The sequence below is a fragment of the Ensifer sp. Root31 genome (assembly GCF_001424825.1).
Taxonomy (GTDB): Bacteria; Pseudomonadota; Alphaproteobacteria; order Rhizobiales; family Rhizobiaceae; genus Ensifer; species Ensifer canadensis.
Genome location: NZ_LMCO01000066.1, coordinates 341,766 through 396,259, shown reverse-complemented (window position 1 = coordinate 396,259; position 54,494 = coordinate 341,766). Strand labels below are relative to the sequence as shown.

The 54,494-nt window shown below is 61.6% G+C and carries 58 protein-coding genes and 1 pseudogene (2 of these 59 cut by a window edge); 36 read left to right on the top strand and 23 right to left on the bottom strand.

The features are described 5' to 3' along the window. Positions 1 to 270: the 5' portion of a homocysteine S-methyltransferase family protein gene (locus ASD00_RS36160; RefSeq protein WP_025426295.1), read on the bottom strand. Its footprint begins 687 nt before the window's first position; 270 of the gene's 957 nt are visible here — the first part of the coding sequence; the start codon lies at positions 268 to 270; the stop codon falls past the left edge of the window. Positions 271 to 511: 241 nt separating this feature from the next. Here ASD00_RS36160 and ASD00_RS36155 point away from each other — a divergent pair, with 241 nt between their 5' ends. Next, the gene (locus ASD00_RS36155) at positions 512 to 1,129 is read left to right on the top strand and encodes a TetR/AcrR family transcriptional regulator (RefSeq protein ID WP_025426296.1); all 618 of its coding nucleotides are present in this window, start codon (positions 512 to 514) and stop codon (positions 1,127 to 1,129) included. Positions 1,130 to 1,132: 3 nt separating this feature from the next. Here ASD00_RS36155 and ASD00_RS36150 read toward each other — a convergent pair whose 3' ends face one another. The 5 genes and pseudogenes from ASD00_RS36150 to gstA form a co-directional block, all read right to left on the bottom strand. Then, a complete protein-coding gene (locus ASD00_RS36150) occupies positions 1,133 to 1,660 on the bottom strand; it encodes a DUF1697 domain-containing protein (protein ID WP_025426297.1) in 528 nt (175 codons plus the stop codon). Between the two features lie 119 nt (positions 1,661 to 1,779). After that, positions 1,780 to 3,887: pseudogene (locus ASD00_RS36145) on the bottom strand (S9 family peptidase). Positions 3,888 to 4,070: 183 nt separating this feature from the next. Next, on the bottom strand, positions 4,071 to 4,283 hold the full coding sequence (locus ASD00_RS36140) for a 4-oxalocrotonate tautomerase family protein (RefSeq protein ID WP_025426299.1): 213 nt from the start codon (positions 4,281 to 4,283) through the stop codon (positions 4,071 to 4,073). Between the two features lie 10 nt (positions 4,284 to 4,293). After that, the gene (locus tag ASD00_RS36135; RefSeq protein WP_025426300.1) at positions 4,294 to 4,689 is read right to left on the bottom strand and encodes a nuclear transport factor 2 family protein; all 396 of its coding nucleotides are present in this window, start codon (positions 4,687 to 4,689) and stop codon (positions 4,294 to 4,296) included. Further along, a complete protein-coding gene (gstA, locus tag ASD00_RS36130) occupies positions 4,686 to 5,300 on the bottom strand; it encodes a glutathione transferase GstA (protein ID WP_057211529.1) in 615 nt (204 codons plus the stop codon). The genes ASD00_RS36135 and gstA overlap by 4 nt, the downstream gene beginning before the upstream one ends. A gap of 135 nt (positions 5,301 to 5,435) precedes the next feature. Here gstA and ASD00_RS36125 point away from each other — a divergent pair, with 135 nt between their 5' ends. After that, positions 5,436 to 5,834: a helix-turn-helix domain-containing protein gene (locus ASD00_RS36125; RefSeq protein ID WP_025426302.1), complete on the top strand. Its 399-nt coding sequence runs from the start codon at positions 5,436 to 5,438 to the stop codon at positions 5,832 to 5,834. A gap of 27 nt (positions 5,835 to 5,861) precedes the next feature. On the opposite strand, the gene ASD00_RS36120 is transcribed toward ASD00_RS36125, so the two are convergent. Next, positions 5,862 to 6,794 carry a LysR family transcriptional regulator gene (locus tag ASD00_RS36120; protein ID WP_107026877.1) on the bottom strand — a complete coding sequence of 311 codons (933 nt, stop codon included), beginning with the start codon at positions 6,792 to 6,794 and terminating at the stop codon, positions 5,862 to 5,864. 138 nt (positions 6,795 to 6,932) lie between these two features. Between ASD00_RS36120 and ASD00_RS36115 the strand changes: the two genes are divergently transcribed. After that, a complete protein-coding gene (locus ASD00_RS36115; RefSeq protein WP_025426304.1) occupies positions 6,933 to 7,205 on the top strand; it encodes a DUF2798 domain-containing protein in 273 nt (90 codons plus the stop codon). Between the two features lie 195 nt (positions 7,206 to 7,400). Beyond that, positions 7,401 to 8,162, top strand: a complete 762-nt coding sequence (locus tag ASD00_RS36110; protein WP_225906455.1) for a class I SAM-dependent methyltransferase — start codon at positions 7,401 to 7,403, stop codon at positions 8,160 to 8,162. Between the two features lie 61 nt (positions 8,163 to 8,223). On the opposite strand, the gene ASD00_RS36105 is transcribed toward ASD00_RS36110, so the two are convergent. After that, positions 8,224 to 10,383, bottom strand: coding sequence for a right-handed parallel beta-helix repeat-containing protein (locus tag ASD00_RS36105; protein WP_162249773.1), 2,160 nt, complete (start codon positions 10,381 to 10,383; stop codon positions 8,224 to 8,226). Between the two features lie 308 nt (positions 10,384 to 10,691). Then, on the bottom strand, positions 10,692 to 11,579 hold the full coding sequence (locus ASD00_RS36100) for a VOC family protein (protein ID WP_025426307.1): 888 nt from the start codon (positions 11,577 to 11,579) through the stop codon (positions 10,692 to 10,694). Positions 11,580 to 11,886: 307 nt separating this feature from the next. Here ASD00_RS36100 and ASD00_RS36095 point away from each other — a divergent pair, with 307 nt between their 5' ends. Both ASD00_RS36095 and ASD00_RS36090 read left to right on the top strand, forming a co-directional pair. After that, positions 11,887 to 12,309, top strand: a complete 423-nt coding sequence (locus ASD00_RS36095; protein ID WP_025426308.1) for a universal stress protein — start codon at positions 11,887 to 11,889, stop codon at positions 12,307 to 12,309. 65 nt (positions 12,310 to 12,374) lie between these two features. Next, the gene (locus tag ASD00_RS36090) at positions 12,375 to 12,719 is read left to right on the top strand and encodes a TraR/DksA C4-type zinc finger protein (RefSeq protein ID WP_025426309.1); all 345 of its coding nucleotides are present in this window, start codon (positions 12,375 to 12,377) and stop codon (positions 12,717 to 12,719) included. 185 nt (positions 12,720 to 12,904) lie between these two features. Here ASD00_RS36090 and ASD00_RS36085 read toward each other — a convergent pair whose 3' ends face one another. Next, on the bottom strand, positions 12,905 to 13,360 hold the full coding sequence (locus ASD00_RS36085) for a GNAT family N-acetyltransferase (RefSeq protein WP_025426310.1): 456 nt from the start codon (positions 13,358 to 13,360) through the stop codon (positions 12,905 to 12,907). A gap of 236 nt (positions 13,361 to 13,596) precedes the next feature. Between ASD00_RS36085 and ASD00_RS36080 the strand changes: the two genes are divergently transcribed. After that, on the top strand, positions 13,597 to 14,259 hold the full coding sequence (locus ASD00_RS36080; RefSeq protein WP_025426311.1) for a hemolysin III family protein: 663 nt from the start codon (positions 13,597 to 13,599) through the stop codon (positions 14,257 to 14,259). 17 nt (positions 14,260 to 14,276) lie between these two features. Here the strand turns inward: ASD00_RS36080 and ASD00_RS36075 are convergent, their stop codons facing one another. The 4 genes from ASD00_RS36075 to ASD00_RS40640 all read right to left on the bottom strand — a co-directional run bounded on the left by ASD00_RS36075 (position 14,277) and on the right by ASD00_RS40640 (position 17,579). Continuing rightward, a complete protein-coding gene (locus tag ASD00_RS36075; RefSeq protein WP_025426312.1) occupies positions 14,277 to 14,801 on the bottom strand; it encodes a hypothetical protein in 525 nt (174 codons plus the stop codon). Positions 14,802 to 14,915: 114 nt separating this feature from the next. Beyond that, complete coding sequence (msrB, locus tag ASD00_RS36070; protein WP_025426313.1) at positions 14,916 to 15,323, bottom strand: peptide-methionine (R)-S-oxide reductase MsrB; 408 nt, start codon at positions 15,321 to 15,323, stop codon at positions 14,916 to 14,918. A 215-nt stretch (positions 15,324 to 15,538) separates the two neighbouring features. Next, the gene (locus tag ASD00_RS36065; protein WP_057211483.1) at positions 15,539 to 17,155 is read right to left on the bottom strand and encodes an EAL domain-containing protein; all 1,617 of its coding nucleotides are present in this window, start codon (positions 17,153 to 17,155) and stop codon (positions 15,539 to 15,541) included. A gap of 124 nt (positions 17,156 to 17,279) precedes the next feature. Continuing rightward, entirely contained in the window at positions 17,280 to 17,579 is a 300-nt protein-coding gene (locus ASD00_RS40640; RefSeq protein WP_057221497.1) for a hypothetical protein, read from the bottom strand. Between the two features lie 202 nt (positions 17,580 to 17,781). On the opposite strand from ASD00_RS40640, the gene ASD00_RS36060 reads away from it, so the two are divergent. The 9 genes from ASD00_RS36060 to ASD00_RS42580 all read left to right on the top strand — a co-directional run bounded on the left by ASD00_RS36060 (position 17,782) and on the right by ASD00_RS42580 (position 25,263). Beyond that, entirely contained in the window at positions 17,782 to 20,142 is a 2,361-nt protein-coding gene (locus ASD00_RS36060) for a putative monovalent cation/H+ antiporter subunit A (protein ID WP_025426315.1), read from the top strand. Continuing rightward, positions 20,139 to 20,558, top strand: a complete 420-nt coding sequence (locus ASD00_RS36055) for a Na(+)/H(+) antiporter subunit B (RefSeq protein WP_025426316.1) — start codon at positions 20,139 to 20,141, stop codon at positions 20,556 to 20,558. Before ASD00_RS36060 ends, ASD00_RS36055 begins: the two co-directional genes overlap by 4 nt. Next, complete coding sequence (locus ASD00_RS36050) at positions 20,558 to 20,935, top strand: Na+/H+ antiporter subunit C (protein WP_025426317.1); 378 nt, start codon at positions 20,558 to 20,560, stop codon at positions 20,933 to 20,935. The genes ASD00_RS36055 and ASD00_RS36050 overlap by 1 nt, the downstream gene beginning before the upstream one ends. 7 nt (positions 20,936 to 20,942) lie before the next feature. After that, positions 20,943 to 22,505 carry a Na+/H+ antiporter subunit D gene (locus ASD00_RS36045; RefSeq protein ID WP_025426318.1) on the top strand — a complete coding sequence of 521 codons (1,563 nt, stop codon included), beginning with the start codon at positions 20,943 to 20,945 and terminating at the stop codon, positions 22,503 to 22,505. Further along, the gene (locus ASD00_RS36040) at positions 22,505 to 22,978 is read left to right on the top strand and encodes a Na+/H+ antiporter subunit E (RefSeq protein ID WP_025426319.1); all 474 of its coding nucleotides are present in this window, start codon (positions 22,505 to 22,507) and stop codon (positions 22,976 to 22,978) included. Before ASD00_RS36045 ends, ASD00_RS36040 begins: the two co-directional genes overlap by 1 nt. Then, the gene (locus tag ASD00_RS36035; RefSeq protein WP_057211481.1) at positions 22,975 to 23,358 is read left to right on the top strand and encodes a cation:proton antiporter; all 384 of its coding nucleotides are present in this window, start codon (positions 22,975 to 22,977) and stop codon (positions 23,356 to 23,358) included. Before ASD00_RS36040 ends, ASD00_RS36035 begins: the two co-directional genes overlap by 4 nt. Before the next feature lie 8 nt (positions 23,359 to 23,366). After that, on the top strand, positions 23,367 to 23,717 hold the full coding sequence (gene mnhG, locus ASD00_RS36030) for a monovalent cation/H(+) antiporter subunit G (protein ID WP_025426321.1): 351 nt from the start codon (positions 23,367 to 23,369) through the stop codon (positions 23,715 to 23,717). 405 nt (positions 23,718 to 24,122) lie between these two features. After that, positions 24,123 to 24,554, top strand: a complete 432-nt coding sequence (locus ASD00_RS36025; RefSeq protein WP_025426322.1) for a MucR family transcriptional regulator — start codon at positions 24,123 to 24,125, stop codon at positions 24,552 to 24,554. 340 nt (positions 24,555 to 24,894) lie between these two features. Further along, entirely contained in the window at positions 24,895 to 25,263 is a 369-nt protein-coding gene (locus tag ASD00_RS42580) for a helix-turn-helix domain-containing protein (RefSeq protein ID WP_348272083.1), read from the top strand. Positions 25,264 to 25,422: 159 nt separating this feature from the next. Here ASD00_RS42580 and ASD00_RS36015 read toward each other — a convergent pair whose 3' ends face one another. The 3 genes from ASD00_RS36015 to ASD00_RS36005 all read right to left on the bottom strand — a co-directional run bounded on the left by ASD00_RS36015 (position 25,423) and on the right by ASD00_RS36005 (position 27,529). Then, complete coding sequence (locus ASD00_RS36015) at positions 25,423 to 25,845, bottom strand: SufE family protein (RefSeq protein WP_057211478.1); 423 nt, start codon at positions 25,843 to 25,845, stop codon at positions 25,423 to 25,425. Between the two features lie 295 nt (positions 25,846 to 26,140). Continuing rightward, positions 26,141 to 26,863 carry a hypothetical protein gene (locus ASD00_RS36010; protein WP_025426325.1) on the bottom strand — a complete coding sequence of 241 codons (723 nt, stop codon included), beginning with the start codon at positions 26,861 to 26,863 and terminating at the stop codon, positions 26,141 to 26,143. 210 nt (positions 26,864 to 27,073) lie between these two features. After that, positions 27,074 to 27,529, bottom strand: coding sequence for a DUF5330 domain-containing protein (locus ASD00_RS36005; RefSeq protein ID WP_025426326.1), 456 nt, complete (start codon positions 27,527 to 27,529; stop codon positions 27,074 to 27,076). Positions 27,530 to 28,165: 636 nt separating this feature from the next. On the opposite strand from ASD00_RS36005, the gene ASD00_RS36000 reads away from it, so the two are divergent. The 3 genes from ASD00_RS36000 to ASD00_RS35990 all read left to right on the top strand — a co-directional run bounded on the left by ASD00_RS36000 (position 28,166) and on the right by ASD00_RS35990 (position 31,130). Next, complete coding sequence (locus ASD00_RS36000; RefSeq protein WP_057211476.1) at positions 28,166 to 29,737, top strand: HAMP domain-containing sensor histidine kinase; 1,572 nt, start codon at positions 28,166 to 28,168, stop codon at positions 29,735 to 29,737. Continuing rightward, a complete protein-coding gene (locus ASD00_RS35995; RefSeq protein WP_025426328.1) occupies positions 29,709 to 30,674 on the top strand; it encodes a peptidoglycan-binding protein in 966 nt (321 codons plus the stop codon). The genes ASD00_RS36000 and ASD00_RS35995 overlap by 29 nt, the downstream gene beginning before the upstream one ends. Before the next feature lie 96 nt (positions 30,675 to 30,770). After that, positions 30,771 to 31,130, top strand: a complete 360-nt coding sequence (locus ASD00_RS35990; protein ID WP_025426329.1) for a DUF1491 family protein — start codon at positions 30,771 to 30,773, stop codon at positions 31,128 to 31,130. 142 nt (positions 31,131 to 31,272) lie between these two features. On the opposite strand, the gene ASD00_RS35985 is transcribed toward ASD00_RS35990, so the two are convergent. Continuing rightward, positions 31,273 to 32,343, bottom strand: a complete 1,071-nt coding sequence (locus ASD00_RS35985) for a DUF2336 domain-containing protein (RefSeq protein WP_025426330.1) — start codon at positions 32,341 to 32,343, stop codon at positions 31,273 to 31,275. Positions 32,344 to 32,637: 294 nt separating this feature from the next. Between ASD00_RS35985 and ASD00_RS35980 the strand changes: the two genes are divergently transcribed. From ASD00_RS35980 to ASD00_RS41095, 3 genes are all read left to right on the top strand, one after another. Further along, entirely contained in the window at positions 32,638 to 33,321 is a 684-nt protein-coding gene (locus tag ASD00_RS35980) for an SH3 domain-containing protein (protein WP_025426331.1), read from the top strand. Positions 33,322 to 33,466: 145 nt separating this feature from the next. Then, entirely contained in the window at positions 33,467 to 33,751 is a 285-nt protein-coding gene (locus tag ASD00_RS35975; protein ID WP_025426332.1) for a hypothetical protein, read from the top strand. A gap of 312 nt (positions 33,752 to 34,063) precedes the next feature. Further along, complete coding sequence (locus tag ASD00_RS41095) at positions 34,064 to 34,237, top strand: hypothetical protein (protein ID WP_164474925.1); 174 nt, start codon at positions 34,064 to 34,066, stop codon at positions 34,235 to 34,237. Between the two features lie 163 nt (positions 34,238 to 34,400). Here the strand turns inward: ASD00_RS41095 and ASD00_RS35970 are convergent, their stop codons facing one another. The 3 genes from ASD00_RS35970 to ASD00_RS35960 form a co-directional block, all read right to left on the bottom strand. Continuing rightward, complete coding sequence (locus ASD00_RS35970) at positions 34,401 to 34,946, bottom strand: membrane protein (RefSeq protein WP_025426333.1); 546 nt, start codon at positions 34,944 to 34,946, stop codon at positions 34,401 to 34,403. Further along, entirely contained in the window at positions 34,939 to 35,526 is a 588-nt protein-coding gene (locus ASD00_RS35965; RefSeq protein WP_025426334.1) for a DUF1214 domain-containing protein, read from the bottom strand. The genes ASD00_RS35970 and ASD00_RS35965 overlap by 8 nt, the downstream gene beginning before the upstream one ends. 150 nt (positions 35,527 to 35,676) lie before the next feature. Next, positions 35,677 to 37,881 (bottom strand): transglycosylase domain-containing protein, encoded by a 2,205-nt coding sequence (locus ASD00_RS35960; protein ID WP_025426335.1) that lies wholly within the window; start codon positions 37,879 to 37,881, stop codon positions 35,677 to 35,679. Positions 37,882 to 38,145: 264 nt separating this feature from the next. Here ASD00_RS35960 and ASD00_RS35955 point away from each other — a divergent pair, with 264 nt between their 5' ends. Both ASD00_RS35955 and ASD00_RS35950 read left to right on the top strand, forming a co-directional pair. After that, entirely contained in the window at positions 38,146 to 38,613 is a 468-nt protein-coding gene (locus tag ASD00_RS35955) for a YcgN family cysteine cluster protein (RefSeq protein WP_025426336.1), read from the top strand. 108 nt (positions 38,614 to 38,721) lie between these two features. After that, positions 38,722 to 39,231: a GNAT family N-acetyltransferase gene (locus ASD00_RS35950; protein ID WP_025426337.1), complete on the top strand. Its 510-nt coding sequence runs from the start codon at positions 38,722 to 38,724 to the stop codon at positions 39,229 to 39,231. A gap of 63 nt (positions 39,232 to 39,294) precedes the next feature. Here the strand turns inward: ASD00_RS35950 and ASD00_RS35945 are convergent, their stop codons facing one another. Continuing rightward, positions 39,295 to 39,630 carry an MmcQ/YjbR family DNA-binding protein gene (locus ASD00_RS35945; RefSeq protein WP_025426338.1) on the bottom strand — a complete coding sequence of 112 codons (336 nt, stop codon included), beginning with the start codon at positions 39,628 to 39,630 and terminating at the stop codon, positions 39,295 to 39,297. Positions 39,631 to 39,954: 324 nt separating this feature from the next. Beyond that, positions 39,955 to 40,095 carry a hypothetical protein gene (locus tag ASD00_RS41090; protein ID WP_164474924.1) on the bottom strand — a complete coding sequence of 47 codons (141 nt, stop codon included), beginning with the start codon at positions 40,093 to 40,095 and terminating at the stop codon, positions 39,955 to 39,957. A gap of 896 nt (positions 40,096 to 40,991) precedes the next feature. On the opposite strand from ASD00_RS41090, the gene ASD00_RS35935 reads away from it, so the two are divergent. The 12 genes from ASD00_RS35935 to ASD00_RS35880 all read left to right on the top strand — a co-directional run. Continuing rightward, on the top strand, positions 40,992 to 41,246 hold the full coding sequence (locus tag ASD00_RS35935) for a hypothetical protein (RefSeq protein WP_025426340.1): 255 nt from the start codon (positions 40,992 to 40,994) through the stop codon (positions 41,244 to 41,246). A gap of 42 nt (positions 41,247 to 41,288) precedes the next feature. After that, entirely contained in the window at positions 41,289 to 41,960 is a 672-nt protein-coding gene (feuP, locus tag ASD00_RS35930; RefSeq protein WP_025426341.1) for a two-component system response regulator FeuP, read from the top strand. Then, positions 41,950 to 43,335 carry a HAMP domain-containing sensor histidine kinase gene (locus ASD00_RS35925; protein ID WP_025426342.1) on the top strand — a complete coding sequence of 462 codons (1,386 nt, stop codon included), beginning with the start codon at positions 41,950 to 41,952 and terminating at the stop codon, positions 43,333 to 43,335. The genes feuP and ASD00_RS35925 overlap by 11 nt, the downstream gene beginning before the upstream one ends. A 172-nt stretch (positions 43,336 to 43,507) precedes the next feature. Then, on the top strand, positions 43,508 to 43,951 hold the full coding sequence (locus tag ASD00_RS35920) for a membrane protein (protein WP_025426343.1): 444 nt from the start codon (positions 43,508 to 43,510) through the stop codon (positions 43,949 to 43,951). Between the two features lie 91 nt (positions 43,952 to 44,042). Next, entirely contained in the window at positions 44,043 to 45,191 is a 1,149-nt protein-coding gene (gene ccmI, locus ASD00_RS35915) for a c-type cytochrome biogenesis protein CcmI (protein WP_025426344.1), read from the top strand. Then, the gene (gene ccmE, locus ASD00_RS35910; RefSeq protein WP_057211474.1) at positions 45,188 to 45,640 is read left to right on the top strand and encodes a cytochrome c maturation protein CcmE; all 453 of its coding nucleotides are present in this window, start codon (positions 45,188 to 45,190) and stop codon (positions 45,638 to 45,640) included. The genes ccmI and ccmE overlap by 4 nt, the downstream gene beginning before the upstream one ends. After that, positions 45,637 to 47,625, top strand: coding sequence for a heme lyase CcmF/NrfE family subunit (locus ASD00_RS35905; protein WP_025426346.1), 1,989 nt, complete (start codon positions 45,637 to 45,639; stop codon positions 47,623 to 47,625). The genes ccmE and ASD00_RS35905 overlap by 4 nt, the downstream gene beginning before the upstream one ends. Further along, positions 47,622 to 48,077, top strand: coding sequence for a cytochrome c-type biogenesis protein (locus ASD00_RS35900; RefSeq protein ID WP_025426347.1), 456 nt, complete (start codon positions 47,622 to 47,624; stop codon positions 48,075 to 48,077). Before ASD00_RS35905 ends, ASD00_RS35900 begins: the two co-directional genes overlap by 4 nt. 318 nt (positions 48,078 to 48,395) lie before the next feature. Beyond that, on the top strand, positions 48,396 to 49,955 hold the full coding sequence (locus tag ASD00_RS35895) for a Do family serine endopeptidase (RefSeq protein ID WP_025426348.1): 1,560 nt from the start codon (positions 48,396 to 48,398) through the stop codon (positions 49,953 to 49,955). 136 nt (positions 49,956 to 50,091) lie between these two features. Further along, positions 50,092 to 50,793, top strand: a complete 702-nt coding sequence (locus tag ASD00_RS35890) for a response regulator transcription factor (RefSeq protein ID WP_025426349.1) — start codon at positions 50,092 to 50,094, stop codon at positions 50,791 to 50,793. Then, positions 50,790 to 52,196, top strand: coding sequence for an ATP-binding protein (locus ASD00_RS35885; RefSeq protein WP_025426350.1), 1,407 nt, complete (start codon positions 50,790 to 50,792; stop codon positions 52,194 to 52,196). The genes ASD00_RS35890 and ASD00_RS35885 overlap by 4 nt, the downstream gene beginning before the upstream one ends. A gap of 33 nt (positions 52,197 to 52,229) precedes the next feature. Next, a protein-coding gene (locus ASD00_RS35880; protein ID WP_057211472.1) for a bifunctional [glutamine synthetase] adenylyltransferase/[glutamine synthetase]-adenylyl-L-tyrosine phosphorylase crosses the window boundary here: on the top strand, positions 52,230 to 54,494 show its 5' portion. 693 nt of this gene lie beyond the right edge of the window; only the first 2,265 of its 2,958 coding nucleotides appear in the window; its start codon is at positions 52,230 to 52,232; its stop codon lies beyond the right edge, outside the window.

The window sequence follows — 54,494 nt, the reverse complement described above, 5'->3', positions numbered from 1 at the left end:
ATCATAGCCAAGCTTGGCGCCCCAGTCGGCGCTCGCACGCCAGGTCGCAGAGTCGAGCACGAAGCCAGTGCCGTGGTGTTGTGCGATGTCGAGATAGCGCGTGTAGTAGTTTAGCAGCCGCCGTCGTCCTTCGGACGTCGACAGCAGGACGAAGGAGGCAAAGTGCGGGAGCTCGACGCCTTCGTGAAAGATCAGCGTCGTTTCCATGCCGCCGTCGCTGAGAAAGGTTGCACCTTTCATGAGCGGCAGGCTGCGTCGGTATTTGGCCATGTCGGTCTCCACCCGTTTTTTGCTAGCGTTGGATCCCGGCGGAGCGCTCCCATTCCCGCAAGGATGGTTAAATTTCTGCCTTTTTATCGTCTTCTAAACTAGGCGACTTAAGGTATACTATTGCTAATATACGTAAATATCTCAGTGAAATCATAGGCTTGCTGGTTGCGATTTGCCGCGGCATTGCTCGCTGGTCGCCATGTCATTGGTGGAAACTGTACCGAAGGTAGGGAAACGGCTAATGCGAAAGGGTGAGGAAACGCGCGCCAAGATTCTCGACGCCGCCGAAGTCTCGGTGCTGGCGAAGGGATTTGGCGGGACCTCGATCGATGAGTTGATCGCCGAGACCGGTATCACCAAGAGCGGTTTCTTCTACCATTTTCGCGACAAGAACGAGCTGGCGAAGGCGCTGCTCGAACGCTACGTTGAAAACGACGAGCGGATCTATGACGAGATCTTCAGCCGGGCGCGCGAGCTTGCGGACGATCCGCTCCAGGCGTTTCTGCTTGGCCTCAAGCTGTTGTCGGAACTGCTCTCCGATCTTCCGAACGGTCACCCCGGCTGCCTGGTTGCGGTGATCTGTAGCCACGAGCGTGCCTTCGACCGCGACATACAGGAGATCAATCGGCAAGCGGCGCTGATGTGGCGCCGCCGTTTCGGAGCGATGTTCCGCGATATCATGCAGGTCTACCGGCCACGTGAGCCGCTGGATGTCGACCAGCTTGCCGACATGGTCTCAACGGTGATCGAGGGTGGCATCATCCTGTCGAAGGCGCTGAAGGAGCCTAAGAACCTGCCCGCCCAGCTGCTGGTCTTCCGCACCTTTGTCCGGCTGCTGTTCCAGCCGGCAGCCCCGTGAGCATCAGTCTTTGTCGTCTTCCATGGTCTGCGCCATTTCGGCGAGCTTGCGCACCGTATTGAGGTTGCGCGCGGTGCCCGGCTTCAACGCCGGCAGCTTCAGCTTCGATCGCCCGGATCCACCAGGATAGTGCACATAGATTTCGTGCCCGGCGACCTGCACTTCCTCACCGTCGGGCGCGACAAGCCTGTCGAGCGCGTCCGCCGGCGCCGCATTCGGCAGGAAGACCACATGCAGCAGATTGGTCTTGGCGTCGGGGAAGGGGGCGTTCTCGGCAACCGTCTGCAGCTGCCTGGCGTTCTGGATCATCACGCCGGGCGCCTTGCCGAGCTTCTCGCCAAGCGCAGCATCGAGTTTTGCCGCCGCCTCCGGCGCCGGCAAATCGGAGCGGAACAGCACGTTGCCGCTCTGGATATAGGTCTTCACGTCGTTAAAGCCGAGCCCCTCGCAGATCGCTCTGAGGTCGGCCATCGCCAGCATGCCGGCCCCGCCGACATTGATGGCACGAAGGAGGGCGACGTGAACGGGCATGGTGCGTCTCCTCTTGCATGTTTCCTTAGATCGTATCCGACCTAAGGCTAAAACATGCAACCATTCAAAGTGCGACAGCGACTTTTGTGCGTCTGAAACGACGCACGGCGCTGTAGGTTTTACATTCTGCCGGCGACCTTGATGGCGAAGGCATACTCGAAGGCGATCTCTTCAAGTCGCTGGAAGCGGCCGGAGGCGCCGCCGTGGCCGGCGTCCATGTTGGTCTTCATCAGGATCGGCTCAACGCCCGTGGTCTTTTCGCGCAGGCGGGCGACCCATTTCGCCGGTTCCCAATAGGTCACGCGCGGGTCGGTCAAGCCGCCGAGCGCAAGGATTGCAGGGTAGGGTTTTGCCCCGACATTGTCGTAGGGCGAATAGCCGGCGATGATGTCGTAGAACTCAGGGCTGTCGATCGGATTGCCCCATTCCGGCCATTCCGGCGGGGTCAGCGGCAGGGTGTCGTCGAGCATGGTGTTGAGCACGTCGACGAAGGGCACCGCGGCGATGATGCCGGTGAATTTTTCCGGAGCCATGTTGGCGATGGCGCCCATCAGCATGCCGCCGGCCGATCCGCCTTCGGCGACGATGTTCGCGTAGGACGTGAACTTCTCCTGATTCAGATAGTCAGCGGCGGCGATGAAGTCCTTGAAGGTGTTGGTCTTCTTGGCCATCTTGCCGTCCTCATACCAGGAGAAGCCCCGGTCCTTGCCGCCGCGGATATGGGCGATGGCATAGACGAAGCCACGGTCGGCGAGCGACAGGCAGTTGGTATTGAAGCCGGCAGGAATGGTGATGCCATAAGCGCCGTAGCCATAGAGCAGGCACGGTGCCGAACCGTCGAGCGGCGTATCCTTACGATAAAGCAACGTCACCGGCACCTTCGTTCCATCCCAGGACGGCGCGAAGACGCGGCGGGTGACATAGTCGTCGGGATTGTGCCCTGATGGTACTTCCTGTGTCTTGAGCAGCGTGCGCTTACGCGTCGCCATGTCATAGTCGAAGAGCTGCGACGGCGTCGTCATCGACGAATAGGAAAAGCGGATGACGTCGGTGTCGTATTCGGCAGCGCCGGAGAGCCCAAGCGAATAGGCTTCCTCGGCAAAGGCGATCGCGTGCTCTTCGCCGGTCTTGCGGTCGCGGATGACGATTTCCGGCAGACCGTCGCGGCGCTGCAGCCAGACGAGGTGGCGGGCATAGGCCATGTGGCTGAGGATCAGCGTACCCGGCCTATGGGCCACGACCTCGCGCCAGTTCTCCTTGCCCGGTGCTTCCACCGGCGCTTCCATGATCTTGAAATCCTTGGCGCCGTCGGCATTGGTGAGGATGTAGAAGACGTCGCCGCCTTCGGTCATGGCATATTCGAGACCGATGACGCGACCGGCGACCAGCTTCGGCTCGGCCGTGAGATCCTTGGTCGAAAGCAGGCGATACTCGCTGGTCTCGTGGTCGTTGATGTCGATGTAGATGAAGTCGTCGAGGAGCGATCCGCCGACCGACATGAAGAAACCTGGGTCCTTTTCTTCATAGACCAGCCGATCGTCCGCCTGGGGCGTACCGAGCACGTGGTGGAAGATCTTCGACGGACGGTGGTTGTCGTCAAGCACGGTGTAGAAGAAGCTCTTGCCATCAGGCGCCCAGGCGCCGCCGCCGCCGGTGTTCTCGATCACGTCGGCAAGATCCTCGCCGGTCGAAAGGTCGCGCACCTTCAGCGTGAAATATTCCGATCCCTTGTCGTCGTACCCCCAAAGGCCGCGGCTGTGGTCGGTCGAGTGGTCGAGGCCCGCAAGGCGGAAATAGGACTTGCCTTCGGCTTCCTTGTCGCCGTCAAGCAGCACCTGCCGGATGGTCTCGTCCTTATTGTCGGCGTCGCGCGGGATGCGGAAGTAACGCGGCTGCTCGCCGCCGGTTACGTAGAGGCTGCCATAGGCAAGGGGCCATCTTTCACCGGTATCGAACTGTCGTCTTCCTTGATGCGGCCGCGCATCTCGGCAAACAGCGTCTTCTGCAGCGCCTTGGTGTCGTCCATCGCCGCGTTCATGTAGGCGTTTTCGGCCTCCAGATGCTTGCGGATGTCAGGGTTGAGGATCGAGGGATCCTTGAACATTGCCTGCCAGTTGTCGTCCCGCAGCCAAGCGTAGTCGTCGGTGCGGGTGATGCCGTGGCGCGTATCGGTCACCGGCTTTTTCGCGGCGACGGGAGCTTCGGGCAGGTTCTTGAAAACGGACAAGGCGTGTCTCCGGGATTTATGCGGCGGGAGACAATGAGATAGAGAGCCCGGCTGCGACGATCAAGCGGAAAGGACTTCGCCGGTCGATGGTTCCTTCTCCCCATCGGTGGGGAGAAGGCAGTGGAACGCGACCGGGCAAGCGTTCGATCGTTCGCTGGGCAGACCCAAGGCAGTGAGGAACGACTAGCTCTTTGCTTTCAGTTGCTTTCGATATTCCTCCACCGGCAGGCCACCGACGCCCCAGTCTTCGAATGCCACCTCGTCGATGACGACGAAGGTGGTGGCCGGGTTCTTGTCGAGCACCGTGACGAGCAGGTCGGTGACGCCCTTGATGAGCGCCGCCTTCTGTTCGCTGGTCGCGCCTTCGCGGGTGATCTTGATGTTTACATAGGGCATTGCTGGCTCCTTAGCCTGGTTGTCGGATGTCGTAGTGAAAGACCTTGGCGATGATCTGCCAGCGTCCGTCAACGAAGATCAGCGACAGGAAGTCGGTGAACGCCTTCTCGCCGATTGCGCATTGTACCTTGGCGAAGGCCGTCACCGGGCCGGCAAATTCGATCGAGACGATCCTGTCTGCGCGCACCTCGCCACGGCTTGCCGGCGAGGGACGTTTGTCGACGATCGGGAAATACCTGTTCATGTCGAGTTCGAGCAGTTCTCCCCCAGTCGCGGTGGCGTAGTGGGCTTTCGGGTGAAAAACCTCGCGCAGGATCGCCGTGTCGCTGTGGTAGAGCCCGTCGAAGTACCGCCCGAGCACATCGATGACGGCCGCAAAGTGCGGATCGTTGTGGGTGCCGCTCATGCCGCGATCAGCCCTTCGGCCTTCATGGCTGCCTGCACTGCCGGGCGCTCGCGAACACGCTGCATGTAGGCCGTCAGGTGCGGCCACGGGCTAAGCGAAATTCCGGTGACGCTGGTCCAATTGACGACGGTGAAGAGATAGGCGTCGGCAACGGAGAAGGCTTCGCCGAGCAGATGGGCGCGGCCATCGGAAAGCAGGGTTTCGACGTTGCCGAGCCGTTTGGAAACCTGCGCCGCGGCCGTCTCCTTGGCATCGACGCTTGCCGTCTTGCTGAACAGCGGCGAGAACGCCTTGTGCAGTTCGGAGGCGATGAAGTTCAGCTGCTCCTGCAGGCGGGTGCGTTCCAGCGTGCCGTTGGCAGGGGCAAGCCCGGCCTTCGGAAAGCGATCGGCAATGTACTGCACGACGGCCGCACCTTCGGTGACGACGTCGCCGGTTTCGAGCACCAGTGCCGGCACATAGCCCTTGGGGTTGACCGCCTTGAAATCGGCGCCGCTTTCGGTGAGGTGCGTCGCGGTATCGACCTTGACGATCTCGAACTCGACGCCCGCTTCGCGCAGGCTGATATGGGGCGAGAGCGAGCAGGCGCCGGGGGCGTAATAAAGCCTCATGGCCATGTTCCTTTTGCAATGATGGTCTCTGTCGAAGACGGCGGAACCTAAACCGAAGCGATAACTTTTGTATATGAGATTACTTTATGTTACCGACGTTTGCGGTTTCCCCACGGTAACTGGAGAATTTTGCCCATGAGCTTGAAAATTCGAAAGAATAGAGCTGCGGCATTGCCGCCGACCTGCCCGGTCGGGGAGTGCATGGTCATGCTTGGCGGCGCCTGGGCGCCCAACATCATCTGGTATCTGAGCGGCGGTCCACGCCGCTTCAGCGAACTCAAGATCGATATTCCCGGCATTTCGGCGAAGGTGCTGAGCACGCGCCTGAAGGATATGGAGGAAAAGGGTGCGATCGAACGGCGGATCATGCCGACATCGCCACCTTCGGTCGAATACAGGCTGAGCGATCTCGGTCAGGAATTCGTCCCGGCGATCCATGCGATCGTCGAAGTCGGCTACAAGCTCAAGCTTCGCCGCGAGGCAAAGCTTGCAAAGGAAGCCGCGCAGAATGTCGCCCAGGTAGAGCTCGCCTGACGGCGGGATGTTGCGCGAGCGTGACGGCTACCACCGACCTTTGAGGGACTGCGCCGCATGCTCAATGAAGGCGCGAACCTTCGGCGTTTCCGCCTGGCGATCGACGAAGCAGGCATAGAAGTCGAAGGGCTCGTGGTCGGTGTTGGCAATGCCTTCGCGCGGTGCGCCGCCGAACAGCGGCACAAGCAGGCCGCGCGCAATCAGGTCCGTTGCGATGAAGGCACCGAGCCGCGTGATGCCGGCGCCGGCGATCGCCATTTCGGCAAGTGTGTCGATATCGTTGCTAACGATCGTTGCCTTCAGTTCCGGCTCAAAACGCAGTCCATCCCGCACGAAACCCCAGCGAAAGATTCGCCCGTGCCCGGCATAGCGGTAGACGAGGCAATGATGATGGATCAGGTCTTCCGGGTGCTCGGGCCGGCCGCGCCGCTCGATGTAGGACGGGGAGGCACAGATGACCATCGGCACCGAGGCAAGCTTGCGCGCAATCAGCCCAGGCTCCAGCTGCAGGCCGAAGCGCACGCTGATATCGATGCCCTCGCCGATGTGGTCGATCTCCCGATCGGTGACGACGAGTTCGATCGAGACCTCCGGATGGCGTGCGGCAAAGGATGGCACGAGAGGCGCCACCACATGACGGCCGAAGGCGACCGAGGACGCGATCTTCAGCGATCCCCGCGGCTCCTGGCTCAGCGATGCGACTGCAACGGCTGCGAGTTCGAGATCATGGACAACGCTGCGCACCCGGTCGAAATAGACCCGGCCGCTTTCCGTGAGGCCCAATTGCCGGGTCGTGCGGCTAAGCAGTCTGGCGCCGAGCGCCCGCTCCAGTCGGGCGATATTCTGGCTTGCCGAGGCCGGCGTGATGCCGAGTTTGCGCGCCGCCGCGGCGATACTGCCTTCCTCCACGCTTCGAACGAAACTCTCGATGCCGCGCAACGTATCCATAATGACATCCATCGACTGTGTATTCCCATTCGATGGTTTTGCCTAACTCTGAGCAAGGCTGCAATGGCCTACCTCCGCGCGACGTCATCCGTATAGTGCCGGCCATGCCGCTGGGATGGTCCCTGCGGGCAAGCTATGGAGATCCTCACCATGGAAGATACGATGCCACCGCCGCGGATCGCGCGCAGCCGCAAGCTGCCACCGCGGGCGGTGCCGATTACCTTTGCCTTCTTCATGTCGGCGATCATGGCGTTTCTGATGTGCTGCGTCATCGTCGGCGTAAACACCGGTATCGATGCCGGCTACCCCGGCCGTGTGCTCAGCACCTATGCGCTGGCGATGCCGGTCGCTTTCCTTTGCGTGCTGACAGTCCGCCCCTTCGTGCTAAAACTCGTCGGTGCCGTCTGCCGCATGCCTGGCTGAGCGTGCGGGTCCGTCCCGGATTTCCGGGGCGGCTGTCAAGTCAGAACTGTCGTCGGCTTGCCGCAGCCGATGGTGCCATGCGCGAAGCTCGTCGCATCACAAAAGCGATCGGCGTGACAATTGAACGACACCGCATCGGAGCATGCTGCTGTATAGGATAGGCGTTTCACTTTCTTCAGCAGTTTGGACGAATGCATGTTGAACAATTCTTACGGCAAGCTTGCCTCTCATGTTTATAATTTAGACAAATATATTGGAAAGTCCTTCGGCGACGTCGAGTATTATCTCGAGCGTTTGAACGAGTGTTCCGGCCCGATACTGGAACCGGCTGTCGGCAACGGTCGCGCGCTGATTCCGCTGCTTGAAGCCGGCCTTGACGTCAGAGGCTTCGACGCGTCGCCAGAAATGCTCGGCTATTGCCGGGCGCATTGCAAGGAACGCTCGCTGACACCGGCGCTATCGCAGCAGACTTTCGAGGCCTTTGCCCATGAGGAGCGCTTCGAGGCGATCGTCATTCCCGCCGGATCGCTGCAGCTGATCGCCGACCATGCCACGGCGATTGCGACCGTCAAACGTTTCCTAGACCATCTTCGGCCGGGCGGTCGCCTGATCTTCGACCTGTATCCGCATGATCTTTTCGCCGACACCCAGCCGAGCATCCGCAATTGGCAGACCGAGGCGGGCGACCTGCTGACGCTGACCAGCCAACGGGTCAAGGCCGACCTGATCGCCCAGACGACCGTGTCGCATCTGCGCTACGAACTCTGGTGCGAAGGCAAGCTGGCGTCGAGCGAGCTCGAATTCTTGACGATGCGCTGGTGGGGCGTGGAGGAAATGGCGCTGACCCTGCGTGCTGCCGGCTTCGTCGATCTCGTCGTTTCCGGCAATTACGACTTCGGCAGCGCGCCGAAGCATGGCGACGAGGTTGTCACCTTCGAGTGCCGCCGGCCGCGGTAGCCGACAGCGTTCTCCAGCAAAAGAAAGCCACGCCCCCACATGGAGGGCGTGGCCGCAAATGTTATCGGCAACGGCTTGCGGCGTTGCTCTGGTCAAGCGGCGAACCGTTCATGGTCAGCACCGAGCCGGGAGCCTGCGTGATGGTGCCGGGTGCCCAACCGGTGTCGAGCAGGCAATCCTTCGGTGTGTTGGTGACGCTGGCATTGCCCTTTATGTCGGCAGCCGGGCCGGAGAAGTAGAGGCCCGCCGTACCGGCCTTGTCGACCGTCATGTTGTTGAGAACGATGTTGCTCGCGGCGCCGCCGAGGAACTCATAGTCGCTGCCGTAGATATAGGCGCCATAGGTGCCGGCATTGGTGACGGTGACGTCCTGCAGCGAAATGCCCGAGACCGGGTTGAAGAAGATGCCGGCGTTGCGCGTGCCGTCGATCTTCAGGCCCTTGACGTCGACATTGGTGGTCGTCGCATCGAGGTTCGGGCTGGAGATCAACATCAGGCCATTGATGCCGCCGGCGAGGCGCATGTCGTTGATCGCAACGTTCGACGTGCCCTGCAGCACCACCAGATCCATGTCGCGGTCCTGCTTGGAATTGTCGATCGTCACGCGGTCGAGTTGGATGTCCTTGCCGGCGACGAGCAGCACGCCTTCGCGACGAGAGTTGCTGATGGTGACGTTGTCGAGCTTGATATCTGTCGTGCCGGTGATTAGCTCGTATTCGGTGCGGCTGAGTTTCTTGAATTCGCCGCCGGCAAACACGCCATAGGTGACCTTGTCGATCGTCGTGTCGCGTACGGTCACGTTTGTGCTGCCGATCGCGCTGACGGCGGCATAGGGTGCCTTGTTGGGATTGTAGACCGAGAACTCGCAGGCTGTGTTGTTTTCGCAGATGAACAGGTCATGGATGCGGCTGTTCTCAACCACCGCGCCGTCGACGCGCGTGAAGCGAATGCCGTCATGATTGGTGGCGGAGATGTCGACATTGTCGATCGAGACGTTTCCAGCATCGGCTGCGGCGATGCCGGCGAGACCGCCGCGCACGGACAGCGACGCGATGCTGCTGCCGGACGCCATGGTGACGACGTCTTGTGCCGGATTGTATCCGGTGAGGGTCGTTGCCGCTCCGTGGTTGACGAAGGATGCGGTTGCTCCTCTCCTTGCGCCGCGCACCGCAATAGAGCCACCGCCACCGACAAGCGCCTGGCCGGAGCCGAGCGTCAGCGACTGGTTGAGACCGAGATTGCCATCGGCAAGGATGAGCGCATCGGCCCCGGCTGCGCCGATCAGAGCGTTGATCGAGGCCGCGTCGCCGTTCGCCGAGGAGATGTTGACGACCTTGCCGGGGTTGCGGCCGTTGGCAACGAATTGCGCCGCCTCGACATCGCCGGTTGGGCCGGCATGCGTGCGGATTTTGCTCGAGCGCTCGACACGCTGGACCATCGGGTCGAAGGCATCACTTGCCTTCGCCGTCGCCCCGAATGGGATGCGCAGGCGTGCCATGACGGCACCCTTGAGCTTGTCCTCATTGTCGTAGGTGCCGGTAACGCCGAGTGAGACGGTCGATCCCTCGGAAAGCCCGGGCAGGTTGGCGAAGGTCAGCTCCGCGCGCAGCTTGGCGCCGAACATGTCGTCGAGGTTCTTGCCGCCGTACCAGTAGCTGCCGCCGAAGACTTTCAGCTGGACGTCTGATCCTTCGTCGAAGACCGGAAGCCGCCGGCCGATTTCGGCGTCGAGCCCGCGCCGCCCGCGCTCCTTGCCTTCCTGGACGACGAGCACATGGTCGCGAACATAGGCGGCATTGAAGGCGCTCAGCGTCTTGGCGCCGGAAAGCGGCAGATAGAGATTGCTGCGCATTTCGAGGTCGCCGCTGAGCGCCTCGAGACCGAAGGATACCTGGCTGAACGAATTGCCGTACTCGCTCTTCAGATAGTCGTAGTAGCCATAGGCGCCGATGACCCACTGGTCATTGGCGCGGAAGCGGTAACCGGCGCCGATCGAGCCCTGCCGGACCTTATCGTTTTCTATCGTTCCGCGTGTATCGATGAAAATGGCGTTGCCGGAGTCGAGCACGAAAGGCAGGAAGAAGCCGCCACTGACAGCCGAACCGCCGCTGAAGAAACCGCCTTCGATTTCGGCCTGCGGCCTGAACTCCACAGCCAGGGCCGGGGACGAAAGCATCGTGGCGTCTGCAAGCGCAAACGCTAAAATAGTGTTGTATTTCATATTATTAACTCCGCATACACTGGGCGTGGCGACGCCCATGGCGGTGCGGTTAGATTATAAGACTATTTTACTCAAGTTTATTGATAGATTATCCAAAATCTTTCCAGCGGCGTGATGACGCAGGGCGCGCCAGTGCCGCGTGTTTACAATCCTGGCGATAATCTGGGAATTCGTCTCGGCTGCCGAATCCGCTCAGAAAGGCCCCGCCGCTCGGTCGAACTGGTCGTCCAGCAGAAATACGACCGCGTTGCGGAGTGAGCGACGCAGCGCAGTCGTGGCGGCGGTGGAGGAGGGGTCGCGAGGCGGCGTCAGGCTGCAAGCCTGAGGCCGATCCCCCAGGGATCGACGAGATTGTAAGCAGTGCCGTTTCGCTCGACCTGAATGCCCATCTCGTCGAGCTTGCCAACCGCCTTTGCAAGCTCTGCCGGATCCTTGAACTGGATCGTGTAGTCGGAGAGGCCGGTCATATTGTTCTCGCGCTTGGGCGCGCCGCGAGAGTTCCAGATGTTGGCCGCGACATGGTGGTGATATTTGCCCGAGCCGAAGAAGCTTGCGCCCGGGTAGCGCGCCATCAACCCGAGCCCCAGCACGTCCCGAAAGAACGCGTCTGCCTCGGGGATATCGGACACCTGCAGATGGATGTGCCCGATGCCGGTACCGTCGGCAAGCCCGTTCCAGTCGTCTTTCGGCGCCTCGTCATAGAGCGCCTGCAGGTTGAGCGGCAGCGTATCCATGCCGACGGTTCCGTCCGGCTTGAAGTTCCAATCGGTCCGCGGCCGATCACGATAGACCTCGATGCCGTTGCCTTCCGGGTCGGCGAGATAGATCGCTTCGCTGACGAGATGGTCGGACGCGCCCTGCAGGCGGACATTGTTATGGGCGGCATGGGCGAGCCAGCGTCCTAGTTCCTGACGGTTCGGAACGAGGAAAGCGGTATGAAAGAGACCAGGTGCGTTTCGTGGCGCCCTGGCGACATTGCCGGCCGTGGTCAGCGTCAACAGCGGCCGGGCGCCAACGCCCAGCGTCTCGCCGCTGGCGCTCGTCTCAAGCGGCTTAAGACCCATGATGCGCTGATACCACTGCGACACTGTCGCCAGATCCTCCACGACCAGATGCGAATGATCGACATGCGCCGGCATCGCCAATGCGTGATTGGCCGCAATGTCGATAGGCGGTGTGCTCTGGGTGGATATCATCTGTTGTCTCCTTGCGCGGCGAAACCGGTGGCCCTTTCGGGCCTCAGTTTCGTTGAAACTGCCCGGTGAATATGGGCCGAAGTCGGCGTTCACGGAAGACCGTCAGTCATTTGATGTTGTGTTCGATGAGCGTTGACAGTGGCCGTTGTCGCCCTAGCTCAATTACACAGGGCAATGCGATCGCGGCGCTTTCGATTTGATTTCAATCAATGCCGGAAGAACCGTCTGGGCTCAGTCTCGAATGCGTGGGATTTGCCCCCGCATTTCGGTGCCGGCGATCCGGGTAGGCAACGCAAAGGAGTGCAGCATGTACAAGAAGATCATCGTCCCTATTGCCATGGATCAGCTGGAGCATGGCGAGTCCGTGCTCGGCATTGCAGAAAAGCTGATCGATGAAGGGGGCGAGATTGTTCTGCTCAATGTCGTCGAGGATCTGAACGCCTATGCCCAGGGCTACATGATCGTCGATTTCCCGCTTGAGATGGTCGAGGAATCGCGCAAGCATGCGACGAAGACGCTGGAAGCGATGAAGGCCAAGCACGGAATCAATGGACGCATCGAGATCCGCACCGGCGGCGCGGCCGGCACGATCAATGCGCTCGCCCACGAAGAAAACGCCGACCTCGTCATCATTGCCTCGCACCGGCCGGGTCTCATTGACTATTTCATCGGATCGACCGCCAGCCGGGTCGTCAGCCATTGCCCCTGCGCCGTTCTCGTCGACCGGTGAGCCGCCAACAATCAAGAACAGGAGCGGGGCGCGCCCGAAGCGCCACGACTTCAAGGAGTCTTCCCATGGACAAGCTTGCGCTTGACGACTTTCGTGAACGGCTGAGCAGCCGCAAACGCGAACTCTACGGCCGACTGGTGAAGATCGAGCACGATCTCGATGAGCCGATGAATGCCGACGTGCCGGATCGGGTAACCGAACGGGAGAACGACGAGGTGCTGGAGGGCATTGGCCTTGCCGGTCAGGAGGAGATCCGTGGGATCGACGCGGCGCTCGACCGTATTGCGGCCGGCACCTTCGGAACCTGCGTGCGTTGCGGCCTACCGATTTCCGCAGAACGGCTCAATGCCGTGCCCCATGCGCCGCTCTGCCAGGAATGCGCCGCCGAGGTCGCCGCCGGCGCGAAGTGACGATGTTTTTCGGCGACTGTTACTTGCCCTAGAGGCTGCTTGCGATAGGCAGCCTCGCTGCTACGTCTTACAGCGCCGCGCGTCTTACTAGACGCGCAAAGGTCGCTGTAACACTTTGAATTGCTGCATGTTTTTATCCTTAAATCGAATAGGATTTAACGAAACATGCAGTAGGTGATCCGGACTTACCTGACGCTCGTCAGGTCGAGCTTCAATCTCGGCAAGAACCGTCCTGGTATAACAGAGGCGACCACTCCGTCATCGACCGCCCCCAGCCGGCGATAGAAATCGGCTGCGCCCGGGTCGGCATCGACAGTCATGACCTTCGCACCCTTGCGCAGCGCCGTTTCCACGCTCCATTCGAACAGGCGTCGGCCGATCCCGCCACCCAGCGCGGCCGGATCGACGAACAGCTTGTCGAGATCGGCGATCTCTCCGTGATACAGGACCTGCGCCATGCCGACGATATCGTCATCCTGAACGGCAATCTGGATATCCGACTGCATCCAGTCGTCCGCCGTCACCGTCAAGGCCGGGCGGCAGGCGGCCATGAAGGCCTCGTCATAGCCCCAGACGGCCTTTGATCTTAGGCAAAGCGCCGTCAGGATTGCTGCCTGTCCCGGCTCCGGCGTGCGCAGCAAAACTCTCCTTTGGACGTTGTTCTCCCGCCTCTGCGGACAATTTGGTCGCAACCCGTGCTGCAGACAAGGGACGTCCGTCTTCGCAATCACGTCATGTCTCTGTTGTAATGCGTTGCAAAAGTTGATGCTTTCGCCATCGTCGAGCACTTTGCCACGGCGCCAGGCTGTGGCAGGATAAGGCAAATAAGCAAGACGACCGCCGCCTGAGCGCGAAAGAAGGTCGGAAGCGGGGTAAAGTGGAATTCGCCGGCGTCAAGTGGAACTACGATCGATCGGAACTGATTGCCGATGGCATCGTGCACGGCGTCGGCCTTGCAGCGGCCCTCGTCGGCGTAACAGCACTTATCTTTTACGCGATGCTCTGGAGCACGACCGGCCAGCTTGCTGCCGCCGCGATCTATGGCGCGGGACTGCTGGCAACCTTGTCGATTTCGTTCCTCTACAACCTCTACCCGGTTTCGCGGACCAAATGGTTTCTGCGCCGTTTCGACCACTCGTCCATTTTCGTGCTGATCGCCGCCACCTACACGCCCTTCCTCCAGCGCGGCTGGGAGGATCCGTTCCTGTTTGCGATGTTGATTGGCATCTGGGCGATCGCCACCCTCGGCGTGGTGATCAAGTGCCTCTTCCCCGGCCGCTTCGACCGGCTTGCGATCCTGCTCTATCTCGCCATGGGCTGGAGCGGCGTGCTTGCGGTGGGGCCGTTATTGTCGGCACTCTCGGCGACAACGTTCGTGCTGATCCTGATCGGCGGCATCATCTATTCCGCCGGCGTGATTTTCCATGTCTGGGAAAAGCTGCGGTTCCAGAACGCCATCTGGCATTCCTTCGTCGTCACCGGCGCCGCAGTGCATTATTCGGCCGTCGTCAGCTGTCTGAGCGGCACGGCGATTTCCTGATCAAAAAATCCGGGCGCTCAGTTCGGGGCGGCTACGGGGGCTGCCGCCACTGGCGTCTGCTGGCAGCCTTCCGAGGGCCTCAGAGCCTCCGCCATCCGCGAGATGACGCCATCGAAGCTGGTCAACCGGCTCTTGCGGTACTGCAGACGGAAATAGGCGGCGCTGCCGTCGCAGAGTGCGATGGCGCGTGTGTAAAACACTTCCTCGCCGCGTACGCCCGAGAAACTGGCCCAGGCTGAGGTCACGCGTGAATAGGAAATCCGCCATTGGTCTTCCCGCTCGGTCGCCATGCGGTCGTTGACGTCGATCTCGAAATCGCCATCGACAAGTTCACTGCCAAAAACGGAGAGCGTGGCGCCGTTATCGTTGGCATGAAAGCTGACACCGTCGCCATTGTCGGCTTCACCTTGCACTTCGAAGCCCGGCGGAATGTCGAGAATATAGCCGAAGCGGGGATTGGCGTAGGCGTGCCAGTCATTGTCTGCCGCGGCCGGGCAAGCAGCCGAGAACAGAAGAACGAATGCAGCCAGAATGCGACGCATGCGGACCTCCTTCCGGCTTGCTTCGACGGTTTCACTATCAATAGCACATCCGTGCACGAACAGCTGTTTCTATTGGAACAGCGCTGAGCTTGCGAATGCTTCCGTCTGTTTGCGTCAATCCTCGGTAAACGTCATCGCGTGACCATTGAGACAGTAGCGCAGACCGGTCGGCGGCGGGCCGTCGGGAAAGACGTGTCCGAGATGGGCATCGCAGTCGGCGCAGCGGATTTCTGTGCGCACCATGAAGTGCGAACGGTCCTCGATCTCGCGGATCGCCTCGTCGTCGATCGCCGCGAAATAGCTCGGCCAGCCGCAACCGGAATCGAACTTGGTATCGGAGCGGAACAGCGCCCGGCCGCAGCAGACGCATTCATAGGTGCCCGCCTTCTTGTTGGCGAGGAACGGGCCGGTGAAAGGGCGCTCGGTGCCGTGCTCGCGGGTGATGCGGTACTGTTCGGGCGACAACTGCGCGCGCCACTCCGCTTCGCTCTTGATCACTTTCGCCGCCCTTGCGTCTCTCATCGAAGATCTCCCTGTGATTTTCGCGACTATATAGGATCGGCGGTGACGCGCCGCAAATCACGCTCGCGTGCCGATATGGGTGCGCATCGGCGCCAACGAGGCTGCAGCCTATCTCGACAGCCTCGTCGTGTGACCGCGACCGTCAGTTTGGCCGATCAGCGTGCCTTCGCGCCGCAATCGCAACGGATTGATCGTGGACTGGCCGGGCGCCGTTTTCAATCGCCGCCGACGGCCGGCGGCACCTCGGGAATATCTCGTCGGATCACGGTTGGGCCGGCACCGTGAACACGTTTGCTGTCGTTGTAGAATGCGATGAACTCGGGCGCTGGTAGGGCCTTGGAATAGAGCCAGCCCTGGCCGTATTGCACGCCGCGCGCGAGCAGATAGTCCGCCTGCTCCTGTCGTTCGATGCCTTCGGCGACGATGTAGAGGTTCAGCGATTTGGCGATGTCGATGATGTGCGGAGTAACGGCGCTGGTCGCCGAGACGAGACCCACCGTATCGATAAACGACTTGTCGATCTTCAATGCGTCGAGCGGCAGGTCCTGGATATATTGCAGGCTGGAATAGCCGGTGCCGAAATCGTCGATCGCTACCGAATGGCCGAGCCGACGGGCTTCCTCGATCGTTGCGCGGGCGGATTTCACGTCCATGAAACCGCGTTCGGTCGCCTCGAGCCAGATCTGCTCGGTGAGGACGCCGGAGTTTGCAAGCGCCGCCTGGATAACCGGCAGGACGCGCCCGGACTTGATGTCGTCGGCCGACAGATTGATGGCGATGTGTAGCGAGCGGTCGGCGACAAGGACCGGCCCGAGATCCTTGATAACCCCGCCGATGACCTGATCGGTAATGGCCTGGATCAGGCCGCTTTCCTCTGCGAGCGGGATAAAGGTATCGGGCCTGACCAGCGAACCGGCGGGTCTGCGCCAACGGACCAGCGCTTCCGCGCCGACGCAGATGCCGGTCTTCATCTCGATGAGCGGCTGGTAGTGCACGATGAATTCGCGGCGTTGCACGGCGATCGAGAGTTCGCCGAGCGGCGACAGACGCCGCCGCGACAGCCAGAAGACGAGGCCGACCATTAGCGCAGCGACGATCGCGCCGAGCGGCAGGAGCAGTAGCCGTTCGCGGCCGAGATCTTTCAGCAGCAACGCCCGTGACGATGTTGCAATGGCAATCCAGCCGGAGCCGGTCGCGGTGGCAAACAGATTGTCCGCATCGGTGCCGGTCTGCGTATGCTCGATCAGCCGCTTGATCAACGATGCATCCGGGTTGTTCAATTCGCTGACGAGGGTGCCGGTATCGCTGGCGATCGCAAGGCGCGTATCCGGGGTGGCGAGCACGTCGACGAGCCGAGCCGGATCGGTCAGCACGCTGTAGGATCGGTACCGGAATCCCAGCATCGCCCGACCGTTGCTGATCGTCGGATGAACCCGGGCCGACACGCCGATGCCGCTGGCTGTGGTGAAGTCGACTTGCCCGCGGCCGACGCTCGTTTCCGGCTTGCCCCAGGAGGAGCATTTGAGCGCATCGCCCTCGAAGTAACCGATATCCTCGACGGAGCGCGTGTTGACAACCAGAGCGCGCATCGCCGCGATATGTTGCTGGGAGCAGGGCGTGAAGCTGAATTGGTCGGCAGACTTGAGCGCGGATGTTGCTTCGCCGAACGCCGTATTGGTACGCATGATCGCATATTCGGCAAGGCGGCTGAGGCGGGTCTCCTCTCTGCTGGTGGCGACTGACCAGGAGAGATAGAACGCGGCGACGATCGGAAGGATGGCGCCCAGCGCCGCAAGTACACTGGTCACCGCCACAATGTGAGACCGTTCCAAGCCAGACCTCGCAGGTTCAAGAGAAACGCCGTGCAATTCGGTGCATCAGTCAATCAGCGATAACGAACGATCTACAGCGCCGCGCGTCTTGTTAGACGCGCAAAGGTCGCTGTAGCACTTTGAATTACAGCATGCCACGCCCGGCGGGAAGCATGAAATGGCGCTGAAGCCCCTGAAAATTCAAATGCTTGCCTATCTTCAACTTATCGAGGAAAGGGCGTTGGCCTTCGGTCGAAGTCGGCATCTGTGCCGCTGCGTATCTTATATCGGAGATACCATCCAATCGCGACGAATTACCAGATACAGCGCGTTTCATGCCATCGATACCACTGGATGTTGCTAACAACACTTTAATCGCATGCGCAGGCCGATCGGCGGCGATGACCGGTGTTGTGCGGACGTGTATGCCAAGGCGATGTCGCATCGGATGATTTTGCCTTGTCGGTCAAACGTGACCACCAATCTCACGAGAAAACTGGAGATTTTCCGGGCATTTGCCGGACTTAACAGCGCATAACGTCGATTTTACCCGATTTACCCTTGAGGCGCCTTTACCCTTCTTTTATGTCGGGTGTTCGTTCGTTCGTCGATCAATCAATCAAAGCGCAAAGGAGCTGGCCCGGACGATGGATGTTGCGGCCCTGACATTGCTGGCTCTTGCTCTCCCTTTCGTCGCGGCACTCGTCGCGCCGCTCCTGACCCGACTCCTTGGGCATAACGCGGCCTGGATCCTGGCGCTTTTTCCTGCCGCGATCGTCCTGCACTTCATGGGCTTTTGGCCGGAAGTCTCTCGTGGCGAAGTCGTCACCGGCGGCTATGAGTGGATTCCGTCGTTCAATGTCAGTTTCTCCTGGCTGATCGATGGCCTGTCCCTGACCTTCGTGCTTTTGATTGCCGGTATCGGCGCGTTGATCGTGCTCTATTCCGGGGGCTACCTGAAGGGCCACCCCCAGCAGGGGCGGTTCTTCTCGTTCATCCTGATGTTCATGGGATCGATGCTCGGGCTCGTCGTGTCCGACAGTTTCCTGATGCTCTTCGTTTTCTGGGAGCTGACCTCGATCACCTCGTTCCTGCTGATCGGCTTCGACCATTCGCGCGAAGCCGCCCGGCGCGCCGCCCTGCAGGCGTTGGTGGTCACCGGGGGAGGCGGGCTGTTTCTGCTCGCGGGCCTGTTGATCATCTGGAATGTCACCGGTGTCACCCAGCTTTCGTTGTTGACGTCTTTCGGTCCGGAGATGCGCGAGAGCCCGTTCTATCTCGCCGCGTTGCTGTTGGTGCTCGGTGGCGCCTTTACCAAGTCTGCCCAGTTTCCGTTCCATTTCTGGCTGCCCAACGCGATGGAAGCGCCGACACCCGTTTCGGCCTATCTGCATTCCGCAACGATGGTTAAGGCCGGTGTCTATCTGTTGATGCGCCTCAACCCGGTGCTCGGCGGAACGCCGGAATGGCAGATGCTGTTGCCGCTCTTCGGCGGCACCACGCTCATCATCGGCGCGGTTCTCGCTTGTCGCCAGACTGACCTGAAGCTGATGCTCGCCTACACCACCATGGCATCTCTCGGCCTGCTCGTGATGCTGACCGGTCTCGGTTTTCCGCATGCCATCGAGGCGGCGGCGCTCTATCTGGTGGCGCATTCGCTGTTCAAGGGCGCGCTGTTCATGGTCGCCGGCATTATCGACCACGAAACCGGCACGCGCGATGTCACAAAGCTCGGCGGACTGCGCTCCGCCATGCTGCTGACGTTCGTGATCGCACTTGCCGCAGCACTTTCCATGGGCGGCCTGCCGCCGTTTTTCGGTTTCCTCGCCAAGGAGGAGATCTACTACGCGCTGCCTAGTTTTGACCGGCGCGCGATGGTTTTCGCTTCACTTGCCATCCTCGGCAATGCGCTGATGTTTGCCGTCGCTTTCGCCGTCGCGCTCAAGCCCTTCATCGGCGCAAAGATCGAAACGCCGAAGTCGCCGCATGAGGCGCCGCTGCTTCTCTGGCTCGGGCCTGCACTCCTGGCTGCCAAGGGACTGTCGGCTGCCCTGTTGTCCAACCTCACCCACGAGCTTGTGTCGACACCGATGGCGACGGCGATTGCCGGCGAGCCCAGGCAGATCACGATCTCGGCGATCCCCGATATCGGCATGCCGCTGGTGTTGTCCTTTGCCACCATCGCTCTGGGCATTGTCTGCTATCTCAACCTCGCCCGCTTGCGTGCCTTCATCGCGACCATCCTGAGTGACATCGGCTGGGGGCCGGATCGCGGTTTCGATCAGTTCATGCGAAACCTCGTGCGCTTTTCCGTCGCGCTGACCCGCCGGCTGCAGTCAGGTCGCCTTGAAGTCTATATGACGGCGACCTTCGTGCTGGTGGCCGCCGTGCTCCTGGGCGCGCCGATCTACTATGGCGAATTGCCGCGCGCACCGTTCTTTGCGGGCGACGTGCCGCTGCATGAGCTCGCGATCATGGCGATCGCCGTCATCGGGCTCTTCGCTGTCGTTCTCGCCGCCGACCGGCTGACCGCGATCGTCTCGCTCGGCATTCAGGGCTTTGCAGTCGCCGTCATCTTCCTGCTTTACGGTGCGCCGGATCTCGCCTTTACCCAGTTCATGATCGAGACCCTTTCGGTCGTGGTGCTTGCGCTGGTGATGACGCGGTTGAGGCTCTCGCCCTCCGATCATCGGCCGCTCGGCCAGAGACTTCCTGATTTCACCATCGCGCTCGCCTGCGGCATCGGTTTCGGGCTTATGCTGCTGAAGGTGACCGGCGTGCCCTTCGACGCCTCGTTGACCGATTTCTTCAATCTCTATTCGAAGACGGTTGCGCATGGCGCCAATGTCGTCAACGTCATCATCGTCGATTTCCGCGGCACTGATACGCTCGGCGAGATTGCCGTCGTCATGGTGACGGGTCTCGCCATCCTGTCTCTCGTTCGCCTCAGGGCCGGCTCGCTGCGGCGCATCGCCGATAATGACCCGGACGCGGAGGACGGCGCATGAGATCGGTGATCTTCCGTGCCGTTGCGCCGTTTCTGACCAGCCTGATGGTGCTGTTTTCGATCTTCGTCCTGTTGCGCGGCCACAACGAGCCGGGTGGCGGCTTCATCGGCGGGCTGATCGCCGTGTCGGCGCTGGCGATCTACGGTATCGCCTGCGGCGTGGAGACGGTACGTCGCGCCATTTATTTCCATCCGATGGCGATTGCCGGCGCCGGCCTCTTCGCTGCCACCATCGCCGGCCTGATCTCGATGGCTGCGCGCGTGCCGTTCATGACCGGGCTTTGGATCTATCCTTCCTTGCTTGGCGTGGAGGTGCCGCTGTCGACGGTGATGCTGTTCGATGGTGGCGTCTATCTCGTCGTCGTCGGCGCCATCAGCTCGATCGCCCTGTCGCTCGAAGAGCGGGGAGGTGAATGATGGAGGCATGGTTCGCGCTGCTCGTCGGCATCTTCTTTACCGTTGCCATCTACCTGTTGCTGTCGAAATACATCATTCGCGTTCTTTTGGGCGTGGCGGTCCTCGGCAATGCCGTCAACCTTTTGATCTTCACCGGTGGCCGGTTGACGCGCGGCGTGCCGCCCGTCATTCCGGAGGGCGCCGATACGCTCGCAGGGCCGGCGGCGAATGCGCTGCCGCAGGCTCTCATCCTGACGGCGATAGTCATCTCCTTCTCTTTCTTTGCTTTCCTGCTGGTCCTGGCCTGGCGCGCCTACGAGGATCTTTCGACCGACAACACCGACGAGATGCGCGTCGCCGAGCCGGAAGAAGAGCCGGCTCCGCCGCTTGGATACTGACCGACCCATGGCCGTTTCGACTTCACCTCCCGCCGATCTCTCCGCTGCCCTCGTTCTCGAGCCGGTTGCGGCTGCCGACTGGCTGGTGATCCTTCCGGTTGCCTGGTGCCTGGCGATCGGCGCGCTGCTGGTCATGCTGCGCCGTCCGATCGGCCTGCACCCGTTCGTCGCGGTGGCCGGGCTTGCCGGTCTGGTGGTGATCGACGGGCTGCTGCTTCAACACGTGATCGCCAGCGGCCCGGTGACGATGGTCATGGGGCGCTGGCTGCCGCCTTTCGGGATAGCCTTTACCGTCGATCTGACCGGCGCGCTCTTTGCGCTTGCGGCCTCCATCGTCGCGCTTGCCGGCGGCATCTACTCGCTTGCCGATATCAACGACAGCGGCCGGCGATACGGCTTCTATCCCTTCCTGATGCTGTTGATGGCGGGCGTCTCCGGTGCATTTCTGACCGGCGACGTCTTCAATCTCTATGTCTGGTTCGAGGTGCTGCTGATCTCGTCCTTCGGCCTGATCGTGCTCGGCTCCGAGCGCGAGCAGATCGACGGCGCGGTGAAATACGGTTTCCTCAACCTCGTCGCGACGACGCTTTTCCTGATCACCACCGGTTATCTCTACGCAAGCTTCGGCACGCTCAACATGGCCGATATTGCCCGCAAGGCGGAGGGCCTGCGCGGCACCGCGCCGCTGATGACGCTGACGGCCTTGTTCCTTTTGGCCTTCGGCATGAAGGCTGCGGCATTCCCCGTCAATTTCTGGCTCCCGGCGTCCTATCATACGCCGCGTGTCGTCGTGTCCGCGCTCTTTGCTGGTCTGCTGACCAAGGTCGGGATCTACGCTCTGATCCGTGTGACGGTGATGCTGTTGCCGTTGGAACGGGAAGAACTCAGTTTCGTCATCGCGGCGGTCGGCGCCCTGACGATGCTGGTCGGTGTGTTCGGGGCGCTGGCGCAGTCGGATTTCCGTCGCATGCTCGGTTATCTCGTGATCTCCGGCATCGGCTCGATCCTCGCCGGCATCGCCGTTGGCGGGCCGGGTGGCATCGGCGGCGCGATCTTCTATGCGCTGCATTCGATGCTTGTGATGACGGCGCTTTACTTTGCTTCCGGCGTGGCAGCGAAACTCGGCGGCAGCTTCTCGTTGTCCTCGCTTGCCGGTCTTTACCGCCGCCATGTCGGTTTCGCTGCGATCAGCCTGATGCTTGCCTTTGCCGTGTCCGGCCTGCCGCCGTTCTCGGGCTTCTGGCCGAAGGTCATGCTGGTCAAGGCCGCACTCGACATTGGCGCCTGGTGGCTTGCCGCAGTGCTGCTCGTCACCGGTTTCCTCACGACGATCGCCACCGGTCGTTTCTTCCTGCTTGCCTATTGGCGGGACACGGCAGACGGGCAGGCGGCAACGGCCGAGACGCAGATCCCGGCCGCCATTCTTCTGCCGCTTGCGGCGCTGACGATGCTGACGCTCGCGATCGGCCTTTATCCCGAGCCGCTGCTTGCAACGATCCAGAATGCTGCCGCCGGGCTTTCGGAACCGTCGAGCTATCTGAACTCGGTCTTCCCGGGAGCCGCCCGATGATCAAGTTCCTTTGGATCAATCTGATCTTCACTGCGATCTGGGCTGCAATCAGCGGCAGTCTCAGCGTGCCGAACCTGTTGCTCGGCTTTGCAGTCGGCGCGCTATCCCTGTGGCTGATCCGGCGCGAATTGCAGCCTGTTGCCTATCCGGTTCGACCGCTGAAGATCCTGCTGCTGACCGCATTGTTCTTCAAAGAGCTGGCAGTCTCGGCGACCAAGGTCGCTCTCTTGGTCGTTCAGCCGAAAATGCGGCTGAAGCCGGGCATCTTCTCCTACCCGCTGACGATCAAGAGCGACTTCGAGATTGCGTTGCTTGCCAACCTGATCACGCTGACGCCCGGCACGCTTTCGGTCGACGTCTCCGAGGATCGCAAGACCCTCTATGTGCACGCGCTTGATTGTGCGGACCCCGGTGGCCTCAGGCGCGATCTTGCCAACGGCTTCGAGCGTCGGATCAAGGAGGCCTTCGAATGACGATGCCGGAGCAGATACTCAGCGGCGCCACCGTCTTCGCGCTCGCGCTCTTGTCACTGGCGCTGCTGGTGACCGTGTGGCGCATCATCCGCGGCCCAACACTGCCCGATCGGGTCCTGGCCCTCGATATGCTCGTGGCGATCGCCATAGGCCTGATTGCGGTCGTTGCCATCCGCACCGGCTTCAATCTCTATATCGATATCGCCATCGCCCTTGGACTGGTCGGCTTTCTCGCAACCGTCGCCTTTGCCCGCTTTGTTCTGGCGCGCGGTCTCTCGCCGGAGAAGGCGAGCCCGGAGCAGGCTGCGGCCGGTGCCGGAAAGCGAGGTCGGACGCCGCAGGCGAAAGTTGCCCGACGCAAACGCAAAGGGGGACGCTGATAGAACCGATGTTTGAGGCCATCATTACGCTTTCTGTTGCTGTCCTGCTTGTCGGCGGCGCCACCTTTTCCCTGCTGGCGGCAATCGGCATCGTGCGCTTTCCCGACCTCTACACCCGCATGCATGCGGCCTCCAAGGCGGGCACCGTCGGTTCGGGCCTGCTGCTTCTGGCCGCGGGACTGCACTCGCTCGACGTGGCAATATTGTTTCGGGCGCTGGCGGGCTTCTTCTTCTTCGTACTGACCGCTCCGATTTCTGCCCATCTCTTGGCAAAGGCTGCTCATCAGGCGGGTTACAGGCTGGCGAAACAGTCGGTCATAGATCAGCTTCCGCAAAAGGAAGAGCCGCGCCGGCATTGAACGGCAACGTTTCTGATTTTGTATTTCAGAACATTCCGATAGAGCGCCGCCGCGTCAGCAATTTCGAAATAAAGTTGCTAGCGGCGGGCAAATTTATGTTTGGAATTTTCGCTGATCAATGTTAATCGAGTAAATGTAAAGTGTCGTTGTGGAAAATACTTAGAGCTGAAATTCCAGCTTGAGTTGTGAATATTGGCTGTTGCTTTGAGAGGTTGGTTGTTCCAGCGACTCGGCAATAGGTTTCGTGATCAAAATTCCAACTCTTGATATTGCGGCAAGAATTTGTCCTTGCTGTACGATTGATGGTCTATCCCAAGGCAGCGAAGGCTTCCCGACGGCATTTGCACGTATTCCTCTCCCTGAAACATGTTTCGGGCTTGTGCTGTATTCCGATAGGAGAAAGAAATGACTGAAACAACGCTTGGCGCGAGCCATGAACTTCTGGTTGAGCTGACGGCTGAGATCGTGTCCGCTTACGTCAGCAACCATGTCGTTCCGGCTGCCGAGCTCTCCACGCTGATCGCCGACGTCCATTTGGCTCTCAACAACACGGCGGCACCTACGCCGGTCGTGGTCCCCGTTGAAAAACCGAAGCCGGCCGTATCGGTCCGCAAATCCGTGCAGGACGATCAGATCACCTGCCTGGAATGCGGCGGTACCTTCAAGTCGCTGAAGCGCCACCTGATGACGCATCACAGCCTGTCGCCGGAAGAATATCGCGAGAAGTGGGATCTGCCGACCGACTACCCGATGGTTGCTCCTGCCTATGCCGAAGCACGTTCGCGGCTCGCCAAGGAAATGGGTCTCGGCCAGCGTCGCAAGCGTCGCGGCAAGTAAGCTGACCTGCCGCCCATCGCCACGACCGCGCCCTGCGCCGGTCTGGTTCGAGGGGCGGAGCGTAACTGAACACACAAAGGCCGGGCTGTCGCCCGGCCTTTGTGTTTTTCAGCTTGGGAAAATGTGCCTATTCGCGACGCTACAGCGCCGCGCGTCTTATTAGACGCGCAAAGGTCGCTGTGGCACTTTGAATTGCTGCATGTTCTTATCCTTGAATCGGATACGATTTAAGGAAACATGCAGTAGGCTGTAGCTGCAACTGGACGCAAAAGGGGCGGGAAAGTGTGCAAAAAATTTCCTTATTCCCCTCCCGAGAAATGGATATATGAATTAATTCCTATTGAAGGGGTTTTCATATGTCCTTTATCGAAGCCGACGGCCGAAACGAATTTTCATCCGGGACGGTCCATCATCTCAAGACGGCCGCGTTGACGGCAGGGCAGGTTGCTGCAGTGAAGCGCGGGCAGGGCGGCGCGCGAGACGCGCCAAATGCCATGTGCGCCAGATCGCCATGTATGTCTGCCATGTCGTCCTGCAAATATCGCAAGGCGATATCGCCAACGCTTTCGAGCGAGACCGGACGACCGTCCGGCATGCCTGCTCCGTCATCGAGGATCGACGGGATGCTGCCGATTTCGATGCGTTCATAGAGACGATCGAGCGCCTGGTGTCATCTGCGTTCACCGCACAAGCGGAGCGGGGTGAATAGCTGTTCGCCAGGCATTCGGCCGGTAGCGATTGGCCGGCACGGATCCTCAGGCATTGTCAGCGTCAAAATGGCTGCGTCGCGCAACGCTTGTGGTGCCGGGCGACGCTCACATTCGCGCAAGTTCGGCGATTGTGTGAATGCATGGGGACGGCCGCGATCTCAGGCGGCGAGGCGGGTCTCGGCTTCGTTCTTGATCCGCCGGATCATCGAGCGCAGGCCGTTCGCCCGTTGCGTCGACAGATGTTCGATCAGGCCGATCTTGCTGAAAGTAACGATGGCATCCAGCCTGGAAATCTCGGAGGCACGCTTGCCGGAATAGATCGTAAGCACAATGGCGACCAGTCCGCGCACGATGTGGGCGTCGGACTCGCCTTCGAAGAGCAATACCGGATCTTCCGGGTCGCCGGTCGCCTGGGTGGCGAGCCAGACCTGGCTGGCGCAGCCTTGCACCTTGTTCTCACTGGTGCGCTTGGCGTCCGGCATGTCGGGCAGGGCCTTGCCGAGTTCGATCACATAGCGGTAGCGATCCTCCCATTCGTCCAGGAAGGCGAAGTCGTCGATGATCTGGTCAAGCGTGGTCATGGTCCGGTCCGTTTGTCGACACCGTCAGGCGGCGCGCTTGTCCGCCCGAGGTCAGTGCCTCTGCTCCGATCCCCAGCAGTCCTTACGGTGCCGGGATCGTTGTGACCCTCATATAGGTGATGGTAGCACAGATGAGAACCGCGAATTGCCAACTCGGACGCATCAGAGTTCGATTCGGGCGAGGATCTACAGCGCCGCGCGTCTTATTAGACGCGCAAAGGTCGCTGTAGCACTTTGAATTGCTGCCTGTTGTTATCCTCAAATCGAATGGGATTTAAGGAAACATGCAGTAGCGCTAGATCGAAACGCTTGTAGGAATTGCGATGGCACCGGCAGCCGCGCCGACTGTTGAATCCAGAGATGCAATCGAGGTGGTGAGGGAGGCGCTTGCTTTCCTGGCGTCGTCCGCGTCGCTGCCAGCGCCCTCAGCGCGCAGATCCTGCTCCGCTTTCCTCAGCAATTGCTTGAGCTGTTCGGCAAGTGCCTTGAACTCTGCAACCGTCCTCGCATCGGAGTTTTCCTCCGAACTCCCGGAGCTGAATTCGCGGTAGGCGCGTTCGGCAAGGGACGATGGCTCTGTCTTGTCGGCGCTGTTGCCTTCTTCGCCGCCGGCATTCGCCATCTCGTCGGCATTCACTTCCATCGCCGCCGATGCAACCGTTGTTGCTGCGGATGCGGCACCGGCCGCCGTGTCGCCACCGGCCAGGCCGGACGAGCCGCCACCGGCGAATTGCTGTGCGGCCGCGCCAAGCTGCTGGGCCAACTGTTTTGCAAGCCTTGCAAGCGTCTCCGGGTCCGAGGCCCAGAACCGCAGCATCTGCATCTGCTCCTTCAACTCGTCCAATTTCTTCTTGGCAATGGCCTTGCGGTTGGCGGCGGTCTCATCGTCCGTACGCAAAAGATTGAGAAGGGAAGATCTGCTCTTTTGCTCCAGCGGCGCCACGTCGGTGCCCGCTTGCGATCCGGCCGCGGGGACACGCGTTGCGCTCGCATTTGAAAAGAACCCGTATATCTGCATCGGGGCAGTCTCCGCTGAATGTGCGGGGACCTAAACAGCCATGTCTTGTGCGGACCTGTTGCTGGACCGCCCCTCGGTTGCAAACCGAAAAAAGAAAACGCCGCGAGGGGATGGGATCCTCGCGGCGGCCGCAAGAAGGCGGCAAGTCAGGCAGTGTCAAAGGATGGCTCGGCGGCGGTCGCGCGGACCTGCTGCCACGGCAAGAAATGTTTACTTGGCGAGGGACGCCTTCGGGTCGAGGCGCTTTTCCGGAACCGGCGTACGCTTGAACACCGGAGCCGTCTCCGCAGCGGTCTGTTCGACCGGCGCCACCAGCGTGGCGGCAGCCTCGGTCGCCTGACCGACAGTGCCGGTCGTTACCTTGGCATCGGGCTTGATCGCATCGGTTTCGGCAAACTGGGTGTCAAGGAATTCATAGGCGATGCGGGCGCCTTCCCGGGCCCGATGGCCAAGTGCGACGAAGGTTTCAGCACCCTTCTCGCAGACCTCCGGCTTCTGGATGCAGATGGCGCTGATATACTGGAATGCCTCATTGGCGGCCGAGAAGGTATCGCCGAGCTCGACCTTCGGTCCGTGCTCCAGCTTCTGCGCGCTCGACGGATCGAGGAACGGCAGCAGCACCAGCACCATCGAAAACCAGAATGTCGCCTTGATGAGAAACCACATGTTCTGCCCATCCTATATTCGGCTGCCGCGCCCGCCGGTCTTCTAGCCGGTTTTACTGCTTTCGGCATCCTGGAGCGCCGCAGTATCCCCTGATACCCGTTCACGCCCGCCGTCGTTTGCATGAGGACCGCCGTCTTTCGTCGCCCGGCCCTTTGTTGAGACTGACATTAGGCAGGGAATCACAAGACCGCTTTTCAAAAACCCGCAGCATTTGTTTCGAATTTTAATGAAATTCCCGATTTTGAGGATTTGCCGGGCATTTGTGTCGCATTTTAGCTTTCGCCGTTAAGGTTCATGGCGGCGGGCCGCCGGCAAAGGCCGAAAGCGTGGGCAACGGCACCGGGGCGCCCTGCCCAAATCCTTAACGTGAGGCGGAAAATGCACGGAAATCCGTTGCTTACGCCCCGTTAACCACAAGAAATGAAGGTCGCCCGAATTGCCTCAAAACGGGATTTTTCAGGCATTTGGCGCCGTTCCGGGACAGTCCCGTTTATTCTTTCATTAAGCCGGGGATGCGAGATTCCGACATGTCACGAGGCAGTTCGAATGGCGGCCCGCATGAAGCGGAAATCGGTCACGCTCAGTCTCGCAAGAACAACAAATGTGGCAGGGTAAGGCGTGAGCGTATTGCGTGACATGGCTGGCAGATGGACGTCCCGCGTGGACGAGGCCGCTGCCCTGTGGTTGCCCCGCCGCGAGGCTGGCTCCGCCATTGGCCGTCGGGACCTCAAGCGTCTGCGTACGGTCGCTGCCGTCTCCCTGACAGCACTTCCGGCAGTACCGCTGGCGCTTGCGCTCGCCATGCCCGTTTCCTCCGCATTGCCGCTTGGGACCGCTCTTTGGGCGTCCGCCTCGCTGCTGGCCGCTGCTACCGCCATTGCTCGTGGACGCGGCAACCAGGCCTCGGAAACGCTCGAGCCGGCTGTACCAGATCTTCCGGATCTTTCGGCCGCCTACGACCTTTTTGCCGGTCTTGTCACCGTGCACGATCTGCGCGGCAATGTTCTCTCCATTCACGGCCGTGACTCGGCCGAGCATCTGACCCTGATGCGCGACCCGGGCGGCCGCGGCTTCATCGAGCAGATCCACGTCTCCGATCGCATCACCTTCCTGAGCGCGATCGATATTCTGCGCCAGGGCGGCGAGCGGGCGACCGTCAACATTCGCATCGAGCGCCGGTCGCTGCCGGCTGAAGGCGAACAATTCGTCCATATGTGCTGCGAACTCGCACCGCTTCTCGACCGCAACGGCGGTCTGACGGCGATCCTGGCACAGTCGCGCGATGTATCGCAGGAAGCACGGCTGCGCGTCGAAGCTGCGGCGAGAACCGCAGAAGCGGAATCGGCCAACGATGCCAAGACCCGTTTCCTTGCCGCCGTCAGCCATGAACTGCGCACGCCGCTCAACGCCATCCTCGGCTTCTCCGACGTGCTGACGGGCGAGTATTTCGGCAAGCTCGAAAACGACCGCCAGCGCGAATATGTCAGCCTGATCCACAAGTCGGGCGAGCACCTTCTGTCGGTCGTCAATACGATGCTCGACATGAGCAAGATCGAAGCGGGCCGCTACGAGCTGGTTCCCGAGCCCTTCCGCGTGGCCGAGGCGGTCGCGGCCTGCGAAGCGATGCTGTCGCATCAGGCCCAGGAAAAGGGCGTCAAGCTGGCGAGCCGCGTGACCCGCAGTGTCGGCGAGATCAATGCCGACCAACGCGCCTTCCAGCAGGTTCTGATCAACCTTGTCGGAAACGCCATCAAGTTCACCGACCACGGCGGCATGGTGACGATCGACGCCGAGCTTGACGGTCCGGCCTTGAAGCTGACCGTCAGCGACACCGGCATCGGCATCGCCGCCGACAAATTGCAGATGTTGGGGCAACCCTTCGTCCAGATCCAGAACGACTACACCCGCCGTTACGAGGGCACCGGTCTCGGTCTCTCGCTGGTCAAGGGCCTCGTGGCGCTTCACGGCGGCGAGGTCGCGATCCGCAGCCGCGAGCGCGAAGGCACAGTCATCACTGTTACGCTGCCCAGCGACGGGTCCGGCATCGTCGAGGCCAATCGCGAGGAACCGCGCTCGGCCGTGACCGTCGAATTTCCGCCGCGGCTGAGAGATAGTGACACGCAGGCGGTTGCCGATGGCGACCGATTCGAAAGGACGGGTTTGAACGAGGAACGGGGATATGGCGCCGCGCAAGCGAAAACAGCCTGATCGCAAGAAGGCGGCGCGTTCCGCGCCAGGCCTTGCCATGCGTGGGCTGGCTCTCGCCGGCCGCGGGGTTGCGCTTGCTGGACGGCTGGCGGCCCGGCACCCGTTGAGTGCCGGCGGTTCGGCTGCCTTTGTTGTGGTCTTCTCCTTCGTTGCTGCAAACGCCATGTGGTACCAGCATGGCGCCCATCCATCGCCGTTGCTTCGCACCCGCGTGCCGCTTGTCAGTCCAGAGACCGCCGAGCGCATCGCCGTCGCCAAGGGCGCCGAGATCGAGCCGCGCAACGTCACCACCTTCGTCATCAAGCGCGAGGACGACAAGGCGACGGAAAACGTCGAGGAGGTGATCGCGGCGGTCCCGTCTGAGGCGCCTGCCGAAAAGCCGTCGCCCGAACGTGTCGCCTCGGTGCCGGAGACGTCCGCGTCACCACTGGTCGCCGATATCCAGAAGGAACTGAACCGCATCGGCCTTTATGATGGCGTGCCGGATGGACGCACAGGCCCGCGCACGTCAGCCGCAATCCTGCGATTTGAGAAGCAGGCCGGACGCACCGAGACAGGCGCCGTGAGCGCCGAACTGCTGCGCGCCCTGCGCACGACATCTGGCCAGAAGATGGCCGCGGCACTGCCGGCAAGCCGGCCCTACGCCGATCCGAAACGTGCAGTTGCCGATGTCGACCCTGTCGCCGCAGCCATCCGCTCGGCCGAGACCGACAAGATGCTGATTCCGCGTGCCGAGATCCCGGTGTCGAGCGAGCTGGTCCTGGACATCCAGAAGGGCTTAAGCAACCTCGCCTATGCCGACATCGTCGTCGACGGCGTTGCGGGGGACCAGACGCGTGCAGCGATTCGCCATTTCGAGAAGCACTACCGGTTGCCGCAGACCGGTGAGCCCAATGCCAAAGTGCTGAAGAAGCTCAAGGAGATCGGCGCGCTTTGAGGGACCTTCTCACGGGCGCGTCTCCCATCCGTTGAACACATTCTTGTCGCGGCAGCCAATTTGCATGCCTGGCTCCGCCCGTGTACAGGCATGTCCATGCGTCTCAAATCCCACATTTTCGTCTCCGCGTTGCTGCGCCGCGCCTTTGCGCTCGGTGGGTACGCAGCTATCCTGCGCAAGGGGGCGGAGGACGCTGGCGCGATCTTTATTCGTCAACGCACGCGGATGGGTACCGAAACGCTGTTTGCACCGGCGCCGCAGAACTTCTTCGATGACGACGCCAATATCGGTCGCAAGTTCGAGATCCGCTTGAAGGATCGCGATGGCGACGCCGTGGATGATGCACTCTCCCGTGAAATCCGTTTCGATCCGGATTGCTGGATCGTCGAGATCGAGCTGGACGATCGCGCCGACCTGTTCGATGTCGTGCCGGAAGACGGCGCAAACCACTCTTGAACCATATGTGAGAGCTGGGCCGGCTCGGTCGTGACCAGGACTAGAGCATTTCCAGGAAAAGTGCGAAGCGGTTTTCCGTCAGGAAATGCGTAAAAACAAAGAGATAGAGCGTTTGTTCGGTTCCGTCTAAATCGGAAACGCTCTAACGGCGGCCGAACACCCGTTGCGGCTTGGCGCCGCCGGCGGCCCCGGCTACCTTGCGGACGGTCAGCTGGCACGCATCATTGGCATGGTCATCCGCAAGATAGGGCTGGTGCCGTGCCGCGGGCGCGTCCCGTTCCTCGGATTGCAGCCAGGCGTCAAGCTGTTCGCGGCTCGATGTCGGGTCCATGGCGCCGGTCAAGGCTTCAGCGCGCGTGGTGCCGCCGATGCGTTCGGCGAGGTGCGGATAAAGCGACTGCAGCACGAAGGTGAGATCGTCGGTCGGCAGCGATAGGGCGATCAGGCTCGTCGCCAGCTGTTGGCCGGAAACGTCGAGAAGAATGCGCTCGACCAGGTGCCCTCCGGCATCGAGCGCCGTCGCCAGCGCACGCGAAAACAGGATGATCTCGCCGCTGCGGGCAAAGCGCACCAGGAGGGCGCTTAGCGTAGTGCTGATCGGTATAATGGTAGATGCGGCGGCAGCCGCCTCGTGCGCCGCGACACGGGCAAGTGTCTTGATTTCGGTGCGCAAGGTTTCCTCGCGCGCGGCCCTTGCAGCATCGACATCCGGCTCGGCCAGCGTTGAAGGCGCAGCGACTGTCTGTTGCCGCACGTCCGGGCGGGCGGAAAGGCCGGCGGGGTTGTGGTGCTCGACCAGGGCATCGATCACGGAAGGCGACAGAGCGGTGCGGCGGGCGATTGCACCGGCGTGGGCCGCTCCCTGCTGGCGGATGATGCCGATAAGCGTTCGATCCGACAGGGCCTGCGAACGGGTCAGGAAAATGGCGGCGATCGAGATCGGCATGCTGCCGATCAGGGCTGCGACCGGCTCCGGAACATGGGGGCACTGCGACAGCGCGGCGGCGGCCTGACGGCGCGCTTCGCTGCTGGAGCCGAGGAACAGCGGCTCGAACAATTCGGAAAATTGCTTCATGTCGGACTTGCGAGGGATCCGCAGGCTTTCGAAACCGCTGACGGTTGCCATCAGGACGACGTCCTTCAAGCGGCCCGTCTGTGGCCTTTCCAACTCACGAAAGCGATCCGTCACGATAAATCCTTGCACGCAAAACATGATCGCCATTGCCGGCGATCCGGAACGGCACACGTCACTAAAAATAAAAGAAAAGCGTTAGCGTACTGTTAACTATGGACGTTGGGGCTTTATTCAGGCTTGCGGCGTGCGAGCGGCTGGTGATTTTGTGCGCTTTCTATCGCAAAGCCCTGCTTCCTGTGGGCTCGATCGTTTCCAGCCTTAAAAAATCCACAAGCGGCTTTAAGTGATCGCGGTGACGGTGAAGGGTTCCGGACGCCCGCCGACGCAAGAGGGCTTAGTGAAGAGGGGCCTTCCGATGGGAGAAAGCTTACTGTGAAGAAAATAGTGTTGCGCGCAGCGGCCATATGCGCGCTTTTCCTGGCGCCGGCGATTGCCGAGGCGGCAGAGGGGTTTGCAACCGCCAACGTCAATATGCGGTCCGGTCCGAGCACGCGCTATCCGGCAGTGTCGTTGATCCCGGCCGGAGAAGCCGTCGAAATCCACGGCTGTCTTGCCGATCTGCCCTGGTGTGACGTTTCCTTCTTTGGCGGCCGCGGCTGGGTCGCCGGACGCTATGTGCAGGCGGATTATCGTCGCAACAGGGTCTATGTCGAACCGCAATATTACCGCCCGCTCGGTATCCCGACGGTGGTCTTCCAATTCGATCGCTACTGGGACCGCAACTATCGCGGCCGTGACTTCTATCGCGACCGTGACCGGTGGCGTCGTGGGCCGGATTGGGTCGACGACAACCGTCGCCCGCGGGACTGGGAACGTCAGCGTGACCGCGATCGCCGCGAGTGGGAACGCGACCGCACCCGGCAGGACTGGGAGCGTAACCGCAGAGACGGCGAGCGCTGGGACGATCAGGCAGGCGGCGATGACCGCCGCGACTGGGAACGTCAACGGGACCGCGATGGCACCCGCGTGCGCGAGGACTTCGAAGATGGTTACGGCGGCGCTCGCCCGGTTCCATTGATTCGATGCCAGGCGATGGACCCATCCTGCGTGGAGTGATGCGAGTGGTGGGCGATGCGCCCAGCTTTCGGACGGGCGGCCCAAGGGCCGCCCGTTTTTCGTTGGCGTTCGGATTTTCGCTGCTCTCGGTCGGAACCATTGCCGTTGCGATGCGTTGAAAGCGGGCAAGAGAAGGAGCGTTGCAATGGTAGAAAAGAAACTGCAGGCGGTGCGTGACACGGTCGAGAGTGAAGTCGAAGCATCGGCTGCTCGCGTCGAGTTGGAAGCGCAGATTGCCGAGTTGCGCGCCGAGATTGCCCGGCTGACCGATAGCGTGTCGGCGATCGGGTCCGGTGCAAAAGCGGTTGTTCAGAGCGAAGCGGAGTTGATGACCGAGCGGGTGCGAGAGCGCGTCCGTGAAGAGCCGATTTCGACGCTTCTGACCGTTGCCGGCGTTTCCTTCCTGTTTGGACTGTTGTCCAGGCGCTAGCCATTCCCGTTCCGCCCGAAGCTGTTACCCCGGATACAGTGTTTTGTTTTTCCGGGGGACATACTCCCACAGGTTAGGGGTGCAGATGCGGCGTTAACCATCTGTTAACCAGCCTATGGCTCAATCGAAGCGGACCGTCTATGATTGGTCTGTACCACTTGAGCAAGCAGCAACCTCCGGGCGACCGGAAGAAGGAGAAGATGAGAAAAGCGCGCCTGTCCGGGCACTGCCCGGGAAAATGCGCTGGCCCCGAAAGGGCAGGGTGAAATCTGTACGGTAGTTCATCCGTCTCAAGCCTATATGGAGACGAGCATGGCAGACGTGATCAGAATGCAGGACCACAAGGTCCAAATGCCACCACGCAGACCTCCGGCCATATCGGGCGGAGCAAAAGTGCTTCTGTTTACCGGAATCCGCTACGAGCGTCTCGATGGCCGCGATCCGCAGCCAACCGCGCCCGACGGACGTCGGATCAAGAAGCAGTAGTTATATCCACCGCCCATGTGTCGGCTGCATCGGCCGGCCTGCGCACGGCTTTGCTTGTGCCAACAACGCTCCGCCCCTTGCGGTCGCGTTCATCTTCTCCACGACATCGAGATAGGAACGGCAAGGCTGAAGGCCGCGTACCCTGTCCGAGGGACTGCGCTGACTAACGACGGAACGGCTCGCAGCTTGATTCCGCCAGGAAGTTCCGGACCTGATCCTCGAAGCTGTCGAGCGGCGCCATGGCGCGCAGCACCGCATAGCCATCCTCTTCCTTCATCTCCACCATGATCGATTGTGCCAGAGCTTCCGGCGGCGTCTTGCGCAGTTCCACCAGCTGGATCGGCGTCGCAACCACGAGGTCGAGCCTGCCGTTGACGGCGGTGTGGTCGTTCATGCTGAAGACCTCATTCGATGCGCTGTCGAAAACCGCAAGCGACCAGAAAGGTACCGCGCCTCTGGCGAGGAACCGCGCCGGACCGTCGGTGATCGAAAAGCTGCAGACGGCCGTGCGGAGATAAGGGTCGTCGTTGCTGAGGCCGGTCGGTCCAGGGGTACTCGTCAAAGAAAAGAAGCTGTCCATCTCGAGAAGACCGAGAACGCGCGTATAGGCGTCGCGACCGGTAAATTGCGGCAGCACCAGCACGATGATGATATGCAGCAGTGCTGCGCCCACGAGACCAAGGATGGAAGCGAACAGAACACTACGCATCGCCGCATCCCGTTTTCACGATTTTCGGCATGGCGAGATCGATAAGGCCGGAGGAACCTGCCGTCGGGGTATCGAGCAGCGTCAGGACCAGCCGGAAGGTTCCGGAATGCCGTAACGCTACCCAGTTGTCCGGCTTGGCGTTCGGCGAGACATGGATGGTGAAGGAACTGTCTTCGGCGCGCAGCACCGTCCACGAGTTGATCGCCGAAGGCAGATCCGAGCCGGGGCGCAGCGGCACGCCATCGGCATTCGCTGCATAGAGCGTCCAGAATCGCGCCTGCGGCGTCAGCCCCGAGACATCGTAGGAGCAGGCGGCCGACAGCTTCTCGCCCCTGTCGTCGACCTGTGCCATGAACATCAGCCCTTCGGCGCCGCCATAGAGCAGTTCGCCGGCCCGGGCGCGATGTGCCTTGGCATAGGGGTCGGCATTCTCGGTCTGTGCTTCGGGGAAGGCGACCCACGGGCCGATCGAGATCGAGCCGAAACCGACCGTCGCCTTCAGCGCCCAGACGGCTGAAGCGATGCCGCCGCCGAAGGCGATGGCAAGGGCAAGGGCGACGAGGAGGGGAATTCGGAACAAGGGCGGCTCTATCGAATATGGTTATGCATAGGCGCAATGCGCCGCGCAGCCCATGTCTCGCCCAAACGGGCGCGCGACGCAACGGCGATCATCGCGCCGACCTGGCAACCGGTATCGATCCGGCCGTTCAATTCAAGGTTTCGAGCGCGTTCAATTGCTGGCGGCATTCGGGAGAGCCTGTTGGGAGGACCCGCCGTCGGCGGCGCCGAGTACGGCGACTTTGCCGCCGCTCCTTTCCGGCGCCTTCAAGGCGGGGGCCTTTTCGAAGGTATCGCCCACCGAACGCAGGAGCCGTGTCACGTCTGCCGATAGCGACCGCGGCCGCACCAGCGGCGGCAGGGCATTTTCATCCGGCTTGGCATTGGCGACCTCCGGTTGCTTGCTCGGTGCAGGCGCCGGGGACGTTATCCCCGGTATCTGGCGGTGCTCGATGCCCTGTTCGGCATAATCCATCAGCCGCTTGAAGGTCATTGCCGGCAGCGAACCGCCGGTCATGTTGTTGGTCGAAGTATAGTCGTCGTTTCCGAACCAGACCGCCGTCGTGTAGTCACCGGTAAAACCGACGAACCAGGCGTCGCGATAGGCCTGGGTGGTGCCGGTCTTGCCGCCGGTAACGATGCCGTTGTCGAGGGCCGCCTTGCGTGCCGTGCCGATCACCGGGATCTGCGTCAGCATCGAATTCATCGATGCGTTGGCCTGCTCGGAAAGGATGCGTCTGGCCGGCGGTTCGTCGCGGGAAAAGTCGTAGAGGATGTCGCCGTCATAATTCAGGATCTGGCTGATGCCGTGGCGGCGTGATTGTAGGCCGCCGGCTGGGAACACGGCATAGGCCGTCGCCTGGTCGAGTACCGTCACTTCGGAGGTGCCGAGCGGCATCGTCTTGTCGGTGCGCAGTGGCGTTTCGATGCCCATGTTCTTGGCGGTCTGCGCGATCAGCTCCGTGCCGAGCTTGTCCTTGGCGAGGCGCACCGGGATCGAGTTGATCGACCTAGCGATCGCCGTCAGGATGGTGATGCGGCCGGCATAGCTGCGGCCGTAATTCTGCGGTGACCATCCGCGCCAGGTGATCGGTGCGTCGACGACGATGGTCTCCGGCGTCATGCCTTTTTCCATGGCCGCCGCGTAGGTGTAGACCTTGAAGGAAGACCCCGGTTGGCGCAGCGCCCGCGTGGCGCGGTTGAACTGGCTCTCGCCATAGTCGCGGCCGCCGACCATCGCCCTGACAGGACCTCCGTTTTCGACCATCACCAGTGCGCCCTGCTTCACATGGAAGCTCTCGCCATATTGCCGAAGGCTGGACTCGACCGAATCCTCGGCCGCATTCTGCAGCCCCATGTCGATGGTGGTGCGCACGATGAGTGAATGCTGGGCAAATGGCCGGGCGATGCGCTGCACTTCGTCAAACGCCCAGTCGAGGAAGAAGTCGGGCGCCTTCACCTGGGCGCGATCGATGACGGTTGCCGGGTTGAGACGTGCCGCAATCACTTGGCCCTCAGTCATCAGCCCGCCCTGGACGAGGTTTGTCAAAACCTCGTTGGCGCGGCCGCGGGCGGCCGGCAGGTTGACGTGCGGGGCGTAGCGCGCCGGTGCCTTGAAGAGGCCGGCGAGCATGGCGGATTCCGCCAGGTTGACGTCGGTGATCGCCTTGCCGAAATAAAACTGCGCCGCTGCCGCAGCACCAAACGTCCCGCCGCCCATATAGGCGCGGTCGAGGTAGAGCCGCAGGATCTCTTTCTTCGAAAGGTTGGATTCGAGCCAGATGGCCAGAAACGCTTCCTTGATCTTGCGCTCGATCGTGCGCTCGTTCGACAGGAACAGGTTCTTGGCGAGCTGCTGCGTCAGCGTCGAGCCGCCCTGGACGACACCGCCGGCGCGTGCATTCTCGGTCATGGCGCGGGCGAGCCCGAGAAAATCGATGCCGTAGTGGTCGAAGAAGCGCCGGTCTTCCGTTGCGAGCACAGCCTTGATCAGATGATCCGGCAATTCGTCGATCGGCACGGAATCTTCGTGAATGATGCCGCGATGGCCGATTTCGTTGCCGTAGCGGTCAAGGAAGGTGACGGCGAAATCGCTTTGCGCCCGCCAGTTGCCCTTGGTCTCCTCGAAGGCCGGAAGAGCGAGAGCCAGCATCAGCACCGAGCCGGCCGTTCCCCAGGTCATACCTTCACCGAGGACCTCGAAGACCGCCTTCTTCCAGCCCGTGACGCGGAAGCGGCGGAAGAAAATAGTGGTATCTTCCCACCATTGTGAGAGTTTGAACCCGGCATTCCAGACCGTCGAATCGATCCAGGAATCGATTCTCAGAAAGATGTGCCGCTTTTTCGGCCGGTTATCGTCTTTCCTCGGTTCCCGCACGGTCTCAACGTCCTGAAGGCTTTTGGCATCATGCCGGTGCCGCGCGATATTTGCACGGCGTCAAATTCCAATCTACTTGCATATCGCGCCGGTGGCCTTAAAAAACCGGCAATTTTCTGCGAAATTTCTCTCCTGCATGTTTCCTTTGGTCGTCGCCGATTAAAGGACAAACCTGCAGCAACTCAAATCGCTACTGTGACCTTTGCACGTCTGATAAGACGTGCCGCGCAGTAGCGCGACCGATTTGACGAAAGTGTGATGGCGATGGGCGAAATGCCTTTCTGGAAGGCGAAGAGCCTTGACGAGATGAATGACGCGGAGTGGGAAAGCCTCTGCGACGGCTGCGGGCTCTGTTGCCTCAACAAGCTCGAGGATTGGGAAACGGCAGAGATCGCCTGGACCTCGATCCGCTGCACGCTGCTCGACGGCGAGAGCTGTCGGTGCAAGGACTATCCGAACCGTCAGGCAACGGTGCCGGATTGCATTCAGCTGACGCCGGACGCGGTGCGCGAGATTACCTGGCTGCCGCCGACCTGCGGCTATCGGCTGGTGGCGGAAGGCCGCGACCTCTATTGGTGGCATCCGCTGCTCTCGGGCGATGCCGAGACGGTGCACACCGCCGGCATTTCCGTGCGTGGCCGCACCGTTGCGGAAGACGGCATCGACATCGAGGACTACGAGGATTACCTCGTGACCTGGCCGCTGGAAGTCGGCGAGAAAAGTTTGGGTTAACAGCCTGTTAGCTGCCCTTGCGGAATCGGTTTTGGAACGGGGCGCCATTGCAGGCACTGCGGAGAGCAGCTAGAGATCGGTGGTATTCCATCGTTCTCAGGCATTCCGATGATCAGCACCGACCGCCTCATTCTCCGCAGACCGCAGCTGGAGGATTTCGAGCCCTATCAGCAGATGTGGTCGGATCCAGAGATCCTTCGTCATATCGCACCGGCCCCCTTTTCCGGCGAACAGATGTGGACGCGGTTTTTGCGTCAGGAGGGCGGCTGGCAGTTCTTTGGCTTCGGTTATTTCGTGATCGTAGAGAGAAGCTCCGGGCGCTTCGTCGGGCAGGTCGGCTTTCAGGAACTGCGCCGCGAGATTTCTCCCGCCCTGACCGGGACGATGGAGACCGGCTGGACGATCGCGCCTGAGGCGCAGGGACGCGGTTATGCCAGCGAAGCTGCGCATGCGGCTTTCGGCTGGGCGCGGGAACATCACGCCGGACGCCGCGTAACCGCTATCGTCAGCCCGGCCAATGCGGCATCGATCAGAATCGTGGAGAAACTCGGCATGCGGCCGTTCGCGCAGACGGAGTATCACGACAAGCCGGTCACGCTTTTCGACTATGTTCTCTGAGACGATTGCCTGCGGATAGAAGGTCGTCTGCAGACGGCTTTCGAAACGTCGATGCCGGCCGCGTCAATGACGGCCGTTCTTCTTCACCAGGCTTTTGGGGGCAACATTGCGCCACGCGGTTTCCATCGACTGGCGAACGAGATCCTCGTCGGCCTCGACAAAGTAGAGCGAGGTCCAGCCCTTGTTGCCCCAGCCACCGGGGACCGCAGCGCAGACGCCGGGTTCCATTTCCAGCAGCATGCGCTGCTGATCCGGTGTGAACTTGAAAACCGCCCGCCCTGCCTCGGGCAGAGACATGAAGATGCGCTTGCCCACACGGAAGTCCCGCGTGCCGAAATGGGCATTTTCTTCCGTTCCCGGCAGGCTCAGCGCCAGTTTTTCAATCTCGTCGGTCAGCATGGAAAAAGAGTAACACGGTTTTTCCGATTGGCCAAAAGGCAGGAAATCGCCACACGGCTGGCCATACGCGCGGCTCGATACGCCACCGCGGGAGGCGGGATTCACAGCGTTGTCAGCTTCTTTTGGGGCTGCGCGGGCGGGGGGAATACCAGCTGGATGCGACCGATCACCCCCGAGAACGAGAAGGCTCTTCAAGACACAAGGCGCTTTTAGAGCTGCATTAAGCCAAAAAGCGAAAGCCGCTCGCGGCGTTGACCGCGGGCGGCTTTAAGGTCGATGGGCATAGTCGTGTCGACAAGCCTATTCTCGCGCGCTAGCGCAGGCTTATTCAGCCGGCTGAACGGGCTTCGGTGTTGTCTGGGTGGCTGAGCGCATTTCGCGCCATTCGCTTTCGAAACGGTCCAGCAGCGACTGCGGTACCTTGGACTGCTGAGATGCCGGCTGGTTGTTTACGAGCGTCTGCATCCGATCCTCCCGGGCCTGTTGCAAATTCATGACTAGTTGACGGGCGGACAATTTCACATCGTAAACGCTTTGTAAATCAGTGGCTTAAATCATTTAAACGATTGAAAAATCTTTAAATCGATTAATTTTTCAATGATCCACAGTTGCATTCAGCCGACCGGGGACAGCGGGCCAATTTGGCGCTCGGTGAGTCGGGAGGGCGGTCTTTTGAGCAAGCGGCTTTGGCGATCAGGCGCTGTAGTGGGTTGATAGCGCGCGTGCGCGACGTCACCGCAAAGCGAGCAAGTTCAGTTGCGAACGGCGTTTCGATAATCGCGATCTGGCTGTGAGATGAGAGTATTTGACCCCATGAGGCGGCCTGAAGGCCCGACGTGCGCGCGGCAACACCAAACAATGCAGAGGCTTAGATGAGGGGTCGGACTCTTCGCCGGATCGCGCTCATTCAACCCCGCAAGAGCCGGACTCAACTTTGGAAGATGTGCGGCCAAGAGATTCAAAGGACTCGGGATTTCGAGCCCACTTCAAGTCTTGCCGTAAGCCGAGCGACGGAGGCTGCGGCCATCTGGTTCTCGACCGAGTACCCAACGATAGCAGGAAGGGCTTAACAAATGGCTGATCGTCAAGCCGGCGGCTCCGTCGCGGAATGCGCCTCGTTGATTGGCGGCTGGCACGGCGCTGCAGCGGATCGATGTTCGGCACGGACCGCTGTCAGGCGGAGGTTTTCTTCCGTCGAGTTTCACCGTCGAAGGAATCGTTGCAATCTGCGGTCGGGTCACTGTGGATACAGCCATTCACAGGTGGCTGTTCGCCCGGCTGGGCGGCCGACATTCATTTGCCATTCAGCCTCTATCGGTTATTGCTTTTGCCATGATGCTTCCCAAGTCGAAAGTGCGTTCATGTCTTCACCAGTGATCATAGCCGCGCTTGCCGCAGGCCTTGCGGGCTTTGCTCCGCCTGAGGTCAACGTGCCCACGGACTTTGTCGTCCGCGTGGCCGGCGATTGCAGCGCGGCTGCTCAGCAAGTCGTTTCGGAAACCGGCGGCGAACTGCTGTCGGCACAGCCGACGTCCGATGGCCAGTGCGTGATCACGGTGCTTGTGCCGGGCAATGGCGGGCGACCGAAAAAGGTGACCGTAAGGGTGCCGATGTAATTCGCCCGTGACGACGGTGCGAAAGAGGAAAAGTGGGTACGAATGCGCATTCTGATAGTCGAGGACGACGTCAACCTGAACCGGCAGCTCGCCGAAGTGCTGAAGGAGGCCGGCTACGTCGTCGATCAGGCCTATGACGGCGAAGAGGGTCACTATCTCGGCGATGCCGAGCCCTATGACGCCGTGATCCTCGATATCGGCCTGCCCGAGATGGACGGCATCACCGTTCTTGAAAAATGGCGCGGCGGCGGCAAGAGCATGCCGGTGCTGATCCTGACGGCGCGTGATCGCTGGAGCGACAAGGTGGCCGGCATCGATGCCGGTGCCGACGATTATGTCGCCAAGCCGTTCCATGTCGAGGAGGTGCTTGCCCGCATCCGCGCGCTGATCCGCCGGGCGGCCGGCCACGCAAGCTCGGAAATTGTCTGCGGCCCGGTGCGGCTCGACACAAAGGGGTCGAAGGCAACCGTCGACGGAACGGCGCTGAAGCTGACGTCGCACGAGTTCCGGCTGCTCTCCTACCTCATGCACCACATGGGCCAGGTCGTATCCCGGACGGAACTGGTCGAACACATGTACGATCAGGACTTCGACCGCGATTCCAACACGATCGAAGTTTTTGTCGGCCGTCTTCGCAAGAAGATCGGCAACGACCTGATCGAGACGGTGCGCGGCCTCGGATACCGCATGCAAGCGCCCGGCAATGGCAATTAGATCCCTTACGGCCCGCGTATTGGCGGTTTCGACCGTCTGGGCCGTCGTTGCCCTGGTGGTGATCGGGGTTGTCATCTCAGCCCTCTACCGGCAAGGATCGGAACGCGGCTTCAAGGACCTGCTGCGTGCCCAGCTTTTCAACGTCGTCAACTCGATTTCGGTCAATGAGAAGACGGTGCTTGCCGGCAGTCCCCAGCTCGGCGACCTGCGCTTCTCCCAGCCGCAGACCGGCTGGTACTGGATCGTCGATCCGATCGGCGAGTTCGACACGCCGCCGCTGATTTCTACCTCGCTCGGCAACGCGAAGCTGCCGATCGCGAGCGTCGACGAAGTCCCCTTCGATACCGGTTACGTCCGTTTCTACACCACCAAGGACCCGTTCGGAAACGAGGTCGAAGTGGCCGAGACCGAAGTCGTTCTCGACATTCAGGGCCACACCGCCCGTTTCCGCGTTGCCGGCAATCGTGACGTTCTAGAGGCGGACATCAACCGCTTTACCCGCAATCTGACCATCGCGCTCTCGATCTTCGGCCTCGGCGGGCTCGGCATGAACGCGCTGACCATTCTCTTCGGTCTCAGACCGCTCGACCAGGTCCGCCGCTCGCTGGAGAAGATCCGGGCCGGCGAAAGCGAAAGGCTCGATGGTGCCTTTCCGCGCGAGATCCAGCCACTTGCAAACGAAGTGAATGCGCTGATTGACAGCAACCGCCGCATCGTCGAGCGGGCGCGCATGCAGGTCGGCAACCTCGCGCACTCGTTGAAGACGCCGATCGCGGTCCTCCTCAACGAGGCCCGCGTGCTTGAGGCGTCGCATGGCGAACTCGTCAGAAACCAGGTCGATGCGATGCAGATGCAGGTTCAATCCTATCTGAGCCGCGCGCGGATCGCCGCCCAGCGCGAATCCATTCTCGCCCGCACAGAAGCGCAGCCGGCGCTGGAGCGGCTTGTGCGCGTGATGCGCAAGCTCAATCCGGAAAAAGAGGTTCATCTGTCGATCAACCCGCCGGGCCTGGTGCTAGCGATGGAGCTGCAGGATGTCGAGGAGACTGTCGGTAACCTGCTCGAAAACGCCGCTCGCCACGCCAAGGGCGAGGTCTGGCTGAATGTTCGTCCGGCTACAAACGAAGAGCACGCAAAGGAAACCGGTCGGCAATGGATCGTTCTCGACGTCGACGACGACGGAGCTGGCCTCGACCCGGATCAGATCGCGCTGGCGATGAAGCGCGGCAAGCGGCTGGATGAGAGCAAGCCGGGAACGGGCCTCGGTCTGTCGATCGTCAGTGAAATCGTACGGGAATATCAGGGCACGCTGACGCTGTCGCGCCGGGAAGAGGGCGGGCTGCGCGCCGAGCTCGTGCTGCCGGCTGCGGTTTAGGTGTCACACTGGCGCGCGAAAGTATCGCGTCGACTGCCCTTCCAGTTGCCTCTGCCAACAGGGAATGCCAAAAGAAAATCAAAGGGAAGTCTCCGCTCGGCCCCGCCGGTCGGCGCAGGCGGAGCCCCGCGTTAGAAAGTACATGTCGCGGATCATGAGGAACCAGGCAGAAATGACACGAACTATTGTCGTCAGCGGCAGGATCGCGTTGATCGCGTCGGCGGTGGCTCTTGCCGGCTGCAGCACCACCTCGGGCGGACAGACCGCGGCGGCCGGGTTGGGCACGACCGCGACCCGCAGCGTGTCTTCGACGACCTACATCACGGCCCTGCAGGGCGGCGTTATCGGCCGGCTCAGCAATCTCGATATCGGAACGTCGGACCGCCAGCGTGCGCTCGAGGCCGAGTACCGCGCCCTGGAGGCTGCTCCGGGCGGTCAGCCGGTCAACTGGCAGGGGCGTAGCGTCACCGGTTCGGTCGTCGCCGCCGCACCTTATCAGGTCGGTTCGCAGAACTGCCGCCAGTACAGCCACACCGTGACCGTCAAGGGACAACCGACGACGGCGCGTGGTGCGGCCTGCCGGAATTCCGACGGAAGCTGGACGCCGCTCAGCTGACCGGATTTCCGGTTGCGGCGAAACGCCTCAAATCTCTGTCATTGCAGGTTTTCGAGTTGGAATGGCATGGGTGCCATAGTATTGAGCATCCATGTTGTTCTGGATCCTCGTCGCCACGTTGACGGCGGCTGTAGCTGTCGTACTCATCCTCCCGCTCTTGCGGGCGGCAGCGCCCGCATCGTCTCCCCATAGTCATGATATCGAAGTTTATCGCGATCAGCTCGATGAACTGACGCGTGACCAGGAGAGCGGCCTGATCAGCGGCGACGATGCCGAACTCGCCCGCGCCGAGGTCGCCCGCCGGCTGCTTGCGGCTGGCGAGATCGACAATGCCGCCGAGCCGGCCGCAGCCACGCGCCGCGGCGTCAACATCGTGGCGCAGGCCTTCGTGCTTCTCTGTCTTCCCGCAATTGGGCTCTGTCTCTACATGTTCACTGGCAGCCCAGGGGTTCCGGCGCAGCCTTTGGCGGCGCGCCTTGCCGATCCCGGTGCCGATATCAACATTCTGATTGCGCGGGCGGAAAATCACCTGGCGCAGAACCCGAACGACGGTGCCGGCTGGGACGTGCTGGCGCCAATCTACATGCGCAACGGTCGCGTCGAGGAGGCGGTCGCCGCCTATGACAGCGCCGTGCGCCTGCTGGGGCCGACGCCGGCGCGGCTGGGTGGCTATGCCGAGGCGGTGATCACGCTGTCCGGCGGACTTGTGACCACCGAAGCGCAGTCGGCTCTCCGCAGATCCCTCGCCATCGACCCGAACGACCCGCGTTCCGAATTCTATCTTGCCCTTGGCCTGAAGCAGGAAGGCAAGAAGGACGAGGCGCTTGCAGCCTTCAACAGGCTGATCGCCAGTTCCCCGGCGGATGCGCCCTGGGTGCCGCTCGTCAAGCAGCACGTGGCCGAGCTTTCAGGTGGCGCTGCCGGCAATGTTGCGGGCGCTGCACCGGGAAATCCGAGCGCGGACGATATCGCCGCCGCACAGGACATGAACGCCGGCGACCGCCAGGAGATGATCCGCGGCATGGTCGAAAGCCTGGCGAGCCGGCTTAAGGAAGACCCCGCCAACGCCGAAGGCTGGGCGCGGCTGATCCGTTCGCATGTTGTGCTTGATCAAAGAGACCAGGCGGCGGCCGCCCTAAAGGAAAGCCTGAAAACCTTCCCGGCGGACGGCGAACAGGGAAAACAGCTGCTTGCGCTGGCCCGTGAACTCGGGATCAAGACGGACGGAGAGACGCAATGACGCGAAAACAGAAGCGACTGGCGATCATCGGCAGTGGCGTCGGCTTTCTGACGCTTGCCGTCCTCCTCGTAATGTTCGCCTTCAGCCAGGCGATCGCCTATTTCTACGTGCCGAGCGATCTCGCCAAGACCGACGTGCCGCCGGGAACCCGCATCCGTCTAGGCGGGCTGGTCGAGGCCGGTTCGGTCAAGCGCGGCGACGGCAAGACCGTGACCTTCACCGTTACCGATACGCTCGGCCAGGTGCCGGTGACCTATACCGGCATCCTGCCGGACCTGTTCCGTGAGGGGCAAGGCGTGGTCACCGAGGGCACGTTCGTTGCCGGCAGCTCGGTCTTCGTTGCAGACTCCGTGCTCGCCAAGCATGATGAGACCTATATGCCGAAGGATGTCGCCGACCGCTTGAAGGCGCAGGGTGTCGAACTCAGCGGGAAGGAAACCGTTCGATGATTATCGAACTTGGACATTATGCGCTGGTTCTGGCGCTTGCGACCGCCTTCGTGCAAGCGGCTTTGCCGATCCTTGGCGCCAGGCTCAACGATCGCGCCCTGATGGAGCTCGCCTCCAGCGCGGCGATTGCCTGTTTCCTGCTCGTCGCCTTCTCCTTCGCCGTGCTGACCTTCGCCTATGTCACGTCGGATTTTTCGGTCCGCAACGTCTGGGAGAACTCGCATTCGCTGAAGCCGCTGATCTACAAGATTTCCGGCGTCTGGGGGAACCATGAAGGATCAATGCTGCTCTGGCTCTTGATCCTGGTGTTCTTTTCGGCGCTGGTCGCCACATTTGGTCGTAATCTGCCGGAAACGCTGAAGGCGAATGTGCTCGCGGTGCAGGCCTGGATTGCCGTGGCTTTCACGCTGTTCATCCTGCTGACATCCAACCCTTTCGCCCGCCTTATCCCGGCACCGGGCGAAGGCAAGGACCTGAACCCGATCCTGCAGGACGTCGGTCTCGCCATTCACCCGCCCTTACTTTATCTGGGCTATGTCGGCTTTTCCGTCTGCTTCTCCTTTGCCATCGCCGCCCTGATCGAAGGGCGTATCGACGCTGCCTGGGCGCGCTGGGTGCGTCCCTGGACCCTTGCTGCCTGGACGTTCCTGACGGCCGGCATTTCGATGGGCTCCTATTGGGCCTATTACGAGCTTGGCTGGGGTGGCTGGTGGTTCTGGGATCCGGTCGAAAACGCCTCGTTCATGCCGTGGCTTGCCGGCACCGCGCTGCTGCATTCCGCTCTGGTCATGGAGAAGCGCGAAGCGCTGAAGATCTGGACCGTGCTGCTGGCGATCATGACCTTCTCGCTGTCGCTGCTTGGCACCTTCCTCGTTCGCTCTGGCGTGCTGACTTCGGTTCATGCCTTCGCGACCGACCCGACCCGCGGCATCTTCATCCTCGCCATCCTCGTTTTTTTCATCGGCGGCGCCTTTTCGCTGTTTGCCTACCGCGCATCGCGGCTGAAAGCCGGCGGCATCTTCGCGCCGGTTTCGAAGGAAGGCGCTCTTGTCTTCAACAACCTCATCCTGACGACCGCGGCCGCGACCGTGCTGACCGGCACGCTCTACCCTCTGGTGCTTGAAGCGCTGACCGGCGACAAGATTTCGGTCGGGCCGCCCTTCTTCAACATGACCTTCGGGCTGTTGATGCTGCCACTCCTGTTTGCGGTGCCCTTCGGTCCCCTGCTGGCCTGGAAGCGCGGAGATCTCATGGGCGTTGCCCAGCGGCTGTTTGCAGCGGTTGCCGTCGGCCTCGTCGTCGGCTGCGTCTATTACTACGCCATGAACGGCGGACCGATCCTCGCTTTGTTCGGCATTGCGCTGGGCGTCTATCTGATCGCCGGTTCGGTGACGGATCTGGCGCTGCGCTCGGGGCTCGGCAAGGTCGCGGGCAACGTCGCCTGGCGGCGGTTCTCCGGCCTGCCGCGCTCGGCCTTCGGCACCGCACTTGCGCATATCGGCCTCGGCGTCACGCTGATCGGCATCGTCGCCGTCACCGCCTTCGAAACCGAGACCGTCGTCGAGATGAAGCCGGGTATGACCGTGGACGCGGGAGGCTACACCCTGCGGTTCGACGGCATGCGCAACGGTAGCGGTCCGAATTATTCCGAGGAATCCGGCCATTTCACCATCAGCAGCGGTGGCGTCGTCGTCACCGACATCTGGTCGTCGAAGCGGCTCTATCAGGCGCGGCGCATGCCGACCACCGAAGCCGGTATCCGTACCTTCGGCCTGAGCCAGCTCTACGTTTCGCTCGGTGACCAGATCAGCGAAGGCGGCATCGTCGTGCGCATCTGGTGGAAGCCGATGATCCTGTGCATCTGGGGCGGCACGCTGTTGATGATGGCGGGAGGTTTCGTCTCGCTCAGCGATCGCCGCCTGCGCGTTGGCGCGCCGACGCGCGCCAAGCGGCCGAAGACGATCCCGGTGGGAGCGGCCGAATGAACCGATTGCTGCTGGCGTTCTTTCTGTTTCTGGCGTCGCTCGGCCCGACCTTCGCGGTCAATCCGGATGAGGTCTTGTCCGATCCGGCACTCGAAGCACGGGCGCGGGCGATCTCGGCCGAGCTCCGCTGCATGGTCTGCCAGAACCAGTCGATCGACGATTCCAACGCAGAGCTTGCCAAGGATCTCAGGGTTCTGGTGCGCGAGAGGTTGGCAAATGGCGACAGCGACGAGGCGGTGATCGACTATGTCGTCTCGCGCTATGGCGAGTTCGTGTTGCTGAAGCCGCGGTTCGAAACCAAGACGATGATCCTGTGGGGCATGCCGATCCTGCTTTTGCTGGTCGGCGCCGCGACGTTGCTGGTGGCGGCACTCAAACGCGGCCGGCAATCGCGCGGCACGCCGCTTTCCGACGACGAGAAGGAAAAGCTGAAGAAGCTGCTTCAGCCGTAGAGCATTTCCAGGAAAAGTGCGAAGCGGCTTTCCGCCAGGAAATGCGTAAAACAGAGAGATAGCGCGTTTCTGCGACTCCGCCTAAGGCGGAAACGCTCTCGATCCCACGGGCAATGCGCCGTTGCAGACGCCCGCCACCAACATTACCAAAAATTCATCCTCCGGACAGAACTCAGTAAGGTCCAATCCGTTACATCTTTCGTCATCGGCTGTTCCTCCAGTCAGCCAAGAGCGAAATCGCTACCCCCGCGGCGATCCTCGAAATCAAGATGCCGAAGCTGCTTCCAGCGGCTTCAAGGAAGAGAAAAGGCAAAACGGATGATTACGACCAAACTCCTGCGTCCCTCCCTCAAGACTGTTCTGAAGACCTCGACCGTTGCGGGTCTTGCGGCCGTCATGCTGACCTCCGGCCTGCCGGCCACGATTGCCCAGTCCTTCGCCGAACCCGTCAAGGTCGATGCGCCCCAGGTGCCGAGCTTTGCCAATGTCGTCGACGCGGTTTCCCCGGCCGTAGTCTCCGTCCGCGTCCAGTCGCGTGCTAATCCCGTTTCCGACGAGGGCAATGGCTTCACCTTCGATTTTGGCGGTCGCGGTCTGGATGAGCTTCCCGACGATCACCCGCTGAAGCGTTTCTTCAAGGAATTCGGCGGCCCGCGCGGCGATGACCGTGCCGAACGCGGCCCCGGCCGTCGTGGCCCGCACGGCGAAGGTCGCCTGCGCCCGACTTCGCAAGGCTCCGGCTTCTTCATCTCCGAAGACGGTTACCTCGTCACCAACAATCACGTCGTTTCCGATGGCTCTGCGTTCACGGTCATCCTCAATGACGGCACCGAGCTTGACGCCAAGTTGATCGGCAAGGACAGCCGCACCGATCTCGCCGTGCTCAAGGTCGATGACAAGCGCAAGTTCACCTATGTCAGCTGGGCCGACGACAACAAGGTCCGCGTCGGCGACTGGGTCGTTGCCGTCGGCAACCCCTTCGGTCTCGGCGGCACGGTAACCTCCGGCATCATCTCGGCCCGTGGCCGCGATATCGGTTCGGGTCCCTATGACGACTATCTGCAGGTCGACGCAGCGGTGAACCGCGGCAACTCGGGTGGTCCGACCTTCAACCTTTCGGGCGAAGTGGTCGGCATCAACACCGCGATCTTCTCGCCGTCGGGCGGCAATGTCGGCATCGCCTTCGCCATTCCGGCATCCGTCGCCAAGGACGTCGTTGCCGACCTGATGAAGGACGGCTCGGTATCGCGCGGTTGGCTCGGTGTTCAGATCCAGCCGGTGAGCAAGGATATCGCCGAATCGCTCGGTCTGTCTGAGGCAGCCGGCGCACTCGTCGTCGAGCCGCAGGCCGGCTCGCCGGGCGACAAGGCCGGCATCAAGAAGGGCGACGTGGTCACTGCGCTCAACGGCGACACGATCAAGGATCCGCGCGATCTTGCCCGCAAGGTAGCCGGCATGCGCCCGGGCACCACGGTCGACGTTGCACTGTGGCGCAACGGCAAGTCGGAAACCGTCAAGCTCGAGATCGGCACGCTGCCGAAGGACGACAAGGAAGCGGCCACGGATCAGGGCAACCAGTCCGAGGAAACCCAGCCGTCGAGCGAGCAGGCCCTGGCCGACCTTGGCATGACGGTGACGCCGTCGGATGACGGCAAGGGCGTGACGATTGCCTCGGTGGACGAGGACTCGGACGCCAGCGACCGTGGCCTGAAGCAGGGCGAGAAGATCGTTTCCGTCAACAATCAGGAAGTGAAGTCGGCGGACGATATCCTCAAGGTGATCAACATCGCCAAGAAGGACGGTCGCAGCAAGGCGCTCTTCCAGATCGAGGCCGAGAACGGCAGCCGCTTCGTGGCGCTTCCCATCGATCAGGGTTGATCGCGGCTGCGAATGAATGACCAGGGCGCCGCGATATCCAAGCGATTTCGCGGCGCCGGCCGTTTGGGGCGAAGTGATCGCCATGCCGGTTGTCGGAAGAACCGAAACCGGTTGAGACAGACAGGGGTCCGGGACTATGGTCACGCGTATGAAGATTCTTATTATTGAAGACGATATCGAGGCAGCCGCCTATCTGGCAAAGGCGTTCCGGGAAGCCGGCATCGTCTGTGATCACGCGAGCGACGGCGAAAGCGGCCTCTTCATGGCCAGCGAAAACAGCTACGACGTTCTCGTGGTCGACCGCATGTTGCCGCGCCGCGATGGCCTGTCGGTGATTTCGGAGCTGCGTCGCAAGGAAGTCCATACGCCGGTGCTCATTCTGTCGGCGCTCGGCCAGGTCGATGATCGGGTGACGGGTCTGCGCGCCGGCGGCGACGACTACCTGCCGAAACCCTATGCCTTCAACGAGCTTCTCGCCCGCGTTGAAGTGCTCGGCCGCCGCAAGGGTACGCCGGAACAGGACATGGTCTACCGGGTCGGAGATCTCGAGCTCGACCGCCTGTCGCACTCGGTTCGCCGCCAGGGCAAGGAAATCCCGCTGCAGCCGCGCGAGTTCCGGCTGCTCGAGTACCTGATGAAAAATGCCGGCCAGGTCGTGACCCGCACGATGCTGCTCGAAAACGTCTGGGACTATCACTTCGATCCGCAGACCAATGTCATCGACGTGCACGTGTCGCGACTGCGTTCCAAGATCGAGAAGGACTTCGATCTGCCGCTGCTCCGAACCGTGCGCGGCGCCGGCTATATGATCAAGGATGACCGGACCGCCAGCGCATGAGCAAACTCGGCGTCCTGTTGAGGACAACCGCCGTCCGGTTGTCCGCGCTCTATCTGATCCTCTTCTCGCTCTGCGCCGCCTTTCTCGTCTTCTATGTCACCGGCATGTCCGAGCGTCTGCTACAGCAGCAGACGCGCGACGCAGTGACCGCAGAGGTGACCCAGATCGAGCAGGTCTATACCCGTGCGGGGATCAATGGGCTGCTGCGCTCATTGGAACGGCGCGCGCGCCAGCCTGGCGCCAATCTCTATGTGATCGCCGGGCCAAGCGGTGAAATCCTTGCTGGCAATGTGGCGAGCCTGGAGCCGGGCCTTCTCGATCGCGAAGGCTGGACGGAGAAACCCTTTGCCTACCAGCGCTATACCGACGAGACCCGCCAGGACAGCCATGTGGCACTTGCCCATGTGCTGATGCTCGACAACGGCCTGCGCATCCTTGTTGGCCGTGACCTGCAGGAGCCGCAGAAGTTTCGTGCGCTGGTGCGCCAGGCGCTGATGGTCGCCCTCGGCATCATGGGCCTCGGTGCGCTGATCATCTGGTTTGCCATCGGCCGCAATGCGCTGAAGCGCATCGACCGCATGTCCGAGGCGAGCACCAAGATCATGGCGGGCGACCTGTCGCAGCGTCTGCCGACCAGCGGTTCCGGCGACGAATTCGACCGGCTTTCCGAATCGCTGAACGCGATGCTCGGCCGCATCGAGAAGCTGAACGAGGGGCTGCGCCAGGTCTCCGACAACATCGCCCACGACCTGAAGACACCGTTGACGCGGCTGCGCAACAAGGCGGAAGCCGCACTTGCGCGCAAGGGTACAAGTCAGCGCGGCGCGCTGGAGGAAATCATCGGCGAGTCGGATCAGCTGATCCGCACCTTCAATGCGCTCCTGATGATTTCGCGCGTCGAAGCGGGTTCGGCTGCTGCCGAGATGAGCGAGATCGACCTTTCGCAGATTGTGTCGGATTGCGTCGAACTCTATGAACCAGTCGCCGAAGATGTCGGCCTGCGGCTGGAGGCGGATGTGGCGCCAGGCATGGTGATTTCGGGCAATCGCGAGCTTGTCGGCCAGGCGCTCGGCAATCTACTCGACAATGCGATCAAATATGCCGAAGGCGCCGCCGATCCGCTGATCAAGGTTTCGCTCGGCAGGCGCGACGGCAAAGTCGTTCTTTCGGTTGCCGACCACGGGCCGGGTGTTCCTAGGGAAAAGCGCGACGAAGTCGTCAAGCGCTTCGTTCGGCTGGATGAGAGCCGCTCCAAGCCCGGCACGGGTCTCGGCCTGTCGCTCGTCGAGGCAGTGATGGAGATGCATCATGGTGTGCTGGATCTGGCTGCAACCGATGCTGATGGCGCTGACAACTGCAAGGGACTGACGGTACACATGGTTTTCCCGGCGTCCGCGACCTGATAGACCGGTTTGCGGAGAACACGGGGGAACGGTATGCAGGACACGATGGCAGGGCACTGGTGGGGCATGGAGACGGCGCCGATCAAACCGGCAAGCCAGGCTGACGCCAAATCCGCGCTGTCGGTGCTGAAGGATATGGCCAAGGGCCATGACCAGATCAGCCGTCTGCTGGCATCCGAAACGCCGTTCAAGGCGTTCATCGTCGCTGCCTTTGCCCTGTCGCCATTCCTGCGCGACACCGGCGGCAGCCAGCCCGGCATACTCGAACAGCTCCTGTCGGAGCCGCTGCAGGAATTTCTCACCGAAAGGGTCCGGCGGGCGCGGGATGCCTGGGTATCGGCAGAGCCCGGCGTGGCACTGCCAGATACCGAGATCATGACGCGGCTTCGAAAGGCCAAGCGCGAGCTAGCCTTCGCCGTTGCGCTTGCGGACCTCTCACGACATTTCGACGGTCGCGAGACGACGCGCTGGCTGAGCGAATTTGCCGGCGCTGCCGTTTCGGCAACGATCGATCATCTGCTGCTGAGCGGTCACCAGGGCGGCAAGCTCGCGCTCAAGGACGTGACGGCCCCGAGCCGGGGGTCTGGCGTTGTCGTGCTCGGCATGGGCAAGCTCGGCGCCTTCGAGCTCAATTACTCCTCCGACATCGATCTCGTGGTCTTCTACGATCCGCAGTCCGGCATCATCATCGATCGCGACGATGCATCCGAGACCTTCGGCCGGCTTCTGCGCCGCCTCATCCGCATTCTCCAGGAGCGCAGCGGCGACGGCTACGTCTTTCGCACCGACTTGCGGCTGCGCCCGGATCCCGGCTCGACGCCACTCGCAATCCCCGTCGAGGCGGCGATGCTCTATTACGAGAGCAGGGGGCAGAACTGGGAGCGCGCAGCTTTCATCAAGGCGCGGCCCGTTGCCGGCGACATAGCTGCGGGCGATGCCTTCTTGAAGGAATTGACGCCGTTCGTCTTCCGCAAGTATCTCGACTATGCGGCAATCGCCGACATCCATTCGATCAAGCGGCAGATTCACGCCCACAAGGGCCATGGCGAGATTGCGGTCAAGGGACACAATATCAAGCTCGGCCGCGGCGGCATTCGTGAGATCGAGTTCTTCGTTCAGACCCAGCAGCTGATCGCCGGTGGACGCATGCCCGAACTGCGGCTGAAGGCGACGGAGCCGATGCTGCATGCGCTGGTAACGGCCGGCTGGATCGACGAGACGACCGCGGCCGAACTGGTCGAGGCCTACTGGTTCCTTCGCGATGTCGAGCACCGCATTCAGATGGTGCGTGACGAACAGACCCATGTGCTGCCGGAGACCGAGGCAGAGCTGAAGCGGATCGCCTTCATGCTCGGCTTCGAGGATACGGCTTCCTTCTCCAAGGCGCTGTCGAAGGTGCTGCGCACCGTCGAGCGCCGTTATGCCCAGCTCTTCGAGCAGGAGGCGAAGCTTTCGAGCGAGACGGGCAATCTGGTTTTCACCGGCCAGCGCGACGATCCCGATACGCTCGAGACCCTAAGAAAGCTCGGCTTCCAGCGGCCGTCGGACATCTCGCACACGATCCGCACCTGGCATTACGGCCGCTACCGCGCGACGCAGTCGGTCGAGGCGCGCGAGCGGCTGACGGAGCTGACGCCGCAGCTCCTGCGCGTCTTCGGCGAAAGCCGGCGCGCCGACGAGGCGCTCCTGCGTTTCGACCATTTCATCTCGGGCCTGCCGGCCGGCATCCAGCTGTTTTCGCTGCTCGGCAACAATCCGCGGCTCTTGTCATTGATCGTCAACATCATGTCCTCGGCACCAAGGCTGGCCGAGATCATCGCGGCGCGGCCGCATGTGTTCGACGGCATGCTCGACCCGGGCCTTCTGGCGGAGCTGCCGACCCGGGATTATCTGGCGCCGCGCATCGCCAACTTCGTTGCCGGCGCCCGCCACTATGAAGAGGTGCTCGACCGGCTGCGCATCATCGCCGCCGAACAGCGGTTCCTGATCGGCATCCGCCTGTTGACCGGCTCGATTTCGGGCGCGCAGGCCGGTCGCGCCTTTACCGATCTCGCCGACCTGATCATCGCTGCCGCAGTGGACGCGGTGCTCGCCGAGGTCCGTTCGGTCCATGGCGATTTTCCGGGTGGGCGCATTGTCGTCGTCGGCATGGGCAAGCTCGGCAGCCACGAGTTGACGGCGGGCTCCGACGTCGACCTGATCCTGCTCTACGACTATGACGACGCGGCCCCGGAATCGGATGGCGGCAAGCCGCTCGATCCGATGCGCTATTTTACCCGGTTGACGCAGAGGTTGATT

Excerpts from the sequence above, each read along its gene's own strand:
- ASD00_RS35950 (WP_025426337.1), top strand. The coding sequence starts at position 38,722 with ATGATCAGCACCGACCGCCTCATTCTCCGCAGACCGCAGCTGGAGGAT.
- ASD00_RS35990 (WP_025426329.1), top strand. The coding sequence starts at position 30,771 with ATGCGTCTCAAATCCCACATTTTCGTCTCCGCGTTGCTGCGCCGCGCC.
- ASD00_RS36115 (WP_025426304.1), top strand. The coding sequence starts at position 6,933 with ATGGAAGATACGATGCCACCGCCGCGGATCGCGCGCAGCCGCAAGCTG.
- ASD00_RS36095 (WP_025426308.1), top strand. The coding sequence starts at position 11,887 with ATGTACAAGAAGATCATCGTCCCTATTGCCATGGATCAGCTGGAGCAT.
- ASD00_RS35955 (WP_025426336.1), top strand. The coding sequence starts at position 38,146 with ATGGGCGAAATGCCTTTCTGGAAGGCGAAGAGCCTTGACGAGATGAAT.
- ASD00_RS35995 (WP_025426328.1), top strand. The coding sequence starts at position 29,709 with ATGGCGCCGCGCAAGCGAAAACAGCCTGATCGCAAGAAGGCGGCGCGT.
- ASD00_RS36045 (WP_025426318.1), top strand. The coding sequence starts at position 20,943 with ATGGCCGTTTCGACTTCACCTCCCGCCGATCTCTCCGCTGCCCTCGTT.
- ASD00_RS36055 (WP_025426316.1), top strand. The coding sequence starts at position 20,139 with ATGAGATCGGTGATCTTCCGTGCCGTTGCGCCGTTTCTGACCAGCCTG.
- gstA (WP_057211529.1), bottom strand. The coding sequence starts at position 5,300 with ATGAGGCTTTATTACGCCCCCGGCGCCTGCTCGCTCTCGCCCCATATC.
- ASD00_RS36135 (WP_025426300.1), bottom strand. The coding sequence starts at position 4,689 with ATGAGCGGCACCCACAACGATCCGCACTTTGCGGCCGTCATCGATGTG.
- ASD00_RS35895 (WP_025426348.1), top strand. The coding sequence starts at position 48,396 with ATGATTACGACCAAACTCCTGCGTCCCTCCCTCAAGACTGTTCTGAAG.
- ccmE (WP_057211474.1), top strand. The coding sequence starts at position 45,188 with ATGACGCGAAAACAGAAGCGACTGGCGATCATCGGCAGTGGCGTCGGC.
- ASD00_RS35905 (WP_025426346.1), top strand. The coding sequence starts at position 45,637 with ATGATTATCGAACTTGGACATTATGCGCTGGTTCTGGCGCTTGCGACC.
- msrB (WP_025426313.1), bottom strand. The coding sequence starts at position 15,323 with ATGAGAGACGCAAGGGCGGCGAAAGTGATCAAGAGCGAAGCGGAGTGG.
- ASD00_RS36025 (WP_025426322.1), top strand. The coding sequence starts at position 24,123 with ATGACTGAAACAACGCTTGGCGCGAGCCATGAACTTCTGGTTGAGCTG.
- ASD00_RS35885 (WP_025426350.1), top strand. The coding sequence starts at position 50,790 with ATGAGCAAACTCGGCGTCCTGTTGAGGACAACCGCCGTCCGGTTGTCC.
- ASD00_RS36050 (WP_025426317.1), top strand. The coding sequence starts at position 20,558 with ATGGAGGCATGGTTCGCGCTGCTCGTCGGCATCTTCTTTACCGTTGCC.
- ASD00_RS41095 (WP_164474925.1), top strand. The coding sequence starts at position 34,064 with ATGGCAGACGTGATCAGAATGCAGGACCACAAGGTCCAAATGCCACCA.
- ASD00_RS35890 (WP_025426349.1), top strand. The coding sequence starts at position 50,092 with ATGGTCACGCGTATGAAGATTCTTATTATTGAAGACGATATCGAGGCA.
- ASD00_RS36005 (WP_025426326.1), bottom strand. The coding sequence starts at position 27,529 with ATGTGGTTTCTCATCAAGGCGACATTCTGGTTTTCGATGGTGCTGGTG.
- ASD00_RS36125 (WP_025426302.1), top strand. The coding sequence starts at position 5,436 with ATGAGCTTGAAAATTCGAAAGAATAGAGCTGCGGCATTGCCGCCGACC.
- ASD00_RS35945 (WP_025426338.1), bottom strand. The coding sequence starts at position 39,630 with ATGCTGACCGACGAGATTGAAAAACTGGCGCTGAGCCTGCCGGGAACG.
- ASD00_RS36155 (WP_025426296.1), top strand. The coding sequence starts at position 512 with ATGCGAAAGGGTGAGGAAACGCGCGCCAAGATTCTCGACGCCGCCGAA.
- ASD00_RS36035 (WP_057211481.1), top strand. The coding sequence starts at position 22,975 with ATGACGATGCCGGAGCAGATACTCAGCGGCGCCACCGTCTTCGCGCTC.
- feuP (WP_025426341.1), top strand. The coding sequence starts at position 41,289 with ATGCGCATTCTGATAGTCGAGGACGACGTCAACCTGAACCGGCAGCTC.
- ASD00_RS35900 (WP_025426347.1), top strand. The coding sequence starts at position 47,622 with ATGAACCGATTGCTGCTGGCGTTCTTTCTGTTTCTGGCGTCGCTCGGC.
- ASD00_RS36010 (WP_025426325.1), bottom strand. The coding sequence starts at position 26,863 with ATGCAGATATACGGGTTCTTTTCAAATGCGAGCGCAACGCGTGTCCCC.
- ASD00_RS36090 (WP_025426309.1), top strand. The coding sequence starts at position 12,375 with ATGGACAAGCTTGCGCTTGACGACTTTCGTGAACGGCTGAGCAGCCGC.
- ASD00_RS36120 (WP_107026877.1), bottom strand. The coding sequence starts at position 6,794 with ATGGATGTCATTATGGATACGTTGCGCGGCATCGAGAGTTTCGTTCGA.
- ASD00_RS35975 (WP_025426332.1), top strand. The coding sequence starts at position 33,467 with ATGGTAGAAAAGAAACTGCAGGCGGTGCGTGACACGGTCGAGAGTGAA.
- ASD00_RS36140 (WP_025426299.1), bottom strand. The coding sequence starts at position 4,283 with ATGCCCTATGTAAACATCAAGATCACCCGCGAAGGCGCGACCAGCGAA.
- ASD00_RS36000 (WP_057211476.1), top strand. The coding sequence starts at position 28,166 with ATGGCTGGCAGATGGACGTCCCGCGTGGACGAGGCCGCTGCCCTGTGG.
- ASD00_RS35920 (WP_025426343.1), top strand. The coding sequence starts at position 43,508 with ATGACACGAACTATTGTCGTCAGCGGCAGGATCGCGTTGATCGCGTCG.
- ASD00_RS35935 (WP_025426340.1), top strand. The coding sequence starts at position 40,992 with ATGTCTTCACCAGTGATCATAGCCGCGCTTGCCGCAGGCCTTGCGGGC.
- ASD00_RS40640 (WP_057221497.1), bottom strand. The coding sequence starts at position 17,579 with ATGCGACATCGCCTTGGCATACACGTCCGCACAACACCGGTCATCGCC.
- mnhG (WP_025426321.1), top strand. The coding sequence starts at position 23,367 with ATGTTTGAGGCCATCATTACGCTTTCTGTTGCTGTCCTGCTTGTCGGC.
- ASD00_RS35985 (WP_025426330.1), bottom strand. The coding sequence starts at position 32,343 with ATGTTTTGCGTGCAAGGATTTATCGTGACGGATCGCTTTCGTGAGTTG.
- ASD00_RS35970 (WP_025426333.1), bottom strand. The coding sequence starts at position 34,946 with ATGCGTAGTGTTCTGTTCGCTTCCATCCTTGGTCTCGTGGGCGCAGCA.
- ASD00_RS41090 (WP_164474924.1), bottom strand. The coding sequence starts at position 40,095 with ATGCAGACGCTCGTAAACAACCAGCCGGCATCTCAGCAGTCCAAGGTA.
- ASD00_RS36105 (WP_162249773.1), bottom strand. The coding sequence starts at position 10,383 with ATGAAATACAACACTATTTTAGCGTTTGCGCTTGCAGACGCCACGATG.
- ASD00_RS36100 (WP_025426307.1), bottom strand. The coding sequence starts at position 11,579 with ATGATATCCACCCAGAGCACACCGCCTATCGACATTGCGGCCAATCAC.
- ASD00_RS36150 (WP_025426297.1), bottom strand. The coding sequence starts at position 1,660 with ATGCCCGTTCACGTCGCCCTCCTTCGTGCCATCAATGTCGGCGGGGCC.
- ASD00_RS35925 (WP_025426342.1), top strand. The coding sequence starts at position 41,950 with ATGGCAATTAGATCCCTTACGGCCCGCGTATTGGCGGTTTCGACCGTC.
- ASD00_RS36110 (WP_225906455.1), top strand. The coding sequence starts at position 7,401 with ATGTTGAACAATTCTTACGGCAAGCTTGCCTCTCATGTTTATAATTTA.
- ASD00_RS36060 (WP_025426315.1), top strand. The coding sequence starts at position 17,782 with ATGGATGTTGCGGCCCTGACATTGCTGGCTCTTGCTCTCCCTTTCGTC.
- ccmI (WP_025426344.1), top strand. The coding sequence starts at position 44,043 with ATGTTGTTCTGGATCCTCGTCGCCACGTTGACGGCGGCTGTAGCTGTC.
- ASD00_RS36075 (WP_025426312.1), bottom strand. The coding sequence starts at position 14,801 with ATGCGTCGCATTCTGGCTGCATTCGTTCTTCTGTTCTCGGCTGCTTGC.
- ASD00_RS36015 (WP_057211478.1), bottom strand. The coding sequence starts at position 25,845 with ATGACCACGCTTGACCAGATCATCGACGACTTCGCCTTCCTGGACGAA.